Origin of the sequence: Sphingobium sp. V4 (assembly GCF_029590555.1) — a bacterium.
GTDB lineage: Bacteria > Pseudomonadota > Alphaproteobacteria > Sphingomonadales > Sphingomonadaceae > Sphingobium.
This window is the reverse complement of sequence record NZ_CP081002.1, coordinates 724,443-780,957: the sequence shown is the minus strand read 5'-3', so window position 1 is coordinate 780,957 and position 56,515 is coordinate 724,443. Positions and strand designations below refer to the sequence as shown.

Here is a 56,515-nt window from a genome sequence, read left to right as displayed (position 1 = left end):
GGACGGCGATCCGGGCTTCGCGGTGATGGACATCTTCCGCATCGCGGATGACATGATCATCGAGCATTGGGACGTGGTGCAGGATGTGCCGACCGACAGCCCCAATCCCCATTCGCCCTTCTGAGCCGGGAGACCATCCATGCGGTTCACGGACAAGATCGTCCTGGTCGTTGGCGGCAATAGCGGCATCGGGCTGGCGAGCGCGCGGGCCTTTGCGGCGGAGGGCGGACATGTGCGGCTGACCGGCCGTGACCAGGCGACGATCGATGCGGCGGTGGCGGAAATCCCCGGCGCGCGGGGCTATAGCGCGGACGTTGCCGATCTGGACGCGATGGAGGCCGTGATCGCCGACATCGCGGCGCAGGACGGGCGCATCGACACGCTCTTCGTCAATGCCGGAGTGGGCGGCTTCGCGCCGTTCCGCGACCTGACGCCGGGCGACTGGGATCATGTCCATGGCGTCAATCTGCGTGGCTGTGTCTTCGCGATCCAGAAGGCGCTGCGGCTGATGGGCGGGGGCGGATCGATCGTTGCGACCGGGTCGATCGGCGGCCATGCCTTCGTGCCGGGCAACACCGCCTATGCGGCGGCCAAGGGCGGGCTGTACGCGGCGCTGAAGGTGATCGCGGGCGAGCTGGTCGGCGAAGGCATCCGCGTCAATCTGGTCAGCCCCGGCCCGATCGAGACCCCGCTGCTGCATCGCAATCCGGGGATGAGCGATGATGAGGTCGATGCGATGCGCGACGCGATGATCGCCGCCGTGCCGATGAAACGCATGGGCCGCGCGGAGGAAGTCGCCCGCGCCGTGCTGTTCCTCGCTTCGCACGAGGCGAGTTTTATCACGGCCGCCAATCTGTTCGTGGATGGCGGAACGCTGGAGCTGGGATGATGAACGACCTGTTTTCGACGCTGGACAATCCACGGCTGGAATTCGCGATGGAAGTGCGGCTGCAGTTTCCGCGCGTACAGATGATCGCCAACACCCCCTGGGGCGGCAATCGAAGCGCCGTCTATGTGGAAAGCGGCACCTTCGAAGGGCCGAGGCTGCGCGGCAGGGCAGTGCCAGGATCGGGGGGCGACTATGCCTATTTCCGGCCCGACGATGTCGCCGTGTTCGACGCCCGCTACATGCTGGAGGAGGAGGATGGGACGCTGATCCTGCTTAACAATCGCGGGTTTCTGTGGGGGCGCAAGCCCGACACGATGGCGCGGCTGCGCGACTGGGCCTTTGCGGGCGGCGAGCCGGTTGACCAGCAGGACTATTATCTGCGTGGCAATCCGAGTTTCGAGACGCCGGTCGGCAAGCATGACTGGCTGACCAAGCATGTGTTCGTCGGCGTGGGTGAGCGGCGCGCGGACGGCAATGTGCTGCGCTATTATGCGCTGACCTGATTATCGCGTCCTTGCGAGCGCAGCGCTCGCAAGGACGGAGGGTCGTTCAAAGGGAGATCAGGGCGTCCAGCGCCAGCGCGCCCTGCCCCTTGGGATAGACGATCACCGGGTTGAGATCGACTTCGCTGATCGCGGGCGTGGCCGCGACCATCCGGCCCAGGCGCTGGACCATGTCGGCGACCGCTTCGATATCCATGGCCGGCGCGCCACGAAAGCCATCCAGCAGCAGCGCCATGCGCAGCTGACGGATCTGCGCGATGATCGCGTCGCGCGTCAGGTCGGGCGGGAGCAGGCGGACATCGTGCAGCAGTTCGGCCGCGATGCCGCCAAAGCCGACCAGGATCGTCGGCCCCCAATGCGGATCATTGCGCGCGCCAACGATCAGTTCGACGCCCTTCGCCGCCATCCCCTCCACAAGCACGCCGTCCAGTGCCAGGCCGGGACGCGAAGCGGCGAGATTGGCCATCAGCTGGTCCCAGCCGGCCGCGACGGCGGCCGCATCGGCCAGGCCCACGATAACGCCGCCAGCGTCGCTCTTGTGCGGCAATTCGGGGGATTGGGCTTTCAGCACCACGGGATAGCCGAGACGATCAGCGGCGGCGACTGCTTCTTCGGCCGTCTGCGCCAGCGCAAAGGCGGGGAAGGCGATGCCCTGCGCGCCCATGATCGCCTTCGATCGATATTCAGGGATGGTGCTGCCGACTTGCGCCAGGCCGGCGACCGGCTGGGCATCGAGCGGCGCGACGGCATCGGCGCGGCGGCGATGGGCGGCGATGCGAGCCAGCGCGCGCAGCATCCGTTCGGCGGTCGGCAGGTAGGTGACGCCCGCCTGACGCAGGGCGGCAAGATCGTCGGCGAAGACGCCGCCGCCTTCGTCCACGCCGCCGATCAGGATCGGCTTGGTCTGGCCGATGGCCTTCAGGGCGTCCTGCACGGCCGCGAACTTGACGTGCGAGGTGCCGGTGTCGGTCTGGATCAGGGTGAGGAGGATCGTGCCGATCCGCTCGTCCTGCGCCAGCGCAGCCAGGGTGCGGCCATAGAGGCCGGGATCGACCAGCCCCTGGGCGGTGATGTCCATCGGGTTGGTGACGGGGACGAAAGCGGGCAGCGCCGCGCGGAGTGCCGGGCTGTCGGCGTCGGTCAGAGTCGGGAGGTCGAGGCCGACCGCTTCTGCGAGGTCGAGCATCATCGCCTTGAACGCGCCCGACTCCGCGATGACGCCCGCGCCGCCGATCCCGGCATCGGGCGATCGGGCGAGGATTTCGACAACGTCGCCAAGCTCCTCCAGCGAGTCGACCAGGATGACGCCCGCCCGCTCGACATGGACGGCCATGACGGCGTGATCGCCTGCCATCGCGCCGGTATGGGTGGCGGCGCTCGCCGCGCCCGCCACGCTGCGGCCGGGATGGAGCAGCACCATCGACTTGCCGGCGGCGCAGGCGGCACGGGCGGCGGAGAGGAAGCGGGCCGGGTCGCGGACATGCTCGGCGATCAGGCCGATGACCTGAACGTCGGGCTGATCGACCAGATAGGCGAGATAATCCTCGATCCCGCTCGCCGCCTCGTTGCCGGTGGAGATGTAACAGCTCAAGGGCACATCGCGATGGATCATGGTCGTCGCCAGCACGGCGGCCATCGCCCCCGATTGGGAGACGATGCCGACGCGGCGGTCGCCCCGCGCCCTGGCTTCGGGCATTTCGATGAAGGTCAGCGAGACATTGTCGCGGAAATTGACGAGGCCGAGGCAATTGGGGCCTTCGACCACCATTCCCGCGTCGCGGGCGATGCGGGCGATTTCCTGCTGGTCGGCCAGACCCTGCGGCCCGTCTTCGGCAAAGCCGGCGGAGAAGATGACGGCGGCGCCGGCGCCACGCGCCGCGAGGCCACGGATCGCATCCAGCACACCGGCGCGCGGGATTGCCAGGACAGCGACATCGACACCAGCGGGCAGATCGTCCACCGCAGCGACGCAGGGCCGACCGCCAATCTCGGCCCGTTTGGGATTGACCAGATGGATGGGGCCGTCAAAACCCTGCCGCAGCAGGTTGGACAGGACCGAGGCGCCGAGCGCGCCGGGCTTGTCGGATGCGCCGACTATCGCCACGGAGCGGGGACGCAGGAGGCGCTCGATCGACGGGATCGGGATGGCCCGATCCTGCGCCTTCCCATTGTCCAGGCAAAGAGTTTCTGTCACGCGCCTCTCCATTTCCGTCGAATCAATTGCCGATCGCAAAACAGATTGTGCGCCAGTGATACAGTTAGCGCAAGCCCGATCGACGCTCAGCCATCCGCATCCTCCACCTCCGAGGGGCCGAGCCGGTCCAGCAGCGCGCGCAGCGTGAGGATTTCGTCCGGAGACAACCGGGCGGTCATGCGTGCGTCTGAGGCGCGCACCGCCTTCATCATCGCCTTCAGCTGCTGTTCGCCATGGGGCAGCAGCAGCAGCGCATTGGTCCGCAGGTCCCGGCCAGGCCGTCGTTCGATCAACCCCTTGTCGACCAGGATATTGACGAGCTTCATCGCGCTGGACCGGTTGATGCTGAGCGCCCGTCCCAGCGCGGTCTGGTCGCAGCCCGGATTGTCGCGGATCAGGATGAGCGCGGTCATCTTGGCGGGCGACAGGTCATGATCCGCCAGAGCCGCGCGCGCGTCTTCATCCATGCGCAGATTGGCGCGCTTGATCCGATAGCCGACAAGCGAATCGAGATCGTCCCCCTGTTTCATTCCCAAACCATCCCCGTCTTAAAATCTGTATCCCTAGCGCACAAATATATGGTACATGGTGCGGACCCGAATTGCGATAGGCAATGCCGACCCACGGCACCGGATAAAGGAGAGCGAGTCATGGATCATGAATATCGGATGCTGATCGACGGCGAACTGGTGCCGGGCGTCAGCCGGTTCGACGTGGTGAACCCGGCGACGGCCGAGGCCTTCGCCACCTGCCCCAAGGCGGACGAGGCCCTGCTGGAGCGGGCAATCGCGGCCGCAAAGAAGGCGCAGCCCGCATGGGCGGCAACCCCGGTCGATGCGCGCGCGGCGCTGGTGCTGAAGCTGGCCGACGCGCTGGAGGCGCGGATCGGCGAGTTCGCCAGTCTGCTGACCGCCGAACAGGGCAAGCCGCTGGACCAGGCCGGTTACGAGGTCATGGGCAGTGTCTTCACGTTGCGCGCATTCGCCGCGATGCGGGTGGAACCCAAGGTTCTGAAGGACGAGGGCGGCAACAAGGTGGTCGAGCATCGCACACCGCTGGGCGTGGTGGCGTCGATCACGCCGTGGAACTTCCCGCTGATCCTGCTGATGAACAAGCTGGGACCGGCATTGGTGACGGGCAACACGATGGTCGCCAAGCCCGCACCGACGACGCCGCTCACCAGCCTGCTGTTCGGTGAACTGGCTAAGGACATATTGCCGGCGGGCGTGCTCAACATCGTGTGCGACCAGAATGAGCTGGGGCCATTGATGACCGGGCATAAGGATATCGCCAAGGTCGCCTTCACCGGGTCGACCGCGACCGGCAAGAAGGTGATGGCATCGTCCGCCGGGACGGTGAAGCGGGTGACGCTGGAACTGGGCGGCAATGATGCCGCGATCGTGCTGGACGATGTCGATCCCCGGAAGGTGGCGCACAAGGTATATCAGGGCGCAATGACCAATGCCGGGCAGATCTGCGTCGCAGTGAAGCGCGCCTATGTGCCCAGCGCCCTCTATGACGATTTCTGCGACGAGCTGGCGAAGCTGGCGAATGAGGCGATCGTCGATGACGGCGCCAAGCAGGGCACGACCATCGGCCCGGTGCAGAACAAGATGCAGTTCGACAAGGTCACTGCGCTGATCGCCGACGCCAGGACGCGCGGCACGGTGCTGGCGGGCGGCGAGCCGATGAACCGGCCGGGCTATTTCATCGCGCCGACCATCGTGCGCGACCTGCCCGAGGACGCCCCGCTGGTGCAGGAGGAACAGTTCGGCCCGGTCCTGCCGGTGCTGAAATATGACGATATCGACGATGTCATCGCCCGCGCCAACGACAGCGACTATGGCCTGGCCGGCACGGTGTGGGGCAAGGATGTCGAGCGCGCCACGCAGATCGCGATGAAGATCGATACCGGCACCGTATGGGTCAACCAGCATCTGGCGATCGACGCCAACATACCCTTCCGCGGCGTCAAGCAGTCCGGTCTGGGCGGTGAACTGGGCGAAGCGGGGATGCTGGAATATACCCAGGCGCATATCGTCAACAGCGTGGCGCTGGAAGACGCGTGACCCGCATTTGCGACGCTATCGCAAGAAGAAGGCCGACGAAGCATAGTGCTTCGTCGGTCATTTTTTTGACATTTTCCACCTAGTCATTTCACATATTCGGAACATTCCGTCGTGTCCGCATCATAGCCTCGGTCATCAGGGATACCCCTTATCGAGGAGCAGAAGATGCCTTTCAGACGTCTCGCCACGGCCGCCATCGGTGCGGTCACAATGGCCGCGATGGCCGCGCCACTGAGCGCCCACGGCATCTGGTTCGCGCAGCGCGCGCGGCAGCTGGCGCTGGTCTATGGCGTCGGCGCGGATGATCTGGACGCGGTCAAGCGGCTGCCGCTGGTCAAGACCGTCACGGGCTATGATGCCGACTGGGCGCCGGTGAACACATCGCTGCGTGCGGCGGGGGTGATCCCGGTGGTCGACAGCGACGAACCAGTGGCCGCGGTCGCCGCGATCATGGATTATGGCTATTGGAGCAAAACGCCCGACGGCGAATGGCACAACAAGGGTCGCGACGAAGTGCCCAACGCGACGCTGGCCGAACATAATTTCAAATATGCCGTCCATCTGAGCCAGGTGCCGACCAAGCCGGTGCCCCTGTTCGAGGGTCATATGCTCCAGATCGTGCCGGTCGACACCGCCATCCCCCAGAAGATGGGCGAACCGATGAAGGTGCGGGTCTATTATAAAGGCAAGGCCGTAGCCGGGGCGACCGTGATGCAGGATTACGTCAATGATCCCGACGAAGCCGCCCCCGCCAAGACGGCGGCCGATGGCACCGCCACAGTGACGCTGCGCAACCAGGGCATCAATGTGCTGATGGCGATCTATGTCGGCCAGACGACCGACAAGAAGGTCGACCATGAGGAATATCGCGCCTCTCTCAGCTTCGTCCTGCCGCATCTGCCGGAATGACGACCGCCCCTTCCATCAGGAGAATAGCCTTGAAGATAGATCTTATCCGCTCCGGTATCGCCGCCATCACGCTGCTTGCCGCCCCCGCGATGCTGCACGCCCATGGCAGCATGAAGCCGCAGCATGGCGGCCTGGTTCAGATGACCGGGGAGACGATGATCGAACTGGTGGCCAGCCCCAAGGGCGTCGACGTGTATCTGAGCGAAGAGGATGAGCCGCTGGCCGCCGCTGGCTTCACCGCCAAGCTGACCCAGACCGCCGCGGGCGCCAAGACCGAGGCGGCACTGAAGCCCGCCGGCGGCAACAAGCTGAGCGCTGCCGGCTTCAAGACCGCCAAGGGCGCCAAGCTGGTCGTGGCGCTGATCGACAAGAGCGGGGCCAAGAGCTTCGCCACCTTCCAGGCGAAATAAGGGGGCACCATGCACAGCGCGACCCACCCACCGCTCCTCTCTCCAGGCGTGCGGCGGGTCGCGCTGCTGCTGGCGGGGCTGGCGCTCGCCTGCCTGAGTTCGTCGCTCTGGGCACATGGCGTCAACGAGAATGACAAGGCCTTCATCGAAGGCGCGTCGGGGATCAACATCATCCCCTACATGTATCTGGGGGCCAAGCATATGGTCACCGGATACGACCATCTGCTCTTCCTCGCCGGGGTTATCTTCTTCCTCTATCGGATGAAGGATGTCGGCGCCTATGTGACGCTGTTCGCGATCGGACACAGCACCACTCTGCTGCTGGGCGTGCTGCTCGACATCCGCGCCAACCCGTTCCTGATCGACGCGATCATCGGCCTGTCGGTGGTCTACAAGGCGATCGACAATCTGGACGGGTTCCGCACCTGGTTCGGTTTTTCACCCGATCCCAAGGCGGCGGTGCTGATCTTCGGCTTTTTCCACGGGTTCGGCCTCGCCACCAAATTGCAGGAGTTGACACTGGCGAAGGACGGAATGATATACAATCTCATCAGCTTCAATGTCGGCGTCGAACTGGGCCAGTTCATGGCGCTGGCGATCATCCTGATCCTCATGAACCTGTGGCGCATGAGTTCCAGCTTCCACCGCAGCGCCATCGTCGCCAACGCGGCGCTGATGGCCGCCGGCTTCGTCCTGATCGGCTACCAGCTGGCCGGCTATTTCACACAAGGGGCATGACATGACGGCCACCACTGCATCCGCGCTTCCCACCCGCATCAGCCCTTCCCCCGCCGCCCTCGCCAAGGCGACCGGCGGGGCCGCGCTGGCCGCTGTCGCGATCCTGACCCTGTTCGTGCTGCCCGCGGAATATGGCGTCGACCCGACCGGCGTCGGCGGCGCGCTGGGCCTCAACGGAATGGTTGCGGGCCCCGAAGCCGAGGCCGCCCCCGTCGCCCCATCCGCCACCCCGGCCGGGATCGCGACGCCGACCAAGGACAGCATCAGCAAGGCCGCCCCGTGGCGGCAGGACGAGATGACCATCACCCTGGAGCCGCATAGCGGCCAGGAAGTGAAGGCGCACATGACCAAGGGCGACAGCTTCGTCTTCAGCTGGAAATCGACCGGTGGGCCGGTGAAGGCCGAAATGCACGGCGAGAAGGTCAATGCCGCCGAGGGCGAATTTACCGACTATTGGAAAGAACTGGAAATGACCGGCGGCCAGGGCGATTTCACCGCCCCCTTCGACGGCACCCATGGCTGGTATTTCCGCAACAAGGGCGACACGCCCGTGACCGTCAGCGTCAGGACGGTCGGTTTCTATAAAGATCTCTTCCAGCCCAAGGGCGAATGAGGGATAAGGTGCAACAAGGACAGGTGCCATGAGCAGTATTGCGGGCCACGCGCCCCCCATCGGCCTTCGGGCCGCAGCATCTCCGATCGACGCCGCCAAGGCCAGGACCCGGCTGATCGCCATCGACGCCCTGCGTGGCCTGGTCATGCTGTTCATGCTGGTCGATCATGTGCGCGAGACATGGTATCTGCATTTGCAGGTCACCGACCCGGTCGACGCCACCACGACCGATCCGGGCCTGTTCTTCACCCGGCTGCTCTCAACCTTCTGCGCGCCGACCTTTGTCGCGCTGACGGGTCTGTCGGCCTGGCTCTACGGCCAGTCGCATACGAAGGCGCAGGTGTCGGAATTCCTGTTCAAGCGCGGCCTGTTCCTGATCGTGCTGGAATTCACCGTGGTCGGCTATGCCTGGCCCACCCAGGCGCCCGCCTTCCCGCCGACGGCGATCTGGTTGCAGGTGATCTGGGCGATCGGCATCAGCATGGTCGCCTTGGCGGCGCTGCTCCATTTGCCCCGCCCCGCGCAGTTCGCGGTGGGCCTGGCCATCGTCTGCCTGCACAATCTGCTCGACCCCATCAGGCTGACGGCGGACCAGCCGGGCTATGTCGCCTGGGCGATCCTGCACCAGCGGTCACTGATCGAGGCTGGCGGCATCGCGATCAAGACCACCTATCCGGTGCTGCCCTGGATCGGCGTGATCCTGCTGGGTTATGCCTGCGGCCCGTGGTTCGCGCGCGGCAGCGACCCGGTCCGGCGCATCAGGCGGCTGACGATGCTGGGCCTCGGCCTTGTCATCGGCTTCGTCGCCATCCGCTATCTCAACATTTATGGCGACAAGCCCTGGTTCGTCGCCGACTCGCCGCTGCGCACGGTGATGAGTTTCCTCGCGCTCACCAAATATCCGCCATCGCTGCTGTTCCTGATGCCGACCGTCGGCACCGGCTGCCTGCTGCTGGCGCTGTTTGAGAAGTTCGAGGACAGCAAGGCGATGCCGCACCTGGCGCTGCTGGGCGGGGCGCCGATGTTCTATTATGTGCTTCACCTCTACGTGCTGAAGCTGATCTACAATGTCGCGCTGCTGCTCTACGGTCCGACCAAGGGCACGGTTTTCGGCGTCGATCAGCTGCGCTGGGTGTGGATCTGGGTCTTCATCCTGATCCCCGTCCTCTACTTCCCCACCCGCTGGTTCGCGCAGCTCAAGCAGCGCCGCAAGGACATATGGTGGCTCAAATATCTCTGACGGTCCTGCGTCGGGTCGCCTCGGCCGCCTTCCCTACCCGGAAGGCGGCCATTTTTCCCACTTTTCCGGGCTTTTCAAACCCTTGCCGGGTCGCGGCATTTTCCTGCCGTAACGCCGCCTGATTCACAATTATGCACCGTCGCAAAGGCCATGTTTGACGTAATATTTCCGTCATTCAACATAGCCTCGACGTCAAGAAGAGGTGAATGAACACCCAATGGCCCGGCCCCGATGACAGGACTCAATGTCCGCGCGGGAATAACAGAACAAGCCGGCCCCCCGTTTCGCAGGACATAAGGGAACAGCGATTTCATAAGGGGTTACAGCATCATGCGCACTTCATCCACCCTACGCCTGGCCTTCATCGCCAGCACTGCCGCCATCGCCCTGTCGTCCGCGGCCCAGGCTCAGGAGCCTGCCGCCACGCCCGATGGCGAAATCGTCGTCACCGGCCTGAAGCGCCAATATTTCGGCGACACCCCGGTCAAGGAAATCCCCCAGGCGGTCCAGTTCCTGGAAGGCAAGCTGCTCGACGACCTCAACATCACCCGGCTCGACACCGCGCTGGAACTGGCGAGCGGCGTGTCGCGGCAGAATAATTTCGGCGGCCTGTGGGATAGCTTCGCGATCCGCGGCTTTGCCGGGGACGAGAATTTCCCGAGCGGCTTCCTGGTCAACGGCTTCAATGGCGGCCGCGGCTATGGCGGTCCGCGCGATGCGTCCAACGTCGAGCGGATCGAAGTGCTCAAAGGGCCGAACTCGGCGCTGTTCGGGCGCGGCGAGCCGGGCGGCACGATCAACATCGTCACCAAGAAGCCGACCTTCAAGGAAGGTGGCAGCTTCTCCGTTTCGGCCGGCCGGTGGGACACCTACCGGGTCGAAGGCGACTATAATCTGCCGCTGAGCGACAGCGTCGCGGTGCGCCTCAACGGATCGTTCGAGGATGCCGAAAGCTTCCGCGACACCGTGGAAACACGCAAATATACGCTGACCCCGTCCTTCCTGGCGAAGCTGACCGAGAAGGACATCTTCACCTACGAGATGGAATATGTGAACCAGGAAGTGCCGTTCGAGCGCGGCGTGGTGGCGATCCCGACCGTCAACGCCAATGGCACGATCAGCTATAATCTGGGCGCGATCCCCAACAGCCGCTTCCTGGGCAATCCCAGTGACGGCCCGACCAAGGTCGAGGTGCTGGGCCATCAGGCGCAATATCAGCATGATTTCAGCGACGACTGGACGCTGATGCTGGGCGCAGGCTACAAGGACACGACGTTCGAGGGCTTTTCGAGCGATCCCGAACTGGTTCTGAGCCGCCAGCGGATCGACAATGACGGCCGGACCCTGACCCGCCAGCGCCGCTATCGCGACTACAGCACCACCCATATGGTGTTCCGTGGCGAAATCAGCGGCAAGGTGGAGACCGGGTCGATCGTCCACAATATCCGCATCGGCGCGGACTGGGACAAGTTCAAGATCAAGACCTTCCAGACCCGTTATCGCCCCGTGGCGGCCGATCAGTCCTATGCGATCGACATCTTCAATCCCGACTATACGATCGTCGGCCCCACGCCCAATGTCGTCATCCAGAACGCCACCGAAATCCAGAAGGCCTGGGGCATCTACGCCCAGGACCAGATCGAGATCACCGAGCAGTTCAAGGTGCGCTTCGGCGGGCGCTATGACGATTTCAGCCAGGACATCGACCTGCGCCTGAACGGCACCAACCCGCAGAAGAGCTACACCAAGTTCAGCCCGATGGCAGGCATGGTGTTCGAGCCGACAAAGAGCGTTTCGCTCTATGCCAGCTATGGCAAGGGTTTCCGCCCGAACAGCGGCGTGGGCTTCGATGGCCAGCCGTTCGAGCCGGAAATCAGCGAATCCTACGAAGTCGGCGCCAAGTTCGTGACGCCCGATGGCCGGATCACCAGCACCGTGTCGCTCTACAAGATGAAGAAGGACAATGTGCTGACCACCGACCCGGCCAATGCGGGCTTTTCCAAGCCGGTCGGGTCAGCCAAGAGCAAGGGCATCGAGTTCGACCTCAACGCCAAGCTGCCGGCCGGATTCGAACTCTTCCTGACCTATGCCTATACCGACGCCGAATGGGCGACGAACGCGCTGGACCCCAATTTCGGTTTCCAGATCCTGAAGGGCGATCCGCTGATCAACATTCCCAAGCATCAGGGCAACGCCCTGCTGTTCAAGAATTTCTCGATCGGCGATCATGAAGCGATGCTGGGCGCTGGGGTAACGCATGTCGGCCGTCGCCTGGGCGAAACCGCAACGACCTTCTTCCTGCCCAGCTACACCATCGCCAAGGTGCTGGGGTCGTTCAACATCACCGACCAGATCAAGCTGTCGGCCGATGTGAACAATGTGTTCAACAAGAAATATTATGCCAGCTCCTACGCGGCGCTGTGGATCCAGCCGGGCACGCCGCGGTCGTTCACGGTCCGCGCCAGCTTCGACTTCTGATGCAGCATCGTCGGGACTGCGTGTCCCGACGGGCCGCCGGCGTTCCCCCCTCCAAGCTCGGGAACGTCGGCGGCCTTTTTCTTTTGACGACAAGAGGCGCATCATGACCCGCGCGCAATGGCTTCGCATCCACCGGCTTACGGGCCTCGCCATGGCGGCCTTCCTGCTCGTCCAGGCATTGACGGGGGCGCTGCTGCTCTATCGCGGGCCGGTTGCACGGATGATCGATCCGGCCGGCATGACCAGCCAGGCGCGGGGACCGGCCATATCAGCCGGCGAGGCCGCCGCGCAGGCCGCGCGCTTCCAGCCCGGCCATCATGTCACCCGGCTGTTCGCGCCGGACACGGACAATGCCACCTGGTTCGCCCAGTTGGGCGATGGCGAGGGCCGCACCCGCTACGCCTCCATCGATCCGGCGGGTGGCGGAGTCCGACGCGCGGGCGGCCTGTCCGCCTTCCCGGTCGAGGCGGCGTTGCAGATCCATCATCGGCTGATGGCGGGCAAGGCGGGCATGGTGGTCGTCGCGCTCAATGCGCTGGCGTTGCTTGTCATGGCCGTCAGCGGCCTCCGCTTCTGGTGGCCCAAGCGCAATATCATCAAGGCGCTCGGCATCCGCTGGACGCTCGCGCCGCGAATGGTGCTGCGGCAGGCGCATCGCACGGTGGGCGTCGTGGCCGCCGCCTTCCTGATCGTCCTTGCCGGCACCGGGATGCTGCTGATCGTGCCCGAACTGGCCGGTGACAGCCCGGCGCCGACAGCCGTCGCCACGTCCGCAGCCGCGATCGACCGCAGCCTGATGCTGGCGCAGACCGCCTTTCCCGATCACAGCCTGCGCGACCTGCGGATCGACGGCGACCGCTTGATCGTCAATTTCCACGCGCCCGAGCGCAACGCCCGCGCGGTGCATCGCGCGGTCGTGACGATCGCGCAGCCCCATATCGTCAGCGCGACCCGCGCCGAACAGAGCGGCGCATTGTGGATGACCGTCCTGCCGATCCATGCGGGCGACATCATCGCGCCGGTCGGGCCGGTGCTGCTGCTGGCCGTCGCCATCATCCTCGCGGCGCTGGCTGTGTCCGGCCCGATCATGTGGTGGCACGCCGCCCGGCAGCGCCGCCGCCCCACCCGAAAGGTAACTGCATGACCCTGCTCTACACATCCGATCCCGAACGCGGCCGCATCTGGCGCGAGATTTTCGCGGCAGAGGCGCGCGACATCGGCTTTTTCGATGCGTCGCAGCCGCATGATCCCGCGACGATCCGCTATCTGGCGGCCTGGGCGCCGTCGGCCGCGCTGATCGCCGGGCTGCCCAATCTGGAAATCCTGTTTTCGATCGGCGCCGGCATCGACCAGTTCGACATGAACGCCCTGCCGCCGCATATCCGCGTCGTCCGCATGATCGAGCCGGGCATCGCCGCCGGCATGGTCGAATATGCGACGATGGCGGCGCTGGCGCTGCACCGGAACCTGATCGACTATCGGGAGGCGCAGAAAGACGCGCGCTGGGCGCCCATCAAGCTCAAATCCGCAGGCGAACGGCGGATCGGCGTCATGGGGCTGGGCAATCTGGGTCAGGCAGTGCTGAAGGCGCTAGCGCCGTTCGGCTTTCCCCTGTCGGGATGGAGCCGGTCGCCGCGCGCCATGGAAGGCGTGACCTGCCATGCCGGGGAGGCGGCGCTGCCCGATTTCCTGGCGGCCTGCGACATTCTCATCTGCCTGCTGCCGCTGACCGACGAGACGCGCGGCATTTTGTGCCGGAAGACCCTGTCGCTGCTGCCGCGCGGCGCGGCCCTCGTCAATGTCGGACGGGGCGGGCATCTGGTGGAGCAGGATCTGCTGTCGTTGCTCGACGAGGCGCATCTTTCCGGCGCCGTCCTGGACGTGACCGACCCCGAGCCGCTGCCCGCCGATCACCCCTTCTGGGCGCATCCGCGCATCATCCTGACGCCTCATGTCGCCAGCATGACCCGCGCAGACAGCGCCGCACGCGCGCTGATCGCCAACATTCGCCGTCATCAGGCAGGCGCGCCGATCGAGGGCGAAGTCGTGCGTGGCCGGGGCTATTGAACGGGCGACATTCCATGCCGCCCTGCTCCCCCGATCGCCTGTCCGGCAGATGCCCGAACGACCCGATTGCCGCCTTCGCAGGAGCGCGGCAAACTATGCCGAAAGGATCGCGATAAAGCCGTGAATCTGCGTCCCCACCCGAAGATATCGGGCGCATGTTCCGGCTCCGCCATGTCGTAATGCTGCTGTCAAACGGCTTCCCAAGCCAACCGTAGAACCCGCAAAGGACGCTCCGCCGATGCCCAATTTCCGGCCCAAATATATCAGCTTCGACTGCTATGGTACGCTGACCCGTTTCCGCATGACCGAGATGGCGACCGCCTTCATGGCCGATCGCATCGCGGCGGAAGACCTGCCCGCATTCTGCAAGGATTGGGGCGCCTATCGCCTGGACCAGGTGCTCGGCCCGTGGGAACCCTATCAGGAGATCATCCGCAATTCGCTCGCGCGCACCTGCAAGCGCTGGGGGGTGGAATATCGCGAGGCGGACGCCGACGCGGTCTACAACGCAGTGCCGACCTGGGGTCCGCATGACGATGTGCCGGGCGGCCTGGGCAAGATCGGCGACAAGATCCCGCTCGTCATCCTCTCCAACGCGATGAACGACCAGATCCACCATAATGTCGCGATGCTGGGCGCGCCGTTCCACGCGGTCTATACCGCGCAGATGGCGCAGGCCTACAAGCCCCGTATGCAGGCGTTCGAATATATGTTCGACCAGCTGGGCGCGAAGCCGGAAGAGATGATGCACGTCTCGTCCAGCTTCCGCTACGACCAGAACACCGCCACCGACCTGCATTTCGGCTGCCGCGTATTCGTGGGGCGCGGCCATGAACCGTCCAACGCCTTCTATCGCGATGTCGAAATCCCCCATATCGGCGCGCTTCCGGCGGTGGTGGGCCTGTAGGATCGCAATGACGGTCTCCCCCCTCTCCTACTGGCTGGCAAGCGCCCCCGCCTTCACCGGCGGGGCCAGGGGCGCGGTCGAGGGCAAGGTGGACGTCGCCATCATCGGCGGCGGCTTCACCGGGCTTTCGGCGGCGCTGGCGCTCGCCAGACAGGGCGCCAGCGTCATGCTGCTGGAGCAGGGGCGGGTGGCCGGAGAGGCATCGGGACGCAATGGCGGCCAGTGCAATAATGGCACGGCGCATGACTATGGGGCGCTGTCCGCCCGGTTCGGCAAGGACATCGCCAAGGCCTATTACCGCGCCCATTGCGACGCGGTCGATCTGGTTGAACGGATCGTGCTGGAGGAGGGCATAGACTGCGCCTTCCGCCGGTGCGGCCGGGTGAAGCTGGCGGCCAAGCCCCAGCATTATGAGAAGCTGGTCCGCGCACACGACCTGCTGGCGGCCGAGGTGGACGAGAATGTCCGGCTGGTGCCGCCCGAACGCATGGCCGAGGAAGTGGGATCGGACGCCTTCCATGGCGCGCTGATCCAGACGACCAGCGCGCAGCTGCATCCCGGCCGTTTCGCTATCGGCCTGGCCGAGGCGGCGGCCCGCGCCGGCGCACGGATTTTCGAACAGGCCGAGGTAAGCGGGATGGACCGGCTGCCCGGCGGCTGGCGGGTGACAACGCCCAAGGGGAAGGTCACCGCATCGCAGATACTGGTCGCGACCGGAGGCGCGCCTGCCGCCGCGCCCTTCGGCTTCTTCCGGCGGCGGATCGTGTCGGTCGGCAGTTTCGTGATCGCCACCGAGCCGCTGGACGCCGCGCTGATCGCCCGATTGCTGCCGCATCGGCGCAACTATGTGACCAGCAAGAATATCGGCAATTATTTCCGCCTGACCGCCGACGACCGGCTGATCTTCGGCGGGCGGGCGCGTTTCGCGATCAGCGACCCCCGGTCCGACATGAAGAGCGGGCGCATCCTCATCCAGACCATGGGCGACATCTTCCCGGCGCTCAAGGGCGTGGGCGTGGACCATGTCTGGGGCGGGATGGTCGACCTGACCGCCGACCGCCTGCCACGCGCGGGCGAGCAGGACGGGATATTCTATTCCATGGGCTATAGCGGCCATGGCGTGCAGATGGCGACCTATATGGGCCAGGCGATGGCGCGGGTGATGAGCGGCGACACAGGCGCCAATCCCTGGGCCGGCCTCGACTGGCCGAGCGTGCCCGGCCATTTCGGCAAGCCCTGGTTCCTCCCCTTCGTCGGCCTGTGGTACAAATGGCAGGATATGATCCACTGATGGACGAGATGGCCTCCCTTTCCCGTCGCGGGCTGATCGGCGCAGGTTTGGGCCTGGGCGCCGGGCTGCTGCTGCCCGACGCCGCGCTGGCCGCCAGCAAGCCGCGCCGGGGCGGACGCATCCGCGTCGCCGGCTTGTCCAGCTCGACGGCGGACACGCTCGACCCGGCCAAGGGCGCATTGTCGACCGACTATGTGCGCCATTACATGCTCTATAGCGGGCTGACGGTCATGGGCGCGGACCTCATCGCCCGGCCCGCACTGGCCGAGCGGATCGTCAGCGACGACCAGATCGTCTGGCATGTCCGCCTGCGCAGGGGCGTGACCTTCCATGACGGCGCGACGCTGACGAGCCAGGACGTGGTCTGGTCGCTGCTGCGGCACAAGGACGCGGCCATCGGGTCCAAGATGGCGACCATCGCCGAACAGTTCGCACAGGTGAAGGCCGCAGGTCCGCTGGACGTCGTCATCCGGCTGACCGGTCCCAATGCCGACCTGCCCGCCATACTGGCCCAGTCGCATTTCCTGATCCTGCGCGCCGGCACCAAGGATTTCCGGACCGCCAACGGCACCGGTCCCTATATGGTCACGCAGTTCCGCCCCGGCGTGCGGACGCTGGTGCGCCGCAATCCGGACTACTGGAAACCGGGCAAGGCCTGGCTGGACGAGATCGAGCTGATCGGCATTCCCGACGAAGTCAGCCGCGTCAACGCGCTGTTGTCGGGCGACGTCCATCTGGTCATCGCGATCAACCCGCGATCAACCAGGCGGGTCATGGCATCGCGCAGGCACGGCCTTCTGGAAACGCAGTCGGGCCTCTACACCAACCTCATCATGCGGCAGGACCAGCAGCCGACCGGCAATCCGCATTTCGTCGCGGCGATGAAATATCTGTTCGACCGGCCGCTCATCAAGCGGGCGCTCTATCGCGGCTATGCTACGATCGCCAACGATCATCCGATCCCGCCCTTTCATCCCTATTATCGCACCGACCTGCCGCAGCGCGCGCTCGACCTGGACAAGGCGCGCTGGCATTTGCAGCGCGCGGGGCTGACCGGCGTGCGGCTGCCGGTCTATGCCTCTCCGGCGGCGGACGGGTCGGTCGACATGGCGTCGATCTTGCAGGAATATGGCGCGCGGGTCGGGCTGAAGCTGGCCGTGAACCGGGTGCCGGGCGACGGTTACTGGTCTACCCACTGGATGAAGCACCCGATGGGGTTCGGCAACACCAACCCGCGCCCGACCGCCGACCTGCTGTTCAGCCTGTTCTACAAATCCGACGCGCCCTGGAACGAGAGCGGATGGAATAATCCCCGTTTCGACCGGCTGCTGCTGGAAGCGCGGGGCGAAGCCGACCAGGGGCGGCGCAAGCAGCTGTACGGGGAGATGCAGGAGCTGGCCTATCATCATTGCGGCACGAGCATCCCGGTCTTCATCAGCCTGCTCGACGGCTATGACCGGCGGCTGAAGGGACTGCATTCCGTCCCGCTGGGCGGCCTGATGGGCTATCAGTTCGCCGAGCATATATGGTGGGAAGACTGATGGCGGGCGCCCCCTCCTCCAGCGGCCTGAAGGCCGCGCTGGTCCTGATCGGCAAGCGTTTCGCATCCTCGCTGCTGACCCTGTTGCTGGTATCGGTGACAATCTTCGTCATCGCCCAGTTGCTGCCGGGCGACGCCGCGCAGGAAGCGCTGGGCCAGAGTGCGACCGCCGAACAGGTCGCCGCGCTGCGGCATGAAATGGGCCTCGATCGGCCCGCGCCGATCCGCTACATCAGCTGGCTGACGGGGATGGTGGGCGGCGATCCGGGCCAGTCGCTCGTCGCCAATATGCCGGTGTCGGAGGTGATAGCGGAACGGCTGCCCAACAGCCTGCTGCTGGCTGCGCTGACGGCGCTGGTCGCGGTGCCGGTCGCGCTCGCGATCGGCATCGGATCGGCGATGAACCGCGGCGGACGGCTCGACCGGGCGCTCAATATCGCGACGCTGTCGATGGTCGCGGTGCCGGAATTCCTGGTCGCCACGATCGCGGTCCTGATCTTCTCGGTAAAGCTGCGCTGGCTGCCCTCCATCGCGCTGGTGTCCGACGACATGAGCTGGGGCGACTATCTGCGCGGCGTCGCCATGCCGATCCTGACGCTGTGCGTCATCGTGGTCGCGCAAATGGCGCGGATGACCCGGGCGGCGGTGATCGACCAAATGGACCGGCCCTATGTCGAAATGGCGCTGTTGAAGGGCGTAGCGCCGGTGCGGATCGTGCTGAAGCACATCATGCCCAACGCCATCGCGCCGATTGTCAACGCCATGGCGCTGAGCCTGTCCTATCTGCTGGGCGGAGCCGTGATCGTGGAAACCATCTTCAACTATCCGGGGCTTGCCAGCCTGATGGTCAATGCCGTCACCAGCCGCGACATGCCGCTGCTCCAGGCCTGCGCCATGATCTTCTGCGCGGCCTATCTGATTCTGATGCTGATTGCGGACGTCACCGCAATCCTCGCCAACCCCAGGCTGCGCGCACAATGATCGCTGTCTCTCTCTCCAGGGCAAAAGCCCTTCCCCTGTCGGGCAAGATCGGGCTGGCGCTGGTCCTCTTCTGGCTGCTCGCCGCCCTGTTCGGGCCGATGCTGGCCCCCTACCCCGTCGGCGCCTTCGTCGCCTATGACGTGTTCGACGGGTCGTCGGCGGCGCACTGGCTGGGCAGCGACTATCTGGGGCGCGATGTACTGAGCCGCCTTTTGTCGGGCGCGCGCTATACGGTCGCGCTGGCCGCCGCCGCCGCGATGTTGGCGAGCGCGACCGGCACGGCGCTCGCCCTGACCGCCGCCGTGGGCGGGCCAAGGGTGGATGAGCCGCTGTCCCGCTTCATGGACATGCTGATCTCGATCCCGTCCAAGATCTTCTCGCTGGTGCTGGTGGCGGCCTTCGGCTCATCGCTCGCCCTGCTGCTGATCATCGCGGCGATCACCTATGTTCCGGGCAATTATCGCATCGCGCGCGCGCTGGCGGTGAACCTTGGGCAGATGGACTATGTGCAGGTGGCGAAGGCGCGGGGCGAAGGCCGTTTCCATATCGCCATCGCCGAAATCCTGCCCAACATGATCCACCCGCTGCTCGCCGATTTCGGCCTGCGCTTCGTGTTCATCGTGCTGCTGCTGTCAGGCCTCAGCTTCCTGGGCCTCGGCGTCCAGCCGCCCGAAGCGGACCTGGGATCGCTGGTGCGCGAGAATATTTCGGGCCTGGGCGAAGGGGCGCTGGCGATATTGGCGCCGGCCGTCGCGATCGCGACGCTGACCGTGGGCGTCAACCTGCTGATCGACGCGATCGGCTTTGCGGGCAAGGGGAAAGGCCGATGAACGCGACGTCCCCTCATGTCGAGGTGAAGGGCCTGACCGTCACCGCGCGCAACGCGCAGGGCGAAACCTTCCCGATCGTCAGCGGCATCGATTTTGCCCTGAAGCGCGGCGAGGTGCTGGCGCTGATCGGGGAATCGGGGTCGGGCAAGACGACCATCGCCCTCACGCTGCTGGGCCATGCCCGGCCGGGCGCTCGAATCGCGGGCGGCTCCATCCGCGTGGGCGATTCAGATATCCGCACGCTCGATGCCAGGGGACTGGCGAGCCTGCGTGGCAATCGCATCGCCTATATCGCCCAGAGCGCGGCCTCCGCCTTCAACCCGTCGCGCACGATCATGGACCAGGTGATCGAGCCCGCGCTGATCCACGACCTGATGCCGCGCGAGCAGGCCGAAGCGAAGGCGGTCGACCTGTTCCGCGCCCTCGCCCTTCCCTTCCCCGATACGATCGGATCGCGCTATCCGCATCAGTTGTCGGGCGGGCAGTTGCAGCGGCTGATGGCGGCGATGGCGCTGATCACCGATCCCGAACTGGTCATATTGGACGAGCCGACAACGGCGCTGGACGTGACGACCCAGATCGAGGTGCTGCGCGCTTTCAAGGCGGTGGTGCTGGAGCGCGGCGCGACCGCCGTCTATGTCTCCCACGACCTGGCGGTCGTGGCGCAGATGGCCGACCAGATCGTGGTGCTGAGCCAGGGCCGCATCCGCGAGGCCGGCGCAGCGGCGCAAATCCTGCACAGCCCCGCCGACGACTATACGAAAACGCTGATGGCCGCCGCGCGGCCGGCGATCCGGCCCGCGCCGGACAAGGCCGAACTGCCCGCCGCGCCGCTGCTGGAAATTCGGGGGCTGACGGCAGGCTATGGCAAGATCGGCAAGGATGGCCGCCCGCGCATTCCGGTACTGCGCGACATCAACCTAACGATCGAGCGGGGCGCGACCCTGGGCGTGATCGGCGAATCCGGGTCGGGCAAGTCGACCATCGCGCGGGTCATCGCCGGGCTGCTGCCGCCCGCGAGCGGGCAGGTGCTGCTGGACGGCGAACCGCTGCCGCCAGGGCTGGCCGGTCGCAGTCGTGAACAGTTCCGCCGCGTGCAGCTGGTATTCCAGAATGCCGATACCGCGCTCAATCCCGCGCATAGCGTAGGGCAAATTCTGGAGCGGCCGCTGGCCTTCTACCATGGGTTGAAGGGCAATGCCGCGCATTTGCGCGTGCTGGAGCTGCTGGACCTCATTCGCCTGCCCGCGAGCCTCATCGACCGCAACATCGGCGGATTGTCGGGCGGGCAGAAGCAGCGCGTCAACCTGGCCCGGGCGCTGGCGGCGGACCCGCAGCTGATCCTGTGCGACGAGGTGACGTCGGCGCTGGACACCGTCGTGGGTGCGGCGATCCTCGACCTGATGGCGGAGTTGCGGCGCGAACTGGGCATCGCGACGATGTTCATCAGCCACGACATCTCGACCGTGCGGGCGATCTGCGACGACATCCTCGTCCTCTATTCGGGCACGATGGTGGAGATGGGACCACGCGCCGCCTTCCAGACGGCCCCTTTCCACCCCTATACCGACCTGCTGATCGGCTCCGTGCCGGAAATGCGGGCGGGCTGGCTGGAGGAAAGCCATGCCGGACGCCGACCGCCGCCGATCGGCGCGGCCGGGGACCATCCCGACCTCTGCCGTTTCCTGCCCCGCTGTGCCGCGCGGGTGGACGGCCTGTGCAACATCACCCCGCCGCCCCGCCATCCCCTGGATAAGGGCAGCCGCATCCTCTGCCATCTTGGAGAAGAAAGCCTGTGTCCGTCATGAGCCGGTTCGTTCGACTGGGCGAAACCGACCGCCCGCCTGTGACCCTGCATGTGGATGGTCAAGCCGTAGAGGCGCTGGAGGGCGACACGCTGATGGTGGCCCTGCTCGCCAATGGCGGCACGCTGCGCCAGAGCGAGTTCGGGCCGGAAATGCGGGCCGGCTTCTGCCTGATGGGCGCCTGCCAGGATTGCTGGGTCTGGACCGAAAAGGGCGAGCGGCTGCGTGCCTGCTCCACGCTGGCGGCGCCCGGCCAGCGCATCGTTACCAGCCAGCCGGAGGCATCATGGCCCAGCCACGCATAATCATCGTCGGCGCCGGTCCCGCCGGCACGCGCGCGGCGCAAGCCTGCGTCGCGGCGGGGCTGCGGCCGGTGGTCATAGACGAAGGACGGCGCGACGGCGGGCAGATCTATCGCCGCCAGCCCGATCATTTCACCCGGCCCTATGCGAAGCTCTACGGCACCGAGGCGGACCGGGCGCAGGCAGTGCATGGCACATTCGACGCGATCCGGGAGCAGATCGACTATCGGCCCGAAACGCTGGTCTGGAACATCGCCGACCGGCATGTGTGGACGGCGAACCAGACAGATCAGGAGGCATTGCCCTTCGACGCGCTGTTGCTCTGCACCGGGGCGACCGACCGGCTGATGCCGGTCAAGGGCTGGCACTATGCGGGCACCTACAGCCTGGGCGGGTCGCAGGTCGCGCTCAAGAGCCAGGCGGTGTCGATCGGGCATCGCGTGGTGTTCATGGGGTCGGGGCCGCTGCTCTATCTGGTCGCCAGCCAATATGTGGAGGCGGGTGCGGATGTGGCCGCCGTGCTGGACACCTCACCCTTTTCGGCGCGGGTCAAGGCGTTGCCCGACCTGCTGGCGGTGCCGTCGGTGCTGTGGAACGGCGTCAGGCTGACCCAGGCGCTGAAACAGGCGGGCGTGGCCGTGCATCTGGGCGTGACGCCGGTCGAGATCCTTGGCGAGTCCGATACGGGCGTGAGCGGCGTGCGGTTCCGTAACGGCGCTGGCAAGGAACGGAGCATCGCCTGCGACGCGGTGGCGATGGGCTATCATCTGCGGCCCGAAACGCAATTGGCCGATCTCGCCCGCTGCGCCTTCGCCTTCGATTCCGGCACGCGGCAATGGTTGCCGGAACGCGACGGCGACGGACGGGCGAGCGTGGAGGGCGTCTATCTGGCAGGCGATGGCGCGAAGATATTGGGCGCGCGATCGGCCGAGGCGAGCGGGAAGCTGGCGGCGCTGGCGGCGCTGGCGGATCTGGGCCTGCCGGTGGACAAGGGCGAGATGGCGAGCCTGCGCGGCGATGTAGGCACTTATGCGAAGTTCGCGCGCGGCCTCGCCAAAGCCTTCCCCTGGCCTGCGAGCCAGGCCGCTGCACTCCCCGACGAGGCGATCCTGTGCCGTTGCGAGGGCGTGACGGCGGGCGACCTGCGTGCCGTGATGCGCGAGACGGGCGCCAAGGAAGCCAATCGGGCCAAGGCGTTCAGCCGCGTCGGCATGGGCCGGTGCCAGGGCCGCTATTGCGGCCTTGCCGCGGCCGAGCTGATCGCGGCGGAAGCGAGCGTCCCGGTGGAGCAGGTGGGCCGCCTGCGCGGACAGGCGCCGGTCAAGCCACTCAGCATTGGCATCGGAGACGAAAAGTGAGCGGCGCGAGCGACGTCATCATCGTAGGTGGCGGACTTATGGGATCATCGGCCGCGCTGTTCCTGCGCGGACACGGAATGTCTGTCACGCTGCTGGAGACCGACCTGATCGGGCGGCAGGCAAGCGGGACCAATTTCGGCAATGTCCGGCGGCAGGGACGGCCGATCCATCAGCTGCCGCTCGCCAACCGCGCCATCGCCATCTGGCGCAAGTCGCGCGAGCTGCTGGGCGCGGATGTCGAATATCTCCAGTCGGGGCATATCCGCGTCTGCTATCGCGAGCGGCCCGAACTGGTCGGCGCGATGGAGGATTATGCCGACAAGGCGCGGCTGGAGGGGCTGGACCTCGAACTGCTGAGCGGCAATGCGCTGCGCGACAAATTTCCCTTTTTCGGGCCCGACGTGCTGGCCGGCTCCTATTCGGCGCTGGACGGCCATGCCAATCCGCGCCTGGCCGCGCCCGCTTTCGCGCGGGCGGCGGCGCGGCTGGGCGCTGTGATCCATGAAAATACGCAGATCGTGGACGCGCAGAAGATAGGCGAGGACTTTATCGTCACGGCGGCGGACGGACGCACGTTCCGCGCGCCGATCCTGCTGATCACCGCGGGGGCGTGGGGCAACGCGCTGTCCTCGCAATTTGGCGAGCCGGTGCCGATCACGCCGCGCGGCCCGAACATGAGCGTCACCGAGCCGGTCCCCTATGCGATTCCCCCGGCGGTCGGGGTGATGACGCCGCTGGAGGAGGAGACGGTCTATTTCCGCCAGGTTGCGCGCGGCAACATCGTGCTGGGCGGCAGTACGCGCGGACCCTCCTTCCCCGACCAGTATCGCGCCTATGTCGAGCCGCAGAACACGCTGAGCCAGCTAAGGCAGATACGGCGTCTGGCGCCGGCACTCGGAAAGCTCAACATCATCCGCGTCTGGTCCGGCATCGAGGGCTATATGCCCGACAGCCAGCCGGTGATGGGTCCGAGCGCGACGACCAGCGGCCTTTATTACGCCTTCGGCTTTTCGGGATCGGGCTTCCAGATCGGGCCGGGCGTGGGCGAGACAATGGCGGAGATCATCGCGAAGGGCGCCACGGATATTCCGATGGAGCCATACAGGATCGCGCGATTTGCGGTGGATTGACCAGCACCCATTCAGCTTTACCGACGCCTCAATGAATATGATTTATGAGGCGTGCATCCATGTCCACAATCGAACGAATGACCGTGACGATGCCCGACGAAAGGGCAGCGTTCATAAAAGCGCTGAGGAACGACATCGACAAGGGGCTGGCCGATATCGCCGCCGGTCGGGTGAAACCGTTTGACGCCGGCGCCATTGTCGCACGCGGAAGGGCTCTGTTAGCCGATACCCGCTCCGCCTGACCGAAACAGCGGAAGTCGACCTGTGGCCGATATCTGGCCTCACATCGCCATGGAAGGGTCGGAAAGGCGCGCGACGCGCTATGCCCAGTCCCTGCAATCACCGCCGGAGCGTTTGCAGGCCTTTCCCCCTGTCCGACCCTTCGCGCGACGATCTGGCGGTGCGGCTTCGGGCATTGGTTCATGGTTCCTACGCCGCCCATTATCAGTTTTCCGGCACGGACGTGGTGGTCGTGCGTGTCATTCCATAGCCCACGCGATCTGGACGCGTTGGCCATGAGCAATGGTTTCAACTGAGTTGCGTCAGAATTCGATCAAGGCCGTCTTGGTCTTGAGATTGGCGACATAGGCTTCGCGGCCGAGATCCTTGCCGATGCCGGACTGTTTATAGCCGCCGGTCGGCAGGATGAAGTCGTTGCTGCGGCCATAGCGGTTCACCCACACCGTGCCGGCCTCCAGCGCGCGGGTGGCGCGGAGCGCCAGCGCCACGTCTGCGGTATGGACCCCGGCGGCCAGGCCATAGGCGCTGTCATTGGCCAGCGCATAGGCTTCCGCTTCGTCGGCGAAGGTCTGGACGGTCAGCACCGGCCCGAAGATTTCACCCTGCACCGCCTCGCTCCTCTGGTCGACATTGGCGAGCAGGGTCGGGGCGAAATAGCTGCCCTCCTGCGGCGCGGTGGCGCGCCCGCCGCCCGCCAGCACCTTCGCGCCATCGCCGATCGCGCGCTTGACGATGCCGTCGATGCGATCCAGCTGGCCTTCGGAAATGATCGGGCCGAGCGTCGTGTCGGTGCGCCAGGTCGGGCCGGCCTTGTGCGCTGCAAAGGCGGCAAGGATGCGATCGATCACCTGATCGGCCACCTTGTCCTGCACCAGCAGTCGCGATCCGGCGACGCAGACTTGGCCCGCGTTCAAGGTGATGGCGCGGGCGACGATCGCCGCCGCCTTGTCGACCGCGGCATCGGCAAAGACGATCTGCGGACTCTTGCCGCCCAGTTCCAGCGTCACCGGCTTTGGCCCGGTCTGGGCGCAGGCGGTCATGATCGCAGCGCCGGTGGCGGTCGATCCGGTGAAGGTAACCTTTGCGACTTCGGGACGGCGCACCAGCGGATCGCCGACCGACCGGCCGTCGCCCTGGACGATGTTGAAGATGCCAGCCGGAAGCCCGGCCTCGATCGCCAGTTCAGCGAGGCGCACGATGCTGAAAGGCGTCATTTCCGAGGGCTTGAGGACCACCGAATTGCCCGCCGCAATGGCCGGCGCGATTTTCCAGCCCGCCATCACCAGCGGCAGGTTCCACGGGGCGATCGCCGCGACCACGCCATAGGGTTCGGCGATGGTAAGGCCCAGCTTGTCGGGCGTGGTCGCCGCGACTTCGCCCCCGACCTTGTCCGCCCATTCGGCGAAGAAGCGGATGGTTTCGGCGGTGTAGCTCACATCCCAGGCGTTGATTTCGTTGATCGTGCGGGTCGAGCCGAGCGCTTCGAGCGGCGCGAGGGTCGCGGCATCCGCCTCGATCAGGTCGGCCCAGCGGCGCAGCACCTTCATCCGCCCGCGCGGATCGGTCTGCGCCCAGCCGCTGTACTTGTAGGCGGCCTGCGCATTTTCGACCGCTTCGCCCAGCTGATCGGCATCCACGCTGTCCAGTTCCGCCTGCACCCGGCCGTCGGACGGGCGCAGAACGCTGATCGACGGGCCACGCCCGGCGACACGGCAGCCACCGATGAAATTATGCGCGCTGGCAAGGCTGATCTGATCGGGGTCGAAACCGGACACGGCGCATATCTCCTCTTGCGGGCGTCACGGCAGGATAAAGGCGCGTGGCGGCATTTGTTGCAGTTGCGCTGGAAAATGTGCGCGATAATCTTCCAAAAATAATGTCAAGGCAGCAGCCAATGCTTGGCGCGGCCTCCTAATGTCCGCCCACTGATTCCGATGAAGCGGCGGGCGCCCCCTTCCCGCCAAGGAGCAAGACGCATGGCGACAGGCATAGAGGCGATGGTGGACCTGCGGCGCATGACCGCGCAGGATCTGGCCGCCGCCCACGATCTTTCCAGCGAGCAGAAATGGCCGCACCGCATCGAGGATTGGGAGATGCTGCTGAGCCTGGGCTTCGGCTATGTCGCCGAGCGGGACGGCCCGGACAATCAGCGTGAAGTGATCGGTACGGCCATGGCCTGGCTCTACGGCACGGAGGCGGCAACGCTGGGCATGGTGATCGTGTCGCCGCGCGCGCAGGGCATGGGCATCGGCCGCCGGCTGATGGACGCGGTGCTGAACGATCTGGGCGATCGCACCGTGCTGCTCAACGCCACCGACGAGGGTGCGCCGCTCTATCGCAAGCTGGGGTTCGAGGCGATCGGCCCGGTGTTCCAGCATCAGGGCGCGGCATTCGCCGTGCCAATGGCGCAATTGATCCCCGAAGAACGGGTGCGGCCGCTGGGCGCCAAGGATATGCCGACGCTCTACAGTCTGGCCCGGCGAGCGACCGGCATGAATCGCGACGCGCTGCTCGACGCGCTGGTGCCCGGCGCTCAGGGCGTGGTGCTGACCCGCAGCAACGAGCCGGTGGGCTTTGCGCTATTCCGCCGGTTCGGGCGCGGCTATGTGGTAGGCCCGACCGTCGCGCCGGATACGGGCGGGGCCAAGGCGCTGATCTCGCACTGGCTGGGGTCCAATGCAGGGATGTTTTGCCGGCTCGACATACCGGAGGAAAGCGGCCTGGGAGCCTGGCTCGACGAACTCGGCCTGCCCTGCGTCGGTCGGGTGATGCGAATGATCCGTGGCCCCCTGCCCGCGACCGACCCGTCGGTCATGACCTTCTCTCTCACTACGCAGGCGCTCGGATGACCCTCTCGCTCAACAATCCCGCCCTCTTTGTCCAGCAGGCCTTCATCGGCGGTCAGTGGGCCGGGGCTGCGTCGGGCGCGACCGTGGCGGTCGACAATCCCGCGACCGGCGCGATCATCGGGACCGTTCCAGATTGCGGCGAGGCCGACACGCAGGCAGCGATTGCCGCGGCCGAAGCGGCATGGCCGGCATGGCGCGCCAGGACGGCGGGCGACCGCGCGGCGCTGCTGGAGCGCTGGCACACGCTGGTGCTGGACAATCTGGCCGACCTGGCCCGGATCATGACCGCCGAGCAGGGCAAGCCGATCGCGGAAGCCGAGGGCGAAATCCGCTATGCGGCAAGCTTCATCAAATGGTTTGCCGAGGAAGCGCGGCGGATCGACGGCGGGATCATTCCCGCGCCCGAGGCCAATCGCCGCATCCTCGTCATGAAGGAGCCGGTCGGCGTGTCGGCGGCCATCACGCCCTGGAATTTCCCGGCGGCGATGATCACGCGCAAATGCGCCCCGGCCCTTGCCGCGGGCTGCCCGGTGGTGGTCAAGCCCTCCGAAATGACGCCCTTCAGCGCGCTGGCGCTGGCGAAGCTGGCGGAGGAGGCGGGCTTCCCGGCAGGCGTGTTCAGCATCGTCACGGGTATGCCCGCCGCGATCGGCGGGGCGCTGACCGCGAGTCCGGTCGTGCGGAAGCTGTCCTTCACCGGATCGACGCGCGTGGGTTCGCTGCTGATGCGGCAATGCGCGGACACAATCAAGCGGGTGAGCTTCGAACTGGGCGGCAATGCGCCGCTAATCGTGTTCGACGATGCCGACCTGGACATCGCCGTCGCCAGCGCCATGGTCAGCAAGTTCCGCAATGCAGGCCAGACCTGCGTCTGCGCCAACCGCATATTGGTGCAGGACGGCGTCTATGATGCCTTTGCTCAGAAGCTGGCGAGGGCCGTGAGCGCATTGAAGGTCGCACCGGGCGACATGGCGGGCAGCACGATCGGCCCGCTCATCAACGCCGCGGCGGCCGAGAAGGTGAAGGCGCATGTCGAGGATGCACTGGCGCATGGCGCCACGATCTTCGCGCAGGCGCCCGATGGCGCGAGCGGCGCGCGCTTCGCGACCCCGGTGGTGCTGACCGGCGCGACGCGGGATATGCGGCTGGCAGAGGAAGAGACGTTCGGCCCGGTCGCGCCACTGTTCCGCTTCACCCATGAAGAGGAAGGCATCGAGCTGGCCAATGCGACCAGCTATGGCCTCGCCAGCTATTTCTACACCGAGAATCTCCATCGCGCCTTCCGCGTCGCCGAGCGGCTGGAGGCGGGCATGGTCGCGCTCAACAGCGGGTCGATCGCGATGGAGGTCGCGCCCTTCGGCGGGGTCAAGATGTCGGGCCTCGGCCGCGAGGGCGCTCATGCGGGGATCGAGGAATATCTGGAGACCAAGGCGTTCCATATTGCAGGGCTGAAGCTGTAAACCTGCTTCTAGTCCGTTCGCGCTGTTCAAACGAGTCGCTTGCCTCGTTTGAATATCGAAGCGCATTTCTTCTTAAAAAATAGAGGGCTTCGACAGGCTCAGCCCGAACGGGAGATTTTAATGGCGAACTCGCGCAACTATTCCATCTCCGTCATCCCCGGCGACGGCATCGGCAAGGAAGTCATGCCCGAGGGCATTCGCGTGCTGGAGCGCGCGGCGGGCCTTTACGGCTTTTCCATCGATCAGACGTGGCAGGATTTCGCCTGCTGCGACTATTATGCCAGCCATGGCCAGATGATGCCGGACGACTGGAAGGAGCGGATCGGCAACCCCGACGCGATCTTCTTTGGCGCCGTGGGCTGGCCCGATACGGTGCCCGATCATGTCTCGCTCTGGGGTTCGCTGCTCCAGTTCCGCCGCGAATATGACCAATATGTCAATCTGCGCCCCGTCCGGCTGATGCCCGGCGTACCCTGTCCGCTGGTCGGGCGCGAGCCGGGCGACATCGACTTCTGGGTCGTGCGCGAGAATACGGAAGGCGAATATAGTTCGGTCGGCGGCAAGATGTTCCCCGGCACCCCGCGCGAGGTGGTGATCCAGGAAACGGTGATGACGCGGCACGGCACCGACCGGGTGCTACGCTACGCCTTCGAACTGGCGGCGACGCGGGATCGCAAGCATGTCACGTCGGCCACCAAGTCCAACGGCATCGCCATCACCATGCCCTGGTGGGACGAGCGGGTCGAGGAGATGGCGAAAAACTATCCGACCGTCACCCACGACAAATATCATATCGACATCTTGACCGCGCAGTTCGTGCTGAACCCGGATCGCTTCGACGTGGTGGTGGCGTCCAACCTATTCGGCGACATCCTCTCCGACCTCGGCCCGGCGTGCACCGGCACGATCGGCGTCGCACCATCGGGAAATATCAACCCGGACCGCACCGCGCCCTCTCTGTTCGAACCGGTCCATGGGTCCGCCCCGGACATAGCGGGCAAGGGCATCGCCAATCCGGTCGGCCAGATCTGGTCAGCGGCGATGATGCTGGAGCATCTGGGCGAGGCGGAGGCCGCCGCCGCGATCATGCGCGCGGTCGAGACGGTGCTGGCCGAACCGGGGCTGCGCACCGGCGACCTCAAGGGCAAGGCCAACACGCAAGAGTGCGGCAAGGCGATCGCCGACGCGCTCTCCTGACGCCGGGGAACCGGCGCGGCAGAATATGCCGCGCCGGTTCGCGATAAAAGCCGGGGACGATGCCTGTTCGCCCCATATCGGGCTTTCGCCCCGCGGCATAAGGATAGGCTGACCTCCATGACCACAACAGCGAGCCCCCCGATGACGCTGCAATCCAACCGGTCCCTGCTGGACATCGACCGCGATCACCTGATCCACCCCGTCACTTCCTTTCGCGGGCATGAGGCGCGCGGAGCGACGCTGTTGCAGAGCGGCAAGGGCATGTGGCTGACGGATATCGACGGCAAGGAAGTGCTGGACGCCTTTGCCGGCCTGTGGTGCGTCAATGTCGGCTATGGCCAGGACAGCATAGCAGAAGTGGCGGCCGAACAGATGCGTCGCCTGCCCTACGCCACCGGCTATTTCCATTTCGGCAGCGAGCCGGCGGTGAAGCTGGCGCAGCGGCTGGTCGACCTCAGCCCCGAGGGACTGGACCATGTCTATTTCACGCTGGGCGGGTCGGACGCGGTGGACTCGGCGATCCGCTACATCACGCACTATCATAACGCGATCGGCAAGCCGGCGAAGAAGCAGTTCATCGCCCTGGAGCGCGGCTATCATGGGTCGAGCAGCACCGGCGCGGGGCTGACGGCGCTCGCCAATTTCCATCGCGGCTTCGACCTACCGCTGCGCTGGCAGCATCATATCGCCTCCCCCTACCCCTATCGCAGCGAGCTGGAGGGCGACGACGCTGCGATCATCGCGCGATCGGTGCAGGAGTTGAAGGACAAGGTGGCGCAGCTGGGCGCGGACAATGTCGCCGCTTTCTTCTGCGAGCCCATCCAGGGATCGGGCGGCGTCATCGTGCCGCCGGTCGGCTGGCTCAAGGCGATGCGCGACGCCTGCACCGAGCTGGACATTCTCTTCGTCACCGATGAAGTCATCACCGGCTTCGGCCGCACCGGGCCGATGTTCGCCTGCGAGGCCGAGGGCGTGACGCCGGACCTGATGACTTTGGCCAAGGGGCTGACCGCCGGCTATGTGCCGATGGGCGCGCTGCTGATGTCGGACAAGATCTATCAGGGCATCGCCAATGGCGCCGCGCCGGACCTCGCCATCGGCCATGGCGCGACCTATTCCGGCCATCCCGTCAGCGCGGCCGTGGGCCTGGAAGTGCTGCGCCTCTATACCGATGGCGGCATATTGGCGAACGGGCAGAAGGTCGCCGCGCGCTTCGACGCCGGGCTGGCGGGCATTGCCGACCATGCGATGGTCGGCGACACGCGGGGCCGCGGGCTGCTGGGCGCGATCGAGCTGGTCGCGGACAAGGGCGGGAAGACGCGCTTCGATCCCGCGCTGAAACTCGCCGACCGGCTGTTCGAAAAAGGCTATCAGAACGGCGTCATCTTCCGGGCCTTCGCCGACAATATCATCGGCCTCGCGCCGGCGCTCTGCGCGTCCGACGCGGAGATGGACGAGATATTCGCCCGCATCCGCAAGACGCTGGACGATCTGCTCGAAGAAGCCGATATTCGCGCGGCGGTGGGATAAGACGAAGGGGGAGCAGGGATATGCTGGGCGGACCACGACTGGACAGGATCGACCTCAAGATCCTCACGCAGCTTCAACAATCCGGCCGCATCACCAATGTCGAGCTGGCCGACGCAGTGGGCCTGTCCCCCAGCCCTTGCCTGACCCGCGTCAAGCGGCTGGAGAAGGCAGGCTACATCACCGGCTATGGCGCGCATATCAACCTGCACAAGCTGGGCGAATATCTGACCGTTTTTACCGAGGTGACGCTGACCGAGCATCGCGCCGGCGACTTTTCGCGGTTCGAAACGCGCATCCGCAAGCTGGACGAGATCGTCGAATGTCACCTGGTGAGCGGCGGTTACGATTATCTGCTGAAATTCGTGACGCGCGGCGTGGCGCATTATCAGTCGATCATCGAAGGGATGCTGGAGAGCGACTACGGCATCGAGAAATATTTCAGCTATGTCGTGATCAAGTCGCCCTTCATCAAGCATCATTATCCGATCCAGCATCTGTTCGGCGAACAGCGATAGGGCTAGGTTTCCAAGCATGACCGACATTGCCGACCTGATCGAACCGCTCGTCGCGTTTCGCCGCGACATCCATGCCCATCCCGAGCTTGGTTTCTGCGAGCATCGCACCGCGGCGAGGATCGCCGAGCAGCTGCGCGCGCTCGGGCTGGAGGTGCATGAGGGGATCGGGCGGACCGGCGTCGTCGGCGTTCTGCGGAACGGCACGTCGTCGCGCAGTATAGGCCTGCGCGCCGACATGGACGCTCTGCCCATCCATGAGCAGACCAACCTGCCCTATGCCAGCAAGACGCCCGGCACCTTCCATGGGTGCGGCCATGACGGCCATGTCGCCATGCTGCTGGGCGCGGCGCAGCATCTGAGCCGCAGCCGCGATTTCGACGGAACCGTCCATTTCTTCTTCCAGCCCGCCGAGGAAGGCCAGGGCGGCGCGCGCGAGATGGTGAAGGAAGGGCTGTTCGATCGCTTCCCCTGCGACCGGGTGTTCGGCCTGCACAACTGGCCCGACCTGCCCGCCGGCACGATCGCGACCCGTCCCGGCCCGATCATGGGCGCGGCCGACAAGTTCGAGATCCGGCTGGAGGGGCGCGGCGGCCATGCCGCCATCCCGCAGGATACGCCCGATGCCATATTGGCTGCGGCATCCCTGGTGCAGCAACTGAACGCCATCGTGTCGCGCCGGATCGCGCCGACAGCATCGGCCGTATTGTCGATCACGCAAATCCATGGCGGGCATACCCATAATGTGATCCCCGAACTGGTGACGATCGGCGGCACGGTCCGCACCTTCGATCCGGCGGTGCAGGACCGCATCGAGGAATCGATCCGACAGATTGCGGCGGGCGTGGCGCAAGCGGGCGAGTTGACGGCAACGGTCGACTATCAGCGCTATTATCCCGCGACGATCAACGATGCGGAGGCCGCGCAGGAAGCGCTGGCCGCCGCGGCGACCGTGGGCGAGGCGCGACTGGCGCCCGATCCGGCCTTCACGTCCGAGGATTTCGCCTTCATGCTGCAGGCGTGCAAGGGAGCCTATATCTGGCTGGGGCAGGCCAGGCCCGAAGGGTCGGCGCCGCTGCACAATCCGCATTATGATTTCAACGATGATGTGCTGGAACTGGGTGTCCGGCTGCATGTCGCGCTGGCGGAGCGCCATCTGAACTGATCGTGCCGCGGCACTGAACCATCGGACACCATCCGTCTGCGTACTGGCCCGGCCAGCGCGGGAAAGCCATTCTGGTCACGCTATTGGCGTCTGCGCGACGCCTTCACTCCAATGGCTGGCCGTCATGAACATATTGGGGACCAACAAGAATGACACGCTCATCGGTTCCACGCTCGCGGATCTGATCCAGGGCTACGCCGGGAACGACGTCATTTCGGCGGGCCTTGGCAATGACCAGATTTTCGGCGGGGACGGCGACGACAAGCTCTATGGTCAGCCCGGCGACGACTTCCTGAAGGGGGCGGATGGGGCCGATCTGCTGGATGGCGGCGATGGCAATGACGGGCTGGATGGCGGCCCGGGCAATGATGTGCTGCGAGGCGGTTCAGGCAACGACCGGCTGGACGCGAAGGACGGTAACGATGTTGTCGATGGCGGCTCGGGCCATGACATGATCGTTGCCGGCATCGGCAACGACACCATCTATGGCGGCGCCGGGCGCGACTATCTTGATGCGGGTGCGGGCAATGACACCATCTACGCCGGCGATGATGCGGATGGCTTTCTCGACGAGATCAATCCCGCCACCGGACTGCTGACCAATCAGGCAGTATCGGGCGGCGACGGCAACGACATCATCCATGGCGAGGGCGGCAACGACGCGCTGAAGGGCGAGGCCGGCGACGACCGCGTCTATGGCGGCGACGGCAACGACCGGGTCGATGGCGGCGATGGCCATAATCAGCTCGACGGAGGCGCCGGGAACGACATCCTATCGGCGGAGTGGGGCAACGACCAGCTTCTGGGCAGCGCGGGCGACGACCTGATCGAGGCCGGGGACGGCAACGACCTGCTGAATGGCGGCGCCGATGACGACATATTGACGGGCGAAGGCGGATCAGATGTGATGCTCGGCGGGTCCGGCCTGGACCGGCTTCAGGGCGGCGAGGACGACGATCAGTTGTTCGGCGGCAATGATGCCGACGCACTGTTCGGCGACGCTGGCGCCGACTTGCTGTTCGGCGAGCTGGGCGCGGACCGGCTGTGGGGCGGCCAAGGGGCCGACCGCTTCGTATTCAAGGGCGCGGGCGCGCTGGACGGCGGCGACCGCATCGATGATTTTCAGGACGGGATCGACCGAATCGTGCTGGAGAAGCTGGGCGTGACGCAGTTCAGCAATTCAGGTAGTCCCGGCACGGTGTTCGCGCAGGATCAGGCCGATGGCGATGTCGCGCTGTGGGTGACGACGGGCGACGGCGTGCGCTTCGGCATCGAGATCGGCGACCCCTCCGGCACGCTGACGGCGGCGAACTTCACCGTCGCCGACTTCCTGTTCATTTGATCCAGCGCGCTGGGTTAAATCGGACGCAGGACGCGCGCTCCCGTTTTTAGTTGTGGCATCGTTTTTTGCTCTAGAACCAGAAGCGCACGCCCATCACCAGACTGGTGGCCGACACCCCTTCCCCCGCCGCGCGGGCATAGCGGGCGGTGTCGCCGAAGCTGCGTTCCCAGTTGACGCCGACATAGGGCGCGAATTCACGCGCGAATTCGTAACGCAGCCGCAAGCCGAGTTCGACGTTCGAGATCCCCGATCCGATGCCCAGTTCCGGCACGTCCTGCGCGGCGATGTTCACTTCGGCGGCGGGTTGCAGGATCAGGCGCTGGGTGAGGCGCTGGTCGTAGCTGCCCTCGACCCGCAGATGGGCGTCCCCCTTGTCGGAAAGGAACGCCTGCGCCTCGACCTCGAACCAGTAGGGCGCGAGGCCTTCGATGCCGATCGTCGCATAGCTGCGCTGGGGTTGTGGACGGATATCGTGGCGGACACCCGCGACCAGGTTCCACCAGGGGTCGATGGCGCGGCTGTAAAGCGCCTGCACCTCGGCGCTTTCGAGCGACCCGCCGACTTCGCCCTCCCCTTCCGACTTGATGGCGAGGCGGTTGATGTCGCCGCCGATCCAGCCTTCCCCTTCCCAATGATAGCCATCCGCACCCTTTTGCGCGCGATATTCCAGCCGATCGACCATCAGTTGCGAGAAGATCATGCCGCCGCTTTCCTTGCGCAAGGCGGCGCGGGCGCGGGCCATCACTTCGGGGGCGTAGAAGGCTTCGGCGGCATAGTCGGTCGCGACAGGCGGCGCGACGCCCTGTGGAATGGTGGCGTCCGACGCGGGCGCGCCATGGCCGGCATGGGGATTGGCAGCCTGGTCCCCCGCCGCGGCTTCCTCGGCCGGCGGCGCCTGGTGCGCGCTGTGGTCCATCTGCTCATGGTTCATCTGCCCATGATCCATCGGCGGTTCGGTCTGTGCGAGAGCGGGCATGGCGATACCGGCCAGCAACAGAGCGACAGCGGCAGTCAGGCGCTTCATGCCGCATCTCCCTCGTGACGAACCGTGACGACGCGCATCATCCCGGCGTGCATGTGCATCAGCATGTGACAGTGAAAGGCCCAGTCGCCGATCGCGTCGGCGGTAAGATCAAAGCTGATCCTGCCGCCCGGCAGGACGTTCACTGTATGCTTGCGCGGGTTGTGGGCCGCATCCTCTCCGGTCACGAGCTGGAAGAAATGGCCATGGATATGAATAGGGTGCGGCATCATCGTGTCGTTGATCAGGTTCACGCGCACCCTTTCCATATGGCGGAAGGGAATGCGCTCTGCCCCCTCCGACAGCTTCACGCCGTCAAAGGACCACATATAGCGTTCCATGTTGGCGGTGAGGTGGATGTCGAGCGTGCGGGTGGGCGTGCGGACATCCTCGTTCGGCTCCAGCGCGCGCAGATCGGCATAGGTGAGGACGCGGTGCTCCACATCCTCCAGCCCCGTCGGCCGGTCGGCGGTACGATCAGCCGGCATTGAGGACAGGGTGGCGACCCCCGGCCCCATCGGCACGTTCGGCGCGACCGAGGGATCGAGCATCTTCATGCTATGGCCTGCCATGCTGTCATTGGCCGGCTGGCTCAAATCAATGACGCCACCCTGCCCCATGTCCATGCCCGACATGTCCATCCCCATGTCCTTCATGGTGAGCAGAGGGCGCTGGCGAAGGGCCGGGATCGGCGCGACCAGGCCGATCTGCGGCGCCAGCGTCGCGCGGACCAGGCCGGATCGGTCGATGGCCTCGGCGACCAGGCCATAGGGTTTCGCCTCGGTTGGCTGGACGACCACGTCATAGGTTTCGGCGATGCCGATCTGGAATTCATCGGTTTCGACGGGCTGGACATGCTGGCCGTCGCACTGGACCACGGTCATGGAAAGTCCGGGCAGGCGCACGTTGAAATTCGTCATGGCGGACGCATTGATGATGCGCAACCGCACCCGCTCGCCCGGCGTGAACAGGCCCGTCCAGTTTTCCGCCGTCCCGTGGCCATTTACCAGGAAGCTGTAGGTGGAGCCGGTGACGTCGGAAATATCGGTGGGGTCCATGCGCATCGCGCCCCACTCCATCCGATCCTTGAGCGGCATGTCCCTGCCCTTGAGCAATCCGGCGAGCGTCTGGCGCTGCATGTTGTAATAGCCGCCCATCTGCTTGAGGCGCTTGAGCAGGACATGGGGATGGACCGGCGACCAGTCGGCCAGCACGATCACATGTTCGCGTGTCGCCTGCACCGGATCGGGACCGGCCGGGTCGATGACGATCGGGCCATAATGGCCCATCGCCTCCTGCATCCCGGAATGACTGTGATACCAGTAGGTGCCTGACTGGCGGATCGCAAATTCATAGGTGAAGGTTTCGCCCGGACGGATGCCGGGGAAGCTGACGCCGGGCACGCCGTCCATCTGGAAGGGAAGGATGAGGCCGTGCCAGTGGATCGACGTGTCCTCCCTGAGCCGGTTGGTGACGGCGAGGCGGACAGTCTGGCCTTCCTTCAGGCGAATGAGCGGCGCGGGAACGGTGCCATTGATGGTCACGGCATGGGCGGACCGCCCGCCGGTGCCGAAATGGCTTTCCCCCACGGTCAGCGCGATCGTCTCGCCCGACAGGACTCCGGGCGCAGGTCGCAGGCCGGGCGTCCCGCTACGCGCCCAGGCGGGGAAAGCCTGCGCGAGCGTGAGGGCGGCGGCGCCTTTGAAGAAGGTGCGACGATCGAGGGACAGGTTGCTCATGCCCCTTCATACGCGGGTGCAGCTTCAATCCCTCAAAATTTCCGTCAGTTTCGCGCGGGCGCGATACAGGCGCGTTTCGACCGCCTTTTCGGTAATGCCCAGCACCTGCGCCGCCTCCGCCTGGCTCATCTGCTCGATGGTGCGGAGCAGCAGCACATCCTTGAGATTGGTAGGGAGCATCGCGATGGCGGCATTGATGCGGCCCAGTTCGCGCTGCGAGTGAAGCGCCTGCTCCGGGGTTGCGCCCATGTCGGCGACGTCGAGCGCGTCATCAAGGGGCTTTGCGAAAGCGAAGAAGCGACGAACCGCGCGCCGCCGCGCCCAGTCCCGGCACTTGTTGAGGGCGATGCGCGCGATCCATATGCGAAAGGGACGCGACCCGTCATAGCGGGCGAGCGCGGCGAAGGCGGCGACGAACGTCTCCTGCGTGATGTCGAGCGCTTCGTCGCCATCGCCGACATGCCCCCGCGCGAGCCGCCAGACGGCATCGCGGTGGCGCTGCATCAATGCGCCAAATGCGGACTGGTCCCCGGTCAGCGCGCGGCCGGCCAGCGCCCGATCGTCAAGGTCGGGCGGCGTCACCGGGCCGGCTGGGTCAGCGCCTTGACCACGGCGGCATCGAACTGCGCCGCCTGATCGGGGCGCAACACGGCGCGCATCGCGAAGATGTGCTGGAGCGTCTCCTTCTGCAGCTGGCCCATCACATGGTGCGAACGATCGACCGCTTTTCCGACCTTGGGGCCATAGCCATGTTCGGCAGCGATGGCATCGGCGAGCCGCTGATTGTCCGCGCGCATTTCCGCCTCCAGCGCCTCACGGCGCCGGGCGAAGGCGGCCTCCAGTTCATGGATGCGCCGTTCCTGCGCCGCGTCGAGTGTGAGGCGCTGGTGCAGCAGGGCATGAACCTCGCTCTCCACGCGCGGCTCGGGCGCGATCCAGAAGCGCGCGACCAGCACCGCCGCCAGCGCGGCGGCGAAGGCAACCAGGGCGACGAGCAGATAGCGGCGGATCGTCATTTGGCGCTCATTGGCCGAGCAGACGCGAAGGCGCATATTCCGACATGCCGATCGGCAGCGGCGATGCCTGCGCCGGAGCGGCAGGGACGACACTGCCCGCCCAGCCGATGCCGATGGCGAGCAGGCCGGCCAGCATCAGGCTACGACGCGCGGTCGTCTGTTCGCGCCGGCGAGCCAGGCCGCCCATCACGGCGGCATCCATCTCCTCGAGCCGCGCGTCGGTGGGCATCGCCCGCAGCGCGCCCAGCATCTGATCCAGATCGGTCATTGTAAAATCTCCATCCTCATGACCGCATACGCGCGCAATGCCCTTATCCCTCGCACCGACGCGAAGGATGGAAAAAATTATGTGCATGTCGCAAGGGCTGCGGCAAGTCCATGCGTAATTCCCCCTAGCTACCCTGACGGAGACACCAGATGACCCGCACTTTCCTGACCGTTGCCGCCGCTCTTGCCCTGGCCCTGCCGGGCGTTGCAAGCGCGCACAGCAAGCTTCTGTCGTCCAGCCCGGCCGCCAACGCGACCGTCGCCAAGCCGACCAAGCTGACGCTGACCTTTTCCGAAACCTTCCTGGCCCCGATGAGCGGCGTGGAACTGACCATGACCGGGATGCCGGGGATGGCCAATCATGCCCCTATGCCGATCAAGGGCTTCAAGACCGCCGTCGAGGGCAAGACGATGACCGTCACCCTTCCCCGCGCCCTGCCCGCCGGCAGTTATGACCTGAAATGGCATATCGTCGGCGCCGATCAGCACAAGATGGAAGGCAGCTACAGCTTCAAGGTGAAGTAAGCCCCGATGACCGAAGGGACACTGATCGGCGCGCGCTTCGCGCTGATGCTGGACCTGGCGCTGCTCATGGGCCTTCCACTTTTCTGGTGGGTGATGGGCGCAGGCAAGCATCGGGCCGGGCGGAAAGCCGTGCTGGTGCTGCTGGCGGCCGGAGGCATGGCACTGTCCGTGCTCTGGCTGCTGGCAAGCGCGGCGGCGATGACCGGTACGCCGATCACGTCCCCGGACTGGGAGAGCGCGTGGATATTGCTGACGATGACGCCGGTCGGTCCGGTGCTGGCCGTGCGCGGCGCGGCGCTGCTGATCGCGCTGGTGGCCACCGCCCTGCCCCACGGTGAGCGGTTGACGTCGATACCGGCCGCCGTGGCGGCGGCGACCCTGGCCTGGACCGGCCATGCCGGTGCGACCGAGGAACTGGCCGGAACGCTGCATCGGGCCGCTGACGTTGCCCATGTCTGGGCGGCGGCCGGCTGGATCGGGGCGCTGGCGGTGCTCCTCCATTCGGTGCTCGCGTTGCGGCCGTCGAGCGGCGAAATGCGGCGCCTGTCGACAATGCTGGCGCGCTTTTCGCTGATGGGAACGCTGGTGGTCGCGACACTGGTGGTCAGCGGCGCGGTCAACGCGGTCATGATCGTGGGCGTGACCCAGCTGCCAGCGTTGCTGGGGAGCCGTTATGGCTGGCTGCTGGGCGCCAAGCTCACCCTGTTCGCGCTGATGCTGGGGTTGGCCGGGGCCAATCGCTGGCGATTGACCCCGGCGCTGGAGGCGAGCGACGCGCCGCAGCGCGCGGTCGCGCATCTGCGGCTGTCGCTGCTGGTGGAAACGAGCGCTGCCATCGTCATCATCGGCCTTGTGGCCTGGCTTGGGACGCTCGATCCGATGGCTTGATCGGCTCCGTTCGAGCGTCAGGCCGGGCGGTAGATGCAGTAGATTTTCTTCACATGCACGCGGCTGTCCCAGCTGCAACTGGCACCCTGTTCGACCAGGAAGATGTCGCCCTTGTGGAACGTGCCTTCCGCCCCGGCTTCGTCGACGAAGGTGACGCTGCCGTCGAGCAGATACATGAGTTCGAAATGGACATAGCGCATGGCGCGACGGTGATAGGGGGTCGAATCCCAGGTGCCGGCCATGAACTCGCCATCTTCCGACTTCCAGTCGCTGTTGTTGCGGCACTGGGGGGTCGGACCGACCAGCAATTCAGCGAGCGGCGCGCCCGACGGGACGAGCGGCGCGTCGGCGTCCACCGGGATGATCGCACCGTCGCCGGCCGGGCCACCGGTGCGGCGCATGAACAGGAGGCGGCTGGCGGCGTCGGCGGTCCAGGCAAAGGCCGCGCCGCCGCGCAGTACGATGCTGTCGCCTTCGGCCATGGCGATGTCGGTATCGCCCTGCACAATGCGGACCACACCGGATTCGACGATCACGAATTCGTCGGCGGGCATCGCGCCCACCACGCCCGCGCCTTCGGGCAGGGCGATGAGGCCGGCGGTGATCGGGCCAGGCGCGAGCGGGAGTTGCGCGCGAGCGGCGAGGAAGGGATCGCCCTCGCCCATCGTTACGGTCGCGCCGGCTGCCCAGGCGCGCAGGTCGATGAAGCTGCGGGTCAAAGTCTCGTTGGTCATGACGGCCTTTCCTTGTGGAAGGCCGCCAGAATAACCGGCCCTGCGCGGCACGATGCGCCGTTTGGCGCGGGGCGGCCCGTCAGACCTGCCGCAGGGCGCGGGCCGGACGGACCGAAAGCAGCGGGATCGATCCGGCCAGACCGATGCCGAGCGTCAGCAGCGCGCCGCCCGCGAGCGTCGCCAGCACCACCGGCCAGTCGGGCGCCCAGCCGAAATCGAAGAGCTGCACGATCACGAACCACGCCGCCGCGCTGCCCAAAGCCAGCGCGACCAGCGCCAGAATGGCGGCAAGCAGGCCATATTCGAGCGCCTGTCCGCCAAGCAACTGCGCGCGGGTGGCGCCCAGCGTCTTGAGGATGACGCCGTCATAGCTGCGCGCCTGGCGCGAGGCGGCGATGGCCCCGACCAGTACGGCGATGCCCGCAAGGATCGCAACCGATGCGGCGACAAGGATCGCGCGCGACATCTGGGTGAGGATCGTGCCGACCTGGTCGATCACCTCACCCACGGCAATGACCGACACGCCGGGGAAGGCGGCGAGCAGGGCGCGGGTGATGGCGGCGTCGCGGCGCTGGTCGGCGGCGCCCGAACCCCATGTGACCGTAGCGGCGAGGCTGTGGGGCGCGGACTCCAAGGTGGTCGGCGAGAAGACCAGCACATAGTTGAAGCCCATCGTGTCCCAGTTGACCTTCCGCAGCGAGGCGATCCGCGCCTCGATCTCGCGCCCCAGGATGGAGACGGTCAAACTGTCGCCGACGCCGATATCCAGGGTCCTGGCCGCCTCGGCGTCGAGCGAGACGAGCGGCGGACCGCGATAATCGGTCGGCCACCATTGGCCGGCCACCAGTTCACTGCCCTCCGGCAGCGCCGGGCTGTAGGTTACGCCACGCTCGCCGCGCAGGAACCACGCACCTTCGGGCATTTCCGCCAGATCGGCGACACGCTGGCCGGCATAGGCGGTGATCGTGCCGCGCAGCACGGGGACGATATTGAGCTGCGCGTCGGGCGCTTCGCGGGCGACGATACTGCGGAACCGCGCCTGTTGCAGGGCGGGGATGTCGAGCACGATCTGGGCAGGCGCCTTTTTCGGCACGACCTGCCGGATTTCCGCGTTCAGGCTGGTCTGGATGCCCGCCAGCGTGACGAACAGGGTGAGGGCAAGCCCCAGCGCCACGATCAACGCCGCGGTCTGCGCGCCGGGGCGGTGGAGATTGGCGAGCGCAAGGCGCAGCAGCGGGCGCCGCGGCCGGGGCAGGCGGCGCGCGAGGCGGCTGACCGCTAGACCCAGGCCGAGCAGCAGCACCAGCACGGCCGCGACCGCGCCGAGCACGGCGGCGGAGAAGAGCGGCTCGCGCGCGGGGCCCAGCGCGAGCGCAACCACCAGAGCGCCAGCCCCGGCCATGGCGGCGAGGCTGCGGCGGTCGAGACCGCTGCGTGTCTCCACCGCGCCGCGGAAGATGGCGGCGGCGGGCTGGGTACGCGCCTTGGCCAGGGGCGGGAAGGTGAAGAGGAAGGCGATCAGCAGGCCATAGCCGGCGCTCGCCAGCAGCGGCAGCGGGTGCAGGCGGAATTCGGGGCTGACCGGCAGCACGTCGCCCGCGAGCGCCACCAGCAGCGGCGGCAGCGCCGCCCCGACGACGAGGCCCGCCCCGATGCCCAGCGTCGCGACCGCGCCGATCTGAAGCCGGTAGATGCGGGCGATGTCAGCGGAGGTCGCGCCCAGCACCTTGAGCGTCGCGATCCCGCCGCGCTTGCCGGCAAGATAGGAGGCGACGCCATTGCTGACGCCGATCCCCGCAATCACCAGGGCGGCAAGGCCGATCAGGGACAGAAACTGTCCCATCCGTTCGATGAAGCGGTTGGCCCCGGGGGCGGCGCGATCACGATCCTTGAAGGTCCAGCCTTCGTTCGCGCGCGCCTTTTCCCAATCCTGCCGTACGGTGGTGGCGTCATGGCCGGGCAGGAGGCGGATGCGATATTTGGCGGAATAAAGGCTGCCCGGCTGGATCAGGCCCGTGCGGCGCAGCCCCTCCATGGAGACGATCGCGACCGGCCCCAGGGTGAAGCCTTCACCCAGCCGGTCGGGCTCATCGGCAATGATATCGTCGATGGTGAAACGGGCATCGCCATAGCGAAGCTGCTCGCCCCGCCGGACAGCGAGACGCTCGGCCAGCGCTTCGCCGATGACGACATGGGCGGCATCCATCGGACGATAGGCGCCGTTCCGGAGCGAAAGCGTGCCATAGAGCGGATAGGCGTCGTCCACACCCTTGAGTTCGGTAAGGATCGCGGGTGGAGCATCGCCCCTGCCCTGCGCCACCCGCTGCGCCATGGCGCGCATCCGGATGGTTTCACTGAGCGTGCCGAGCTGGCGGAATGCCTCCCGGTCGCCCAGGCTCGCCTCGCGCTGGGTCATGCCGATCTCGATGTCGCCACCCAGGATGACGCGCCCCCGATCGCGCAGCTCCTGCGTGATCGCCGATGTCAGGCTGCCGATCGCGGCCAGGGTGGCGACGCCCAGGAAGAGGCAGAGGAAGAGGAGTCGCAAGCCCCGGAAGCCCAGATGCAGGTCGCGCCGCGCGATCCGCCAGCTCGCCTGCCAGCCAAGGCCGGTCATGCGGCGCGGTCCGCGACGATCCGGCCGTCGCGCATCTCGATAATGCGGCCGCACCGTTCGGCCAGAGCCGGATCATGGGTGATGATGACCAGGGTCGCCCCCGCCGCCTGCTGCCGATCGAACAGGATGTCCATGATCGCCGCGCCGGTGGCGGCGTCGAGATTGCCCGTGGGCTCATCGGCGAAGAGCAGGGTCGGGCGCGGCGCGACGGCGCGGGCGATGGCGACGCGCTGCTGCTCCCCGCCCGACAGCTGGGCGGGATAATGGTCGAGCCGGTGGCCAAGGCCCACCGCGCGCAGTTCGTCCGCCGCCAGGACGAAGGCATCGGCATGGCCCGCCAGTTCGAGGGGCACGGCGACATTTTCCAGCGCGGTCATCGTCGGCAGCAGATGGAAGCTTTGCAGAACGATGCCGATCCGGCCCCGGCGCGCGCGCGCCAGTTCATCCTCGCCGAGCGCTCCGAAATCGACCCCGCCTACGTCCACGCTGCCGCCGCTAGCGCGTTCGAGACCGGACAGCACCGCCATCAGCGAACTCTTGCCCGATCCCGACGCGCCCAATATGGCGACGCTCTCGCCCCGCAGGATGGACAGGTCCACGCCCTTGAGGATCGCCACCGGCGCATCGCGCGTTCCCAGCTGGAGGGTGACATTGCGCGCGCGGATCGCGATAGTGGCCGGATCAATGGGCAAGTGCATGAAGAAGGAGCGCTCCTTGGCGGGCAGATTGTTGCAATATGGGGCGCTGACGCTGTTTGTCCATCTGGCGAGCGCCTGTTCGGACCAGACGCCTCCCCCTCCGCCCGTCGCCAACCAGGCGCCGGCGGCGAACGCGGCCGAACCGGCAGCCGCAAAGGCAGAAGACGCGAAGCTGGTGGTCGCGTTCGGCGACAGCCTCTACGCCGGCTATAATCTGGACCAGGGCAAGGGGCTGGCCCCGATGCTGGAACAGGCGCTCAACGCGCGAGGGGTGAAAGCGCGAGTGGTCAATGCCGGCGTATCGGGCGACACCAGCGCGGCCGGGCGGGCGCGCCTGGCCTTCACGCTCGACGGCCTGCCGCGCACGCCCGACCTGATGCTGCTGGGTCTGGGCGGCAACGACATGCTGCGGGGTCTGTCGCCGAAGGAGACGCGCATCAATCTGGACGCGATCCTGGACGAGGCGAAGCGACGCGGCATCAAGGTGGTGCTGACCGGCATGATGGCATCGCCGAATATGGGACCGGACTATGCCGCCGCCTTCAACCCCATCTATCCCGACCTCGCACGGACGCATGGCGCAACGCTCTATCCGTTCATGCTGGACGGGGTGATCGGGAAACCCGCGCTCCTGCTGCCCGATGGCATCCATCCCAATGACAAGGGCGTGACCGCGATCGTCGGCAGGCTGGCGCCACTTGTTGCAGGAGCGTTGAAGGGATGAGCATCGCCGTTGGTCTGATCGGCTATGGCATGGCGGGCCGGGTCTTCCACGCGCCGCTGATCCGCGTGGCGCCCGCGCTGGAGCTGAAGGCCATCGTCACCAGCCGTGCGAAGGAGGTGGCGGCGCTCGATCCCGGCATCGCCTGTTTCGCGACGCCCGAGCAACTGCTGGCGGATCCCGCGATCGACCTGGCGGTGATCGCGACACCGAGTGCGACACATGCACCGCTCGCCGCAGCAGCGCTGCGCGCGGGCAAGCATGTGGTGGTCGACAAGCCTTTCGCCCTGTCGCTCGAGCAAGCACGCGATCTGGCCGCGCTGGCCGATGTGTCGGGCCGACGGCTGGCGGTGTTCCACAATCGCCGGTTCGACAGCGATTTCCTGAGCATCCGGGCGGCGATCGAGGAAGGGCTGGTCGGACGGGTCACGCTGGTCGAAAGCCATTTCGATCGTTTCCGGCCACAGGTGCGCGACCGCTGGCGCGAGGATGGGTCACCGGGGTCGGGCGTATGGTTCGACCTGGGACCGCATCTGGTCGATCAGGCGCTGGCGCTGTTCGGACGCCCCCAAGCGGTGAGCGCGGACATCGTGGCGTTGCGCGACGGATCGGGGGCGGATGACTGGGCGCATGTCGTGCTGCGCTATGCCGACCTGCGCGTAATCCTGCACGCCAGCCTGACCGCACCGGGCGGCGACGCCGGTGGCAGCCCGCGCTTTACGGTCCATGGCACGGCCGGGACTCTCATCAAGCGCAGTCTCGATCCGCAAGAAGCGCAACTGGTCGCGGGGTTGCGGCCAGGAGATCAGCGATGGGGCGTCGATCCCGATCCGGTCGAATGGCATGACGGCGAGGGCCGCATCGCGCTTCGTCCGACGCTGAGAGGATGTCAGGAGCGCTTCTATCGCCAGATCGCCGATGCCTTGATGACCGGCGCGCCCCTTCCCGTCCCGATTGACGAGGCGGTCGCCGTGCAGGAAGTGATAGAGGCGGCATCGCTGTCCGCGCGCGAGGCGCGGGTGGTGACGCTGCCCTGACCAAGGACATAAAAGGAGGATTGCCGATGTCTTTGCCCCTGCGCGCTCTGCTGCTGGCCGCGGCGCTGACGATGCCCGGAGCGAGCGCGTCGGCCGCGCCCGCCGATCCGCAAGTGACGATCGCCGACGGGATGCTGCGCGGGGTTGCGGAGGATGGCGTCGTCGCCTTCAAGGGCATTCCCTTCGCCCAGCCGCCGGTCGGCGACCTGCGCTGGCGTGCGCCGCAGCCGGTGGCGCGTTGGCAAGGGGTGCGCGACGCGAGCCGTTATGGCCATGACTGCATGCAACTGCCCTTTCCCAGCGACGCCGCGCCGCTCGGCACACCGCCGGCGGAGGACTGCCTCTTCGTCAATGTCTGGAAACCGCAGGCCAGCGCGGAAAAGCTGCCGGTCATGGTCTGGATCTATGGCGGCGGCTTCGTCAATGGCGGCTCCTCCCCGCCCACCTATTCGGGCGCGCCTCTGGCGAAGCAGGGCATCATGGTGGTGAGCTTCAACTACCGACTCGGCCGCTTCGGCACCTTCGCCCATCCCGCGCTCACCAAGGCGGGCGCCGATAGCGGGCTGCTCGCCAATTATGGCTATCTGGACCAGATCGCGGCGCTGCGCTGGGTGAAAGCCAATATCGCCGCGTTCGGCGGGGATCCCGCCAATGTCACCATCATCGGCGAAAGCGCGGGCGGCATGTCGGTCCATGCGCTGCTCACCTCCCCCATGGCGCTGGGACTGTTCCACAAGGCAGTAATCCAGTCGGGCGGCCCCATGCCGATGGGCGACGCGACACTCGCCGGGGCAGAAAGGATCGGCGCCGCTTTCGCCGGGAAGAAGGGAATCCCGGCCCATGCGCCCGACGCGCTGAGCAGGCTGCGCGCCCTGCCGGCGGAGTCGGTGGTCGATGGGCTGAACCTTGCCGCGCTGTTCGCCGGGGGGCCGCCGGCCCATAGCAGCCCGATCGCCGACGGCAGGATCGCGGTCGACAGCCTCGCCGCCTACAGGAGCGGGCGTTTCGCCCATGTGCCCGTCATGATCGGCGCCACCAGCGATGATATTGGCGGCCCGACCGGCCCAATGGTCGAAGGGGCGCGGGTCATGGCCGCCCAATTCGCGGCGCAGGGCGTCCCGACCTGGCATTATCGCTTTTCCTATGTCGCGGATTCGCTGCGGACGCCAGCGACCAAGGGAGCGGCCCATGCCAGCGAAATTCCCTATTTCTTCGATACGGTTGCCATCAAATATGGCGATGCAGCCACGGCTCGCGACCAGCGCGTGGCGCAGATCGCCAGCGCCTATCTGGCCAACTTCGTGAAATCCGGCGATCCCAACGGCGCCGGCCTGCCCTCCTGGCGACCCGTCGGCGCGGACAAGGCCATGCTCGACCTGAGCAGCCAAGGCGCGGCAACGATCGTGCACCAACCATAGGCTGCAATGGCGGTCAGGGGGAAAATCAGCCCCTGCGCCAACGTGTTATCACGCTGCGACCAGCGTGGTTTCGGAATCGATCGAACGTGTTTTCAGGTCCGAAGGAACGTGGGATCGGTTCGGTTGGGCCGCTCGCGAATCGTGGAGTTTCCCGCCATTTCGCGTCGTGGCCCGGTGCCTAACTCCGCTAATCTCCGAATAAATCCCTAAGCGGGCCCTGCCGCCCGGTCGTTTATCATCTCGACCTGTTCAAAGGGGAGAGTTTGGCTACAGCGGGCTATCAGACCGGCGCCTTGGTCTTCGGTTCCGCGACTGCGATGCGGTTCCCATTTTGCAAAGAGCCCAACATGACAATGGCTATTCGCAGGCGGTGAGCAGGCAGGTTTGACTTTCATCGCGAAATGAGCGCATTAAACGCAAACCAGTTTATGCCGTCACGATTCGGCCATGAGGGGCGCCATGTCGTTTACCGTCAATACCTTGCGCAATGTCACGACAGCCTGCCAGCAGATGCGTGATCATATCAAGACGATCGTGTTCCGGCCGGACAATCGCAAGACGCTCGACATCAGTTTCGGACCCACCGTGGCCGCAGAACTGATCGGCCGGACGCCCGAGGCCCTGGCGAAGGCCGAAGCAAAGGGGCGCCTCCCCCAGCCCAAGCAACTGCCCAACGGGCGCCGCTACTATACCCTGGCTGACCTCACCCATATCCGCAGCGCTCTTGGCATCCATGTCGGCAAGCAGCCCGACGAGGATGCGGTCGTGCTGGCGGTGCAGAATTTCAAGGGCGGGGTGGGCAAGAGCACCATCACCAAGCATCTTGCTGACTATCTCGCCCTTCACGGCTATCGCGTGCTGGTGATCGATTGCGATCCGCAGGCGTCGACCACGACCATGTTCGACATCCAGCCCGAAACACTGATCGATGACGAGGAGACGCTGGGCGCTTTCCTCTCGCCGCGCAGCACTTTCAGCGACTTTTCCCGCACCATCCGCGATACGCCCTGGCCGACGATCAAGATTGTACCGTCGAGCCTGGGCCTTCAGGATGCGGAATGGGATCTGACGTCGACCCTGCGTGAGGGCGGACAGGCGGTGCGCGAGAGCTTGCAGGCGCTGCGCATCGGCATTGCCAGCGTGACCAAGGATTTCGACGTGATTCTGCTCGATCCGCCGCCGGCCATGGGCTTTCTGGGCCTCAACGTCATGGCGGCGGCCACGGGCTTGCTGATCCCAGTGCCCGCGCGCCAGCTCGACTATCTGTCGACGATCCATTTCATGGACACGATCGCCGACAATATCGAGATTCTCGAGCAGAATGGCACGCCGGTCAATTACGGTTTCATTCGCGTCGTCTGTTCGACCTTTTCGCCCAGCAAGCCGGGCGAGAACGACATGTGGCGGATCATGCAGGCGACCTATGCCGGGCTGTTGCTGGGGCAGCCGATTCTGGCATCCGAGGAGATCAAGAACGCGACGCAGGCGTTCCGGTCCATCTATGAATCCAAGCCATCGGCCTCGCACCAGACCTATATGCGCTGCCGCGAAAATCTGGACGCCGTCTTTGGCGAGATCGAGCAGCAGATTCGCCAGCAATGGCCGTCCACCAGCCTCACCTCCGATGTGGGCGTGGCGGCATGAGCCGGCGGTCGCTCATCAGCGAAGCGCTCGCTTCCGCGCCGAACGAACCGGCCGCCGGTGCCGCGCCTGCGCCGGAGAACAGCCCCGCCCCGCGCCCCAACTTCACCAACAGGCGCCTGGAGGCTTTCGGCGAGGCCGCGCGGATCGTGAAGCGCCCGACCATTCGGCTGAAACCGTCGGAATGTTCGGTCTGGCCCGGCAATGCGCGCGACTATTCGCTGCTCGACGAACATCGGCTGCGCAGCCTTATCGATTCGATCCTGGCCGAGGGAAGCAATCGCGTGCCCGCGGTGGTCCGACGCACGCCCAATGGTCCCCTGCCCTATGAGCTGGTGACTGGTACGCGGCGGCACTGGGCGATTTCCTGGCTCAATGCCAACCATTATCCCGACATCGACCTGATCGCGATTATCGAGGATCTGGATGATGAGGCGGCCTTCCGCCTGGCGGACATCGAAAATCGCGAGCGCGAGGATATTTCGGACCTGGAACGCGGCCTCAACTACAAGGCAGCGGTCGACACCTATTATGGCGGCGTGCAGCTGCGCATGGCGGAACGGCTGAAAATCTCCAAGTCGCAGCTGTCGCGTTACATCGCGCTGACCGAAATTCCGCCCTTTGTGGTCAGCGCCTTCCATTCGCCGACCGACCTTCAGGCAAAATATGCCGAGAAGCTGCTCCCCCTGCTGCGCGATCCGTCGAGCCGGACGAAGCTGGAGGCGGCGGCCGATCAAATAGCATCGGAGCAGAGCTTCCGTCGTTCGGGGGACGAGCAACCGATCAGTGGTCCGGAGGTGATGACCCGGCTCGTCCAGGCCACGATGGTCAAGGGGCGCGTGCAGAAGGCCATGATCGCGGCTTCGGACGGCGCGTCGATCGGGCAGGTCGAAAAGGACCAGCAGAAGATATTGACCCTGTCGCTGTCTCCGAACGGTCTGTCGACGGATGAGATATTGGCGGCGCTGCGCCCGGTGATCGAGCAGGCGAAGATCCGGGCGGCGCGGCGGCGCTGAGGATCGGATGCATGGGGATGAAAGCTGAAAATGGAGGAATAATCCTTTTATTTCAGTAGTTTGATTGCGATTTCCCTCCGGGGGGAAGCGGGGATGGGATGACGACGGCGGCCTCTGATACCGAGCTGAAGACAGCGTTCAAAGAGCGCAAGGTTCAGTTCGAGATGTTCTTCACCCTGCCTGATTTCAGCGATATTTCGCTGCGCGACTATCAGGAGACGATGCAACGGCCCTTCTTCAGCCTGTCCAAGCGCAAGCGCATCAAGTCCATCGATTATGTCAGTCCCGATCGCACCGTCACTGTGCAGGTCCTGCCCAATCCGGCTTATGGCATGGCGACGATCTGGGACGCAGACATCATGATCTACCTGGCGTCGCACCTGAATGCGCTGCGGGAGCGCGGCATCAACGACATATCGCCCGCCATCCGGCTCCAGCCCGGCGACCTTCTCAAGCGCATATGCTGGGGCACGAGCGGACGCGCCTATGAAAGGCTGGTGAGTGCGCTCGACCGCTTGCAGGCGACGACGATCAAGACCAACATCCGTACCAATGCCAAGAGCCGGGAAACGACCTTCTCCTGGATCGACAGCTATACCCATTTGGTAGACGAGCGGACTCAACGGTCACTGGGCATGGAGATCACCCTGTCGAAATGGTTTTTCGACGGGGTGATGGACAAGCGCAACGTGCTATCGATTTCGCCGCTCTACTTCGAGATTACCAGCGGGCTGGGCAAATGGCTGTACCGCGCATCACGCAAGCATGCGGGCGGCAACGGGGCCGAAGGCTTCACAATCGGTTTTGAAACGCTCCACCAGAAGAGCGGAAGCGAGAGCAGCTACCCGGTTTTCAAGCGGAAGTTGCTCGACCTGGCCCGAGCCAATGACCTGCCCGATATCAGCCTGGAGGTGATCGATGGCGATAGCCCCAAGCCGAAGATGAAGATGGTGATGCGTCGTCACATGATCGACGGGGCGCGACGCAAGCGTGGCGCAGATTCCCCCTCCCCTCCCCCGACCGACAATGTGACGGATGCCGATCACACGTCGGACGCGTTGATCGAACCCCATCTGGCTCGCGGGCTGATCTCGCAATTATCGCGCGAGCTGCGCGTGGGATCGCCTAAGCAAGTTCAAGCCGAACCGGAGCGCGAGGTGCGGCCTCACCCCGCATCGGCCCGCCGCTCCAACGCGGCCAGGATACTCGATCGCGACATCTATGATTCCATTCGGGCGGACTTTCCCGGTTGGGATTATGACGAACTGATGCGACGCTTCGACGCCTTCCTCGGCGCCAATCCGGATGAGCTGCCGCGTAACTATTCGAAACGATTCTACGGCTTCGTCAAAGAGCATCATCGCCGCAACAAGTATCGCCTCTAGTAAATTTCCCCGCGGGGTTCTTCCGCGTGGGACGGGCTGAAGGCCAGATCAAAATTCAGCAAGATTGCGGCCCATTCCATGAGATTGGTGCGCCACCGTTTCACGAGCTTCTCCGCGCGGCCGTAGAGGTCGGCCCGACAACGTGTTTTCATGTTCCCTCTGCCAGAGCGAAAAGCTTGGCCTGTTGACATTGACCACGCGCAGTCGGCGCAGCCGATATTGCGCTGTTTCAATATATTGGCATGGTCGTCACGCCACATTTGCCATTTCTGCGAACGGCTCTGCCCCTGCCCTTGCGTCGTCATGCGCCGATTCTGAAAACACGTCAGTCCGAGCACCGGCTCGATGAGGAAGGGCATCCAGCTCTAAAGCTGCACGCAAAAAAGCCCGATTTATGTGCGATCTGCCCGCGCGAGGAATGAGTATGCGTGGACCCGCCGTGCGTTCCGGCCCGTCATCGTGTTTTCGGAATCGCAGCAAAATATCGACTGGGGGTAACCGGCTCAGGCCCGTTCGCCTGTCGCCGACGTCACCAGGCGAGTGGCGGGTCCGTGTCATCGTCCCAAGGAAATGCGCCATCCAAAAGGGCAAAGGGATCGCGCCGCGGCCGCGCTGGCATGTCCGAAGGCGCTGCCACGGGAATGGCGTAGCTGCGATAGCTGGACTGCCCCGTTCGCTCGATGAGCAGTCCGGCTTCCGCGGCGATGGCCAGCAGCTTGATCGCTCCCGCGCTCGTCAGACCGAGCGCCTTTGCAATGCCGCTGCTGGTGACGCGGGGGTGGGCCATCGCCAAGGCGAGCATATCGGCGAGTCGGCCGGGTCGGCGCCTTGCCCGTATGAACTGTCCTGCCCGCATGGCATAGCTGCGCAGACGTATCTCCAGATCCAGATGGCCTTGTGCGCCGGCAGCAATGGCGCCCAACCACAGGCGTTCCAACGCCTCGCCTTTGATCCGTTGCCACGGCTCCGAGCTTCGCTCCAGCCCGAGCGCGATCAGCCCGCCGGCCGAGCCCTCCCATCGGCCCGGTCCCCAGCGGTCCCCGATCAGTAGACTGAAGACAAGGTCGCCGCGCCCGATCGGTGCGCGTTCGCGCCAGAGTTGGGCCAGATGTGCGCCGTGCAGCAGGGGAGGGGAGGCGGGCAGCGATGCGATGGTTGCCTGCCATCCCCTGACAGCATCCAGCATGTCCGCGAGGGACCGCTGCCATCCATGCTTCGCGGGATTACCCGCGTCCGAAACGAGACCCAGCCATCGCAACAACGCCTCTGCGTCGGTGAGGATGCTGTCCAGTTCGATCGGTGCGCCGACCGCCTGACGTCCCCGGCTCAGATCGAAATCGGATGTGCGGACAGCGCCGCGGCCGTCTACCTGAATATCACTGTCGTGCAGGGGGGCCTTGTCCCACCGCGCGAGCGCATGGCGTTCGGCAATCCGCATCCGGGTGCGCAGCGGGAAGGCGACCGGACTGAGGCGCCGGCGTTCCTCCAGCCTTGCAAGCAGGGCCTGCGCTTCGGCATAGGCGACGATCAGGGATGGAGCGGACAAGAGGCAGATTCCTGGTCCAGAAGGGTAGATTTTGTGGAATTATACGATCAAAAATAATATAACAAGATCAGATATATAGCATATTATAATAAACGGTAATGGATATATAGCTAATATGCTTGATCTTGCCAATGCCGTTGGGATGGGCGTGCAATCCTTGGACTTGGTCACCGGTTCCAATGGCCATCGCGGGGTCGATCCCTTGTCATAGCCCGATCTGGCGCGTTGACCCGATCCCACCTGCTCGCCAGACCAGACAGCCGAGGCATCGGCTGCCGCGCAGAGGGTAGGGGGAGGGTGGCCGCATCGCGACCCTCTGCGTTCCGGCGCACGCGGGAAGCTGCCGGAGACAAGTGAAAGGTGATCTGATGACCATTGCCCTTGCCGACCCGTCCCTGTTGCGGACGCAGTGCCTGGTGGACGGCCGCTGGATCGGCGATCCGATCATCGACGTGACCGATCCGGCCAGCGGCGACACGCTTGCGTCCGTGCCCGACATGAATGCCGAAGCGACCAGGCAGGCCATCGTCGCGGCGGAGGCGGCTTTGCCCGCATGGCGCAGGATGACGGCCGGGGAACGGGCCCGCATTCTGCGACGCTGGTTCGACCTGCTGCTGGCGCATCAGGATGACCTGGCGGTGATCCTGACACGCGAGCAGGGCAAGCCATTGGCGGAGGCAAAGGGCGAGATCGCCTATGCGGCGAGCTTCGTCGAATGGTTCGCCGAGGAAGGCAAGCGCGTATATGGCGAGGTCATTCCCAGTCATCGCGCGGACAGCCGGATCCTGGTCATCCGGCAACCCGTGGGCGTCGTCGCCGCGATCACGCCCTGGAATTTCCCCGCCGCGATGATCACGCGCAAGGTCGCGCCGGCGCTGGCTGCGGGCTGTACCATGATCCTCAAACCCGCGACCCAGACGCCACTGACCGCGCTCGCGCTCGGCGTGCTGGCGGAGCGAGCGGGAGTGCCGGCGGGCGTCCTGAATATCGTTACGGGATCGTCACGAACGATCGGAGCCGAACTCACTGGCAGCCGCACCGTGCGCAAGCTCAGCTTCACCGGATCGACCGAGGTCGGCAAGACGCTGATGGCCCAATGCGCGCCGACGATGAAGAAGCTGTCGATGGAACTGGGCGGCAATGCGCCCTTCCTGGTGTTCGAGGATGCCGATCTCGACGCGGCGGTGGAGGGCGCGATGGCCTCCAAATATCGCAACAGCGGCCAGACCTGTGTGTGCGTCAACCGTATCTTCGTCCAGCGCGGCGTCTATGAGGCGTTTCAGGCGCGGCTGAAGCTCGCGGTCGATGCGCTCAAGGTCGGGCCGGGTACCGGGCAGGGCGTCAATCAGGGACCGCTGATCGACGAGAAGGCGGCGGACAAAGTCGAGGAGCATGTCGCCGACGCGCTCGCCAGGGGTGGCCGGCTGCTGGCGGGCGGGGCGCGGCATCCGCTGGGACGCAGCTTCTTCCAGCCGACCATCATCGCGGATTGCACGCCGGACATGACATTGGCGCAGGAGGAGACGTTCGGGCCGCTGGCGGCGCTATTCGCCTTCGACCGCGAGGAAGAGGCGATCGCCCTCGCCAACGCGACCGATGTGGGCCTGGCGGGCTATTTCTACACCCGCGACCTGGCGCGCGCCTGGCGCGTGGCCGAAGCGCTGGAGGTCGGCATGGTCGGGATCAATACCGGCCTCATCTCTACGGAGGTGGCACCCTTTGGCGGCATCAAGGAATCAGGCATGGGCCGGGAAGGGTCGCGCCATGGGATCGAGGATTATACCGAGATCAAATATCTTTGCGTGGCAGGCATCTGACTGGCACGGAAGGGGGAAGGGGAGGCGGCTGCGTCCGCCCCTTCGCGCAGACTGGGAAGGGGAAGAGCGATGACGGCTATCGTGGCGGTGACGGGAGCGGCAGGCGCGCTCGGTCGAAAGGTGGTGGCGCATCTGGCCGGGGCAGGCTGGTCGGTCGTCGGCATCGATCTGGCGGAGATGGCAGCGCCCGAACTGGCGCTGGCGCTGGGGGGCGTCGATCTGAGCGATGAGGCGGCGATGGCCGGGGCCGCCGCGCGGATCGAGGCGGAACTGGGCCGCCTCGACGGGCTGGTCAATATCGCGGGTGGGTTTGCATGGGAGACGGTCGCCGACGGCAGCGTTGCGACCTGGGACCGTCTCTACGCCATGAACGTCCGCACCGCACTGATCGCCAGCCGCGCGCTGCTGCCGTTGTTGCGCCTCGGTGGAGGCGCCATCGTCAATATCGGCGCGGCTGCTGCGGTCAAGGCGGCGGGCGGCATGGGCGCCTATGCTGCGTCCAAGTCCGGCGTGGCGCGGCTGACCGAGGCGCTGGCGGAAGAGCATAAGGATGAGGGGGTGCGCGTGAACGCGTTGTTGCCCAGCATCATCGATACGCCCGCCAATCGCGCCGACATGCCCGACGCGGACTTTTCCCGCTGGGTCGCACCGGAGGAACTGGCGGGCGTGGCGGCCTTCCTGCTGTCGCCCGAGGCACGGGCGATCACCGGAGCGCTGATCCCGGTGACGGGCCGGGTCTGATCCGCGTGGGCCGGGCTACGGGCGGACCTATCCCGCCTGCCGGTCGACAAAGGCCATGACCGCATCGTTGAACGCGTCATTGGCGTCACCCGCGACCATATGATGCGCGCCGTCGATATGGACATAGTCGGCGTGCGGGACGAGGTCCATGAAGGCGCGCGCGCCTTCGTCCGTTACGACCCGGCTGCGGCCGCCGCGGATCAGCAGGGTCGGGATGGTCAGCCCGCGCGCGGCGGTTTCGAGTACGGTCGGACCTTCGGTCTGCTGCCTGGGATCGGCGCCCATCGACATGAAGGCGGGATCCCAGTGCCAATAATAGCGCCCGTCGCGCAGCCGCAGATTGCGGGCGAGTCCCTTGCTGCTTGCCGGCCGCTCGCGATGCGGCAGATAGGCGGCGACCGCTTCGGCCGCCTCCTCGACCGAAGCGAAGCCGCCGGCGCCCGCGCTCATGAAGGCGATGACTTCCTGTGCGCCCTCCATGTCGACATGGGCCGTGATGTCGACCAGCACGAGCGCATGAATGGCTGAAGGGTCGGTCGCGGCGACGATCATCGCGACAAGGCCCCCGAGCGATGCGCCGACGATGACCGGCGGCCGGTCGAACCCGGCCAGAACGGCACGCAGATCGTCGGCGAAGATGGTCAGGCTGTAGGCGCCATCGGGCGACCAGCCGCTGTCGCCATGGCCGCGCAGGTCCATGCTGATCGCGCGATGGCCGTGTCGGGCTGCCTCCACCAGCGCCTTGCCCCAGCTTTGCCGGGTCTGGCCGCTGCCATGGAGGAACAGGACGGGCTGGCCGTCGAGAGGGCCGACAGCGTCCGCGGCGAGGTCGACGTTGGTGCCACGGAGGGTCAGATGCTCGATCTTGCTCATGCCCGACCTTTAGCGTTGGATGGCCGCACGGAAATCCTCATTCTTGAGGAAGAGCGAAGTGTTGTCCGCGCCCAGATGGGTCCATTTGAGGTTGAGGCCACCGTCCACCAATATCGTCTGGCCGGTGATGTAGCTCGACAGGTCGGACAGGAGGAAGGCGATGACACCGGCCTGCTCTTCCGGTTGGGCGCGCCGGCCCATGGCGATGGCCGCGCGGTCGCGTTCGACATCCTCGTCGATATAGGCGCCCGAACCCGGCGTGATCG

The 56,515-nt window shown here is 65.9% G+C and carries 54 protein-coding genes (2 of these 54 only partly in view); 39 read left to right on the top strand and 15 right to left on the bottom strand.

Annotated elements, in window-relative coordinates; all coding sequences use genetic code 11:
- The 3 genes in view from K3M67_RS19255 to K3M67_RS19245 are tightly spaced (at most 15 nt apart) and all read left to right on the top strand, a layout consistent with a single transcriptional unit that may run on beyond the window.
- Window positions 1-124, top strand: the 3' end of a protein-coding gene (locus K3M67_RS19255; protein WP_066855228.1) for a nuclear transport factor 2 family protein. The gene continues 266 nt to the left of window position 1, outside the view; 124 of the gene's 390 nt are visible here — the last part of the coding sequence; its start codon lies off the left edge, out of view; its stop codon occupies window positions 122-124.
- A 15-nt stretch (window positions 125-139) separates the two neighbouring features.
- Window positions 140-889 (top strand): SDR family NAD(P)-dependent oxidoreductase, encoded by a 750-nt coding sequence (locus K3M67_RS19250; protein WP_285833039.1) that lies wholly within the window; start codon window positions 140-142, stop codon window positions 887-889.
- Window positions 889-1,392: a DUF3237 domain-containing protein gene (locus tag K3M67_RS19245; RefSeq protein WP_066855380.1), complete on the top strand. Its 504-nt coding sequence runs from the start codon at window positions 889-891 to the stop codon at window positions 1,390-1,392. Before K3M67_RS19250 ends, K3M67_RS19245 begins: the two co-directional genes overlap by 1 nt.
- Window positions 1,393-1,438: 46 nt before the next feature.
- Here K3M67_RS19245 and K3M67_RS19240 read toward each other — a convergent pair whose 3' ends face one another.
- Both K3M67_RS19240 and K3M67_RS19235 read right to left on the bottom strand, forming a co-directional pair.
- The gene (locus K3M67_RS19240; RefSeq protein ID WP_285833038.1) at window positions 1,439-3,586 is read right to left on the bottom strand and encodes an acetate--CoA ligase family protein; all 2,148 of its coding nucleotides are present in this window, start codon (window positions 3,584-3,586) and stop codon (window positions 1,439-1,441) included.
- Window positions 3,587-3,672: 86 nt separating this feature from the next.
- Complete coding sequence (locus K3M67_RS19235; RefSeq protein WP_066855222.1) at window positions 3,673-4,116, bottom strand: MarR family winged helix-turn-helix transcriptional regulator; 444 nt, start codon at window positions 4,114-4,116, stop codon at window positions 3,673-3,675.
- Window positions 4,117-4,236: 120 nt separating this feature from the next.
- Between K3M67_RS19235 and K3M67_RS19230 the strand changes: the two genes are divergently transcribed.
- From K3M67_RS19230 to K3M67_RS19140, 19 genes are all read left to right on the top strand, one after another.
- Complete coding sequence (locus tag K3M67_RS19230) at window positions 4,237-5,655, top strand: aldehyde dehydrogenase family protein (RefSeq protein ID WP_066855219.1); 1,419 nt, start codon at window positions 4,237-4,239, stop codon at window positions 5,653-5,655.
- Window positions 5,656-5,820: 165 nt separating this feature from the next.
- Window positions 5,821-6,564: a DUF4198 domain-containing protein gene (locus K3M67_RS19225; RefSeq protein ID WP_066855215.1), complete on the top strand. Its 744-nt coding sequence runs from the start codon at window positions 5,821-5,823 to the stop codon at window positions 6,562-6,564.
- 29 nt (window positions 6,565-6,593) lie between these two features.
- On the top strand, window positions 6,594-6,974 hold the full coding sequence (locus tag K3M67_RS19220; protein ID WP_066855213.1) for a hypothetical protein: 381 nt from the start codon (window positions 6,594-6,596) through the stop codon (window positions 6,972-6,974).
- A 9-nt stretch (window positions 6,975-6,983) separates the two neighbouring features.
- A complete protein-coding gene (locus K3M67_RS19215) occupies window positions 6,984-7,712 on the top strand; it encodes a HupE/UreJ family protein (RefSeq protein ID WP_066855210.1) in 729 nt (242 codons plus the stop codon).
- Window position 7,713: 1 nt separating this feature from the next.
- On the top strand, window positions 7,714-8,325 hold the full coding sequence (locus tag K3M67_RS19210; protein WP_285833037.1) for a hypothetical protein: 612 nt from the start codon (window positions 7,714-7,716) through the stop codon (window positions 8,323-8,325).
- 28 nt (window positions 8,326-8,353) lie between these two features.
- Window positions 8,354-9,565: an acetyltransferase domain-containing protein gene (locus K3M67_RS19205; protein WP_084438925.1), complete on the top strand. Its 1,212-nt coding sequence runs from the start codon at window positions 8,354-8,356 to the stop codon at window positions 9,563-9,565.
- 330 nt (window positions 9,566-9,895) lie between these two features.
- Window positions 9,896-12,043, top strand: a complete 2,148-nt coding sequence (locus tag K3M67_RS19200) for a TonB-dependent siderophore receptor (RefSeq protein ID WP_066855204.1) — start codon at window positions 9,896-9,898, stop codon at window positions 12,041-12,043.
- Between the two features lie 103 nt (window positions 12,044-12,146).
- Window positions 12,147-13,187, top strand: a complete 1,041-nt coding sequence (locus K3M67_RS19195; RefSeq protein WP_285833036.1) for a PepSY-associated TM helix domain-containing protein — start codon at window positions 12,147-12,149, stop codon at window positions 13,185-13,187.
- Window positions 13,184-14,110 (top strand): 2-hydroxyacid dehydrogenase, encoded by a 927-nt coding sequence (locus tag K3M67_RS19190; RefSeq protein ID WP_285833035.1) that lies wholly within the window; start codon window positions 13,184-13,186, stop codon window positions 14,108-14,110. Before K3M67_RS19195 ends, K3M67_RS19190 begins: the two co-directional genes overlap by 4 nt.
- Window positions 14,111-14,348: 238 nt before the next feature.
- The gene (locus tag K3M67_RS19185) at window positions 14,349-15,017 is read left to right on the top strand and encodes a haloacid dehalogenase type II (RefSeq protein ID WP_066855195.1); all 669 of its coding nucleotides are present in this window, start codon (window positions 14,349-14,351) and stop codon (window positions 15,015-15,017) included.
- Between the two features lie 7 nt (window positions 15,018-15,024).
- The gene (locus K3M67_RS19180) at window positions 15,025-16,308 is read left to right on the top strand and encodes an NAD(P)/FAD-dependent oxidoreductase (protein WP_066855193.1); all 1,284 of its coding nucleotides are present in this window, start codon (window positions 15,025-15,027) and stop codon (window positions 16,306-16,308) included.
- Window positions 16,308-17,849 (top strand): ABC transporter substrate-binding protein, encoded by a 1,542-nt coding sequence (locus K3M67_RS19175; protein ID WP_285833034.1) that lies wholly within the window; start codon window positions 16,308-16,310, stop codon window positions 17,847-17,849. The genes K3M67_RS19180 and K3M67_RS19175 overlap by 1 nt, the downstream gene beginning before the upstream one ends.
- The gene (locus K3M67_RS19170; RefSeq protein ID WP_157102418.1) at window positions 17,849-18,829 is read left to right on the top strand and encodes an ABC transporter permease; all 981 of its coding nucleotides are present in this window, start codon (window positions 17,849-17,851) and stop codon (window positions 18,827-18,829) included. Before K3M67_RS19175 ends, K3M67_RS19170 begins: the two co-directional genes overlap by 1 nt.
- Window positions 18,826-19,659: an ABC transporter permease gene (locus tag K3M67_RS19165; RefSeq protein ID WP_285833033.1), complete on the top strand. Its 834-nt coding sequence runs from the start codon at window positions 18,826-18,828 to the stop codon at window positions 19,657-19,659. The genes K3M67_RS19170 and K3M67_RS19165 overlap by 4 nt, the downstream gene beginning before the upstream one ends.
- A complete protein-coding gene (locus K3M67_RS19160; protein WP_066855185.1) occupies window positions 19,656-21,467 on the top strand; it encodes an ABC transporter ATP-binding protein in 1,812 nt (603 codons plus the stop codon). Before K3M67_RS19165 ends, K3M67_RS19160 begins: the two co-directional genes overlap by 4 nt.
- Window positions 21,464-21,769: a (2Fe-2S)-binding protein gene (locus K3M67_RS19155; RefSeq protein ID WP_066855182.1), complete on the top strand. Its 306-nt coding sequence runs from the start codon at window positions 21,464-21,466 to the stop codon at window positions 21,767-21,769. The genes K3M67_RS19160 and K3M67_RS19155 overlap by 4 nt, the downstream gene beginning before the upstream one ends.
- Window positions 21,751-23,124 (top strand): FAD/NAD(P)-dependent oxidoreductase, encoded by a 1,374-nt coding sequence (locus K3M67_RS19150; protein WP_285833032.1) that lies wholly within the window; start codon window positions 21,751-21,753, stop codon window positions 23,122-23,124. Before K3M67_RS19155 ends, K3M67_RS19150 begins: the two co-directional genes overlap by 19 nt.
- Window positions 23,121-24,254 (top strand): NAD(P)/FAD-dependent oxidoreductase, encoded by a 1,134-nt coding sequence (locus tag K3M67_RS19145; protein WP_084438924.1) that lies wholly within the window; start codon window positions 23,121-23,123, stop codon window positions 24,252-24,254. The genes K3M67_RS19150 and K3M67_RS19145 overlap by 4 nt, the downstream gene beginning before the upstream one ends.
- 89 nt (window positions 24,255-24,343) lie before the next feature.
- Complete coding sequence (locus tag K3M67_RS19140; protein WP_285833031.1) at window positions 24,344-24,496, top strand: hypothetical protein; 153 nt, start codon at window positions 24,344-24,346, stop codon at window positions 24,494-24,496.
- A 300-nt stretch (window positions 24,497-24,796) separates the two neighbouring features.
- Here K3M67_RS19140 and K3M67_RS19135 read toward each other — a convergent pair whose 3' ends face one another.
- Entirely contained in the window at window positions 24,797-26,269 is a 1,473-nt protein-coding gene (locus K3M67_RS19135; protein WP_285833030.1) for an aldehyde dehydrogenase family protein, read from the bottom strand.
- Window positions 26,270-26,470: 201 nt separating this feature from the next.
- Here K3M67_RS19135 and K3M67_RS19130 point away from each other — a divergent pair, with 201 nt between their 5' ends.
- From K3M67_RS19130 to K3M67_RS19100, 7 genes are all read left to right on the top strand, one after another.
- Window positions 26,471-27,343 (top strand): GNAT family N-acetyltransferase, encoded by an 873-nt coding sequence (locus tag K3M67_RS19130; RefSeq protein ID WP_066855170.1) that lies wholly within the window; start codon window positions 26,471-26,473, stop codon window positions 27,341-27,343.
- On the top strand, window positions 27,340-28,803 hold the full coding sequence (locus K3M67_RS19125; RefSeq protein ID WP_066855167.1) for an NAD-dependent succinate-semialdehyde dehydrogenase: 1,464 nt from the start codon (window positions 27,340-27,342) through the stop codon (window positions 28,801-28,803). Before K3M67_RS19130 ends, K3M67_RS19125 begins: the two co-directional genes overlap by 4 nt.
- Before the next feature lie 120 nt (window positions 28,804-28,923).
- Window positions 28,924-30,000, top strand: a complete 1,077-nt coding sequence (locus K3M67_RS19120) for a tartrate dehydrogenase (RefSeq protein WP_285833029.1) — start codon at window positions 28,924-28,926, stop codon at window positions 29,998-30,000.
- A 117-nt stretch (window positions 30,001-30,117) separates the two neighbouring features.
- A complete protein-coding gene (locus tag K3M67_RS19115) occupies window positions 30,118-31,530 on the top strand; it encodes an aspartate aminotransferase family protein (protein ID WP_066855161.1) in 1,413 nt (470 codons plus the stop codon).
- 20 nt (window positions 31,531-31,550) lie between these two features.
- Window positions 31,551-32,045: an Lrp/AsnC family transcriptional regulator gene (locus tag K3M67_RS19110; protein ID WP_066855158.1), complete on the top strand. Its 495-nt coding sequence runs from the start codon at window positions 31,551-31,553 to the stop codon at window positions 32,043-32,045.
- Window positions 32,046-32,061: 16 nt separating this feature from the next.
- Window positions 32,062-33,207, top strand: coding sequence for a M20 aminoacylase family protein (locus K3M67_RS19105; RefSeq protein ID WP_285833028.1), 1,146 nt, complete (start codon window positions 32,062-32,064; stop codon window positions 33,205-33,207).
- A 124-nt stretch (window positions 33,208-33,331) separates the two neighbouring features.
- Window positions 33,332-34,549, top strand: a complete 1,218-nt coding sequence (locus K3M67_RS19100; protein ID WP_285833027.1) for a calcium-binding protein — start codon at window positions 33,332-33,334, stop codon at window positions 34,547-34,549.
- 70 nt (window positions 34,550-34,619) lie between these two features.
- Here K3M67_RS19100 and K3M67_RS19095 read toward each other — a convergent pair whose 3' ends face one another.
- From K3M67_RS19095 to K3M67_RS19075, 5 genes are read right to left on the bottom strand one after another with little or no spacing between them, the layout of a single operon-like run.
- Window positions 34,620-35,573: a copper resistance protein B gene (locus tag K3M67_RS19095; protein ID WP_285833026.1), complete on the bottom strand. Its 954-nt coding sequence runs from the start codon at window positions 35,571-35,573 to the stop codon at window positions 34,620-34,622.
- Window positions 35,570-37,309, bottom strand: a complete 1,740-nt coding sequence (locus K3M67_RS19090; RefSeq protein WP_285833025.1) for a copper resistance system multicopper oxidase — start codon at window positions 37,307-37,309, stop codon at window positions 35,570-35,572. The genes K3M67_RS19095 and K3M67_RS19090 overlap by 4 nt, the downstream gene beginning before the upstream one ends.
- A 24-nt stretch (window positions 37,310-37,333) precedes the next feature.
- Window positions 37,334-37,891: an RNA polymerase sigma factor gene (locus K3M67_RS19085; RefSeq protein ID WP_066855143.1), complete on the bottom strand. Its 558-nt coding sequence runs from the start codon at window positions 37,889-37,891 to the stop codon at window positions 37,334-37,336.
- Complete coding sequence (locus tag K3M67_RS19080; RefSeq protein ID WP_285833024.1) at window positions 37,888-38,325, bottom strand: periplasmic heavy metal sensor; 438 nt, start codon at window positions 38,323-38,325, stop codon at window positions 37,888-37,890. Before K3M67_RS19080 ends, K3M67_RS19085 begins: the two co-directional genes overlap by 4 nt.
- 7 nt (window positions 38,326-38,332) lie before the next feature.
- Entirely contained in the window at window positions 38,333-38,593 is a 261-nt protein-coding gene (locus K3M67_RS19075; protein ID WP_066855140.1) for a hypothetical protein, read from the bottom strand.
- Between the two features lie 149 nt (window positions 38,594-38,742).
- Between K3M67_RS19075 and copC the strand changes: the two genes are divergently transcribed.
- Both copC and copD read left to right on the top strand, forming a co-directional pair.
- Entirely contained in the window at window positions 38,743-39,117 is a 375-nt protein-coding gene (gene copC / locus K3M67_RS19070; RefSeq protein WP_066855138.1) for a copper homeostasis periplasmic binding protein CopC, read from the top strand.
- A 6-nt stretch (window positions 39,118-39,123) separates the two neighbouring features.
- Complete coding sequence (gene copD / locus K3M67_RS19065) at window positions 39,124-40,005, top strand: copper homeostasis membrane protein CopD (RefSeq protein ID WP_285833023.1); 882 nt, start codon at window positions 39,124-39,126, stop codon at window positions 40,003-40,005.
- Window positions 40,006-40,022: 17 nt separating this feature from the next.
- Here copD and K3M67_RS19060 read toward each other — a convergent pair whose 3' ends face one another.
- The 3 genes from K3M67_RS19060 to K3M67_RS19050 form a co-directional block, all read right to left on the bottom strand.
- Complete coding sequence (locus tag K3M67_RS19060; protein WP_066855132.1) at window positions 40,023-40,739, bottom strand: cupin domain-containing protein; 717 nt, start codon at window positions 40,737-40,739, stop codon at window positions 40,023-40,025.
- Between the two features lie 79 nt (window positions 40,740-40,818).
- Window positions 40,819-43,356 carry an ABC transporter permease gene (locus K3M67_RS19055; RefSeq protein ID WP_285833022.1) on the bottom strand — a complete coding sequence of 846 codons (2,538 nt, stop codon included), beginning with the start codon at window positions 43,354-43,356 and terminating at the stop codon, window positions 40,819-40,821.
- Window positions 43,353-44,054 (bottom strand): ABC transporter ATP-binding protein, encoded by a 702-nt coding sequence (locus K3M67_RS19050; RefSeq protein WP_066855126.1) that lies wholly within the window; start codon window positions 44,052-44,054, stop codon window positions 43,353-43,355. Before K3M67_RS19050 ends, K3M67_RS19055 begins: the two co-directional genes overlap by 4 nt.
- Here K3M67_RS19050 and K3M67_RS19045 point away from each other — a divergent pair.
- The 6 genes from K3M67_RS19045 (at window position 44,053) to K3M67_RS19020 (ending at window position 51,272) form a co-directional block, all read left to right on the top strand.
- Window positions 44,053-44,778 carry an arylesterase gene (locus tag K3M67_RS19045; protein ID WP_285833021.1) on the top strand — a complete coding sequence of 242 codons (726 nt, stop codon included), beginning with the start codon at window positions 44,053-44,055 and terminating at the stop codon, window positions 44,776-44,778. The two genes, K3M67_RS19050 and K3M67_RS19045, sit on opposite strands and share 2 nt — an antisense overlap.
- Complete coding sequence (locus tag K3M67_RS19040; protein WP_285833020.1) at window positions 44,775-45,812, top strand: oxidoreductase; 1,038 nt, start codon at window positions 44,775-44,777, stop codon at window positions 45,810-45,812. Before K3M67_RS19045 ends, K3M67_RS19040 begins: the two co-directional genes overlap by 4 nt.
- Window positions 45,813-45,838: 26 nt before the next feature.
- The gene (locus K3M67_RS19035) at window positions 45,839-47,230 is read left to right on the top strand and encodes a carboxylesterase/lipase family protein (RefSeq protein ID WP_285833019.1); all 1,392 of its coding nucleotides are present in this window, start codon (window positions 45,839-45,841) and stop codon (window positions 47,228-47,230) included.
- A gap of 459 nt (window positions 47,231-47,689) precedes the next feature.
- A complete protein-coding gene (locus tag K3M67_RS19030; RefSeq protein WP_066855363.1) occupies window positions 47,690-48,874 on the top strand; it encodes an AAA family ATPase in 1,185 nt (394 codons plus the stop codon).
- Window positions 48,871-49,887: a ParB/RepB/Spo0J family partition protein gene (locus K3M67_RS19025; protein ID WP_066855115.1), complete on the top strand. Its 1,017-nt coding sequence runs from the start codon at window positions 48,871-48,873 to the stop codon at window positions 49,885-49,887. The genes K3M67_RS19030 and K3M67_RS19025 overlap by 4 nt, the downstream gene beginning before the upstream one ends.
- 98 nt (window positions 49,888-49,985) lie before the next feature.
- Entirely contained in the window at window positions 49,986-51,272 is a 1,287-nt protein-coding gene (locus K3M67_RS19020) for a replication initiator protein A (RefSeq protein ID WP_285833018.1), read from the top strand.
- Here the strand turns inward: K3M67_RS19020 and K3M67_RS19015 are convergent.
- Together K3M67_RS19015 and K3M67_RS19010 are read right to left on the bottom strand one after the other, a co-directional pair.
- A complete protein-coding gene (locus K3M67_RS19015) occupies window positions 51,269-51,631 on the bottom strand; it encodes a hypothetical protein (RefSeq protein ID WP_285833017.1) in 363 nt (120 codons plus the stop codon). The genes K3M67_RS19020 and K3M67_RS19015 overlap by 4 nt on opposite strands.
- A 170-nt stretch (window positions 51,632-51,801) precedes the next feature.
- Complete coding sequence (locus K3M67_RS19010) at window positions 51,802-52,818, bottom strand: hypothetical protein (protein WP_285833016.1); 1,017 nt, start codon at window positions 52,816-52,818, stop codon at window positions 51,802-51,804.
- Between the two features lie 368 nt (window positions 52,819-53,186).
- Here K3M67_RS19010 and K3M67_RS19005 point away from each other — a divergent pair, with 368 nt between their 5' ends.
- Together K3M67_RS19005 and K3M67_RS19000 are read left to right on the top strand one after the other, a co-directional pair.
- Window positions 53,187-54,635 (top strand): NAD-dependent succinate-semialdehyde dehydrogenase, encoded by a 1,449-nt coding sequence (locus K3M67_RS19005; protein WP_285833015.1) that lies wholly within the window; start codon window positions 53,187-53,189, stop codon window positions 54,633-54,635.
- Window positions 54,636-54,704: 69 nt separating this feature from the next.
- The gene (locus K3M67_RS19000) at window positions 54,705-55,376 is read left to right on the top strand and encodes an SDR family oxidoreductase (protein WP_066855101.1); all 672 of its coding nucleotides are present in this window, start codon (window positions 54,705-54,707) and stop codon (window positions 55,374-55,376) included.
- Between the two features lie 27 nt (window positions 55,377-55,403).
- Here the strand turns inward: K3M67_RS19000 and K3M67_RS18995 are convergent, their stop codons facing one another.
- Both K3M67_RS18995 and K3M67_RS18990 read right to left on the bottom strand, forming a co-directional pair.
- A complete protein-coding gene (locus tag K3M67_RS18995; RefSeq protein ID WP_066855097.1) occupies window positions 55,404-56,249 on the bottom strand; it encodes an alpha/beta fold hydrolase in 846 nt (281 codons plus the stop codon).
- Window positions 56,250-56,258: 9 nt separating this feature from the next.
- Window positions 56,259-56,515, bottom strand: the 3' end of a protein-coding gene (locus K3M67_RS18990) for an SDR family NAD(P)-dependent oxidoreductase (RefSeq protein ID WP_285833014.1). Its footprint extends 589 nt past the window's final position; 257 of the gene's 846 nt are visible here — the last part of the coding sequence; its start codon lies beyond the right edge, outside the window — the gene reads right to left on this strand; its stop codon occupies window positions 56,259-56,261.

Coding starts and splice junctions, on each gene's coding strand:
- K3M67_RS19250 (WP_285833039.1), top strand. CDS start 140: ATGCGGTTCACGGACAAGATCGTCCTGGTCGTTGGCGGCAATAGCGGC.
- K3M67_RS19245 (WP_066855380.1), top strand. CDS start 889: ATGAACGACCTGTTTTCGACGCTGGACAATCCACGGCTGGAATTCGCG.
- K3M67_RS19235 (WP_066855222.1), bottom strand. CDS start 4,116: ATGAAACAGGGGGACGATCTCGATTCGCTTGTCGGCTATCGGATCAAG.
- K3M67_RS19230 (WP_066855219.1), top strand. CDS start 4,237: ATGGATCATGAATATCGGATGCTGATCGACGGCGAACTGGTGCCGGGC.
- K3M67_RS19225 (WP_066855215.1), top strand. CDS start 5,821: ATGCCTTTCAGACGTCTCGCCACGGCCGCCATCGGTGCGGTCACAATG.
- K3M67_RS19215 (WP_066855210.1), top strand. CDS start 6,984: ATGCACAGCGCGACCCACCCACCGCTCCTCTCTCCAGGCGTGCGGCGG.
- K3M67_RS19210 (WP_285833037.1), top strand. CDS start 7,714: ATGACGGCCACCACTGCATCCGCGCTTCCCACCCGCATCAGCCCTTCC.
- K3M67_RS19205 (WP_084438925.1), top strand. CDS start 8,354: ATGAGCAGTATTGCGGGCCACGCGCCCCCCATCGGCCTTCGGGCCGCA.
- K3M67_RS19200 (WP_066855204.1), top strand. CDS start 9,896: ATGCGCACTTCATCCACCCTACGCCTGGCCTTCATCGCCAGCACTGCC.
- K3M67_RS19195 (WP_285833036.1), top strand. CDS start 12,147: ATGACCCGCGCGCAATGGCTTCGCATCCACCGGCTTACGGGCCTCGCC.
- K3M67_RS19190 (WP_285833035.1), top strand. CDS start 13,184: ATGACCCTGCTCTACACATCCGATCCCGAACGCGGCCGCATCTGGCGC.
- K3M67_RS19185 (WP_066855195.1), top strand. CDS start 14,349: ATGCCCAATTTCCGGCCCAAATATATCAGCTTCGACTGCTATGGTACG.
- K3M67_RS19180 (WP_066855193.1), top strand. CDS start 15,025: ATGACGGTCTCCCCCCTCTCCTACTGGCTGGCAAGCGCCCCCGCCTTC.
- K3M67_RS19175 (WP_285833034.1), top strand. CDS start 16,308: ATGGACGAGATGGCCTCCCTTTCCCGTCGCGGGCTGATCGGCGCAGGT.
- K3M67_RS19170 (WP_157102418.1), top strand. CDS start 17,849: ATGGCGGGCGCCCCCTCCTCCAGCGGCCTGAAGGCCGCGCTGGTCCTG.
- K3M67_RS19165 (WP_285833033.1), top strand. CDS start 18,826: ATGATCGCTGTCTCTCTCTCCAGGGCAAAAGCCCTTCCCCTGTCGGGC.
- K3M67_RS19160 (WP_066855185.1), top strand. CDS start 19,656: ATGAACGCGACGTCCCCTCATGTCGAGGTGAAGGGCCTGACCGTCACC.
- K3M67_RS19155 (WP_066855182.1), top strand. CDS start 21,464: ATGAGCCGGTTCGTTCGACTGGGCGAAACCGACCGCCCGCCTGTGACC.
- K3M67_RS19150 (WP_285833032.1), top strand. CDS start 21,751: ATGGCCCAGCCACGCATAATCATCGTCGGCGCCGGTCCCGCCGGCACG.
- K3M67_RS19140 (WP_285833031.1), top strand. CDS start 24,344: ATGCCCGACGAAAGGGCAGCGTTCATAAAAGCGCTGAGGAACGACATC.
- K3M67_RS19130 (WP_066855170.1), top strand. CDS start 26,471: ATGGCGACAGGCATAGAGGCGATGGTGGACCTGCGGCGCATGACCGCG.
- K3M67_RS19125 (WP_066855167.1), top strand. CDS start 27,340: ATGACCCTCTCGCTCAACAATCCCGCCCTCTTTGTCCAGCAGGCCTTC.
- K3M67_RS19120 (WP_285833029.1), top strand. CDS start 28,924: ATGGCGAACTCGCGCAACTATTCCATCTCCGTCATCCCCGGCGACGGC.
- K3M67_RS19115 (WP_066855161.1), top strand. CDS start 30,118: ATGACCACAACAGCGAGCCCCCCGATGACGCTGCAATCCAACCGGTCC.
- K3M67_RS19110 (WP_066855158.1), top strand. CDS start 31,551: ATGCTGGGCGGACCACGACTGGACAGGATCGACCTCAAGATCCTCACG.
- K3M67_RS19105 (WP_285833028.1), top strand. CDS start 32,062: ATGACCGACATTGCCGACCTGATCGAACCGCTCGTCGCGTTTCGCCGC.
- K3M67_RS19100 (WP_285833027.1), top strand. CDS start 33,332: ATGAACATATTGGGGACCAACAAGAATGACACGCTCATCGGTTCCACG.
- K3M67_RS19095 (WP_285833026.1), bottom strand. CDS start 35,573: ATGAAGCGCCTGACTGCCGCTGTCGCTCTGTTGCTGGCCGGTATCGCC.
- K3M67_RS19090 (WP_285833025.1), bottom strand. CDS start 37,309: ATGAGCAACCTGTCCCTCGATCGTCGCACCTTCTTCAAAGGCGCCGCC.
- K3M67_RS19080 (WP_285833024.1), bottom strand. CDS start 38,325: ATGACGATCCGCCGCTATCTGCTCGTCGCCCTGGTTGCCTTCGCCGCC.
- K3M67_RS19075 (WP_066855140.1), bottom strand. CDS start 38,593: ATGACCGATCTGGATCAGATGCTGGGCGCGCTGCGGGCGATGCCCACC.
- copC (WP_066855138.1), top strand. CDS start 38,743: ATGACCCGCACTTTCCTGACCGTTGCCGCCGCTCTTGCCCTGGCCCTG.
- copD (WP_285833023.1), top strand. CDS start 39,124: ATGACCGAAGGGACACTGATCGGCGCGCGCTTCGCGCTGATGCTGGAC.
- K3M67_RS19060 (WP_066855132.1), bottom strand. CDS start 40,739: ATGACCAACGAGACTTTGACCCGCAGCTTCATCGACCTGCGCGCCTGG.
- K3M67_RS19055 (WP_285833022.1), bottom strand. CDS start 43,356: ATGACCGGCCTTGGCTGGCAGGCGAGCTGGCGGATCGCGCGGCGCGAC.
- K3M67_RS19045 (WP_285833021.1), top strand. CDS start 44,053: ATGAAGAAGGAGCGCTCCTTGGCGGGCAGATTGTTGCAATATGGGGCG.
- K3M67_RS19050 (WP_066855126.1), bottom strand. CDS start 44,054: ATGCACTTGCCCATTGATCCGGCCACTATCGCGATCCGCGCGCGCAAT.
- K3M67_RS19040 (WP_285833020.1), top strand. CDS start 44,775: ATGAGCATCGCCGTTGGTCTGATCGGCTATGGCATGGCGGGCCGGGTC.
- K3M67_RS19035 (WP_285833019.1), top strand. CDS start 45,839: ATGTCTTTGCCCCTGCGCGCTCTGCTGCTGGCCGCGGCGCTGACGATG.
- K3M67_RS19030 (WP_066855363.1), top strand. CDS start 47,690: ATGTCGTTTACCGTCAATACCTTGCGCAATGTCACGACAGCCTGCCAG.
- K3M67_RS19025 (WP_066855115.1), top strand. CDS start 48,871: ATGAGCCGGCGGTCGCTCATCAGCGAAGCGCTCGCTTCCGCGCCGAAC.
- K3M67_RS19020 (WP_285833018.1), top strand. CDS start 49,986: ATGACGACGGCGGCCTCTGATACCGAGCTGAAGACAGCGTTCAAAGAG.
- K3M67_RS19015 (WP_285833017.1), bottom strand. CDS start 51,631: ATGCCCTTCCTCATCGAGCCGGTGCTCGGACTGACGTGTTTTCAGAAT.
- K3M67_RS19005 (WP_285833015.1), top strand. CDS start 53,187: ATGACCATTGCCCTTGCCGACCCGTCCCTGTTGCGGACGCAGTGCCTG.
- K3M67_RS19000 (WP_066855101.1), top strand. CDS start 54,705: ATGACGGCTATCGTGGCGGTGACGGGAGCGGCAGGCGCGCTCGGTCGA.
- K3M67_RS18995 (WP_066855097.1), bottom strand. CDS start 56,249: ATGAGCAAGATCGAGCATCTGACCCTCCGTGGCACCAACGTCGACCTC.